Below are 57,063 nucleotides of genomic sequence, written 5' to 3'. Positions count from 1 at the left end.
GGTGGAAGTACAACGCGGCTCCGTGGTCGATCAGCCAGAGGGCCTTGTGCCAGACCAGCAGGTTCGTGTTGCGCCAGGACCGGTCCACGTTGGCGACGTACGCGTCCAGCCAGAGGATCTTGGCCCGGGTCGCGTCGTCCGGCTTGCCGCTGGAGCCGTCGTACCCGAACGCGCCGGGCAGGAAGTCGACGGCCAGGTTGAGCCCGGCGCTGCGGATCAGCAGTTCCTGGATCTCGTAGTCCGGCTCCGACTTGCCGATCGCCGGGTCGAGCTCCATCAGCTTCAGCTCGGGCACCCGCAGGCCGAGCCGGCGGAACAGCTCGCCGACGATGATCTCGGCGACCAGCGCCTTCGGGCCCTGGCCGGCGCCGTGGAACTTGAGCACGTACGTGCCAAGATCGTTGCCTTCGACAACGCCAGGCAGCGATCCACCCTCGCGCAGCGGCAGCACGTACCGGGTGGCGGTGACGATCGGCAGACTCACGCCGCAGAGCCTAGGCCATGGCTGACTGCCATCCGCTCGCGACCGCAGGTCAGACGCGCTGTTTCCGCCCCGAGCGGGCCGGGTACCTCGGAGTGCACCGAACCGAGGAGACACCTTGACCCATCCGTCCATGGGCGTCGAGGAGGAGCTGCTGCTGGTATCCGCCAGTGGTCGCCCCCTGCCGCGCAGTAAAGCCGTCGCCGCCGAGGCCGAGGGCATCGACGTGGAGCTTGAACTGACCCAGGCGCAGGTGGAGATCAACCTCCCCGTCTGTGACACGCCTGCCGAGCTCCGTGATCAGCTGCAGCGCCTCCGCTCGCAGTTGGCGCAGGCCGCCGCCGAGGAGGGCGCCAGGCTGCTGGCGATCGCCGTAGCGCCTGGTGGTGAGGCGATGCAGCGGATCACCAACAAGCCGCGCTACCTGGAGATGGAGACACGCTACGGGCAGCTGGCGCGCGAGCAGAGCGTGTGTGGATGTCACGTACACGTCGACGTGCCGGACAAGGAAGCCGCAATCCGGGTCAGCAATCACCTACGACCCTGGATGCCGACGTTGCTGGCCTTGACGGCGAACTCGGCGATCTACCTGGGCGCTGACACCGGCTTCAGCAGTTGGCGCTCGATCATGTTGTCTCGCTGGCCTTGCTCCGGCCCACCGCCGTACTTCGAGTCCGCCGAGCACTACGACGCTCTGGTGGCGATGCAGCTCGAGTCGGGCAGCATCATGGACGAGCGGATGGTCTATTGGGACATCCGGCCGTCAACCCATCTGCCGACGGTCGAAGTGCGCATCAGCGACGTCCCGCTGACCATCGACGAGACAGTGCTGCTCGCGACGCTGATCCGCGCCCTGGTGACGACTGCGCTCGCCGACGGAGGCCTAGGCCCGAAACTGGAGCCGGAGGTACTGCGGGCCGCGTACTGGCTGTCCGCGCGTGACGGGCTGTCCAACGACGGGCTGGAGGTGCTCCGGGCCCAGACACTCCCGATGCCGAAGCTGCTCGACCTACTGCGGCAGCACGTGACTCCTGCGCTCGAGGAGCTCAACGAGCTCGACCTGGTGGACGAGAGCCTCCAGCGGCTGCTCAGAGAGGGCAACGGTGCAGCCAAGCAGCGCAAGGCCTTCCGTGAGGGCGAAGACATCGTCGCCCTCACGGAAATCAAGCCCTGACCAGGTTCCAACGGCCGGACCCGCGCCATGACACCCACGCCAGCCCCACACTCGGCGGTCAGCGGCGAAGCCTGACTGGTGCTGTGGGGGTTCGCTGCCTCCTCGTGGGGTTCGCCCACTGTTCTGACAGTGGGCGAACCCCCACAGCACGGGCGGAGCACACTCTGCGGCTGCGCGGGCGAGGTTTCGCGCCTCCGGGGTGCACTCGTGCTCTGCGGGTTCGCTGCCTGCTCTGGGGGTTACCCCACTGCTCTGGGGGTTACCCCACTGTTCTGACAGTGGGCAAACCCCCACGGCACGGGCGGAGCACACTGTGCGGCTGCGGCGGGCGAGGTTTCGCGCCCTCCGGGGGTGCGCTGGTGCTGTGGGGGTTCGCTGCCTCCTCGGGGGGTTACTCCACTGCTCTGGGGGTTACCCCACTGTTCTGACAGTGGGGTAACCCCCACGGCACGGGCGGAGCACACTCTGCGGCTGCGCGGGCGAGGTTTCGCGCCCTCCGGGGGTCCGCTAGCGCAGGAAGTCCTCCAGGCCGTGCAGGTCGTCTGTGTTCAGGTGGTCGACACCAGCAGCGACCAGCTCGGACCAGACCGCTTCGCGAGCCGCTCCAGGCGTGTCCGGAGTCTCCCAGAACCGCACCCGGTAGCCGGCGTGGTGCGCCGTCGTCACGATGTCCCGCAGCTTGGCCCGCTCGTCCGCCGGGAACGCCCCGACACCGCGCCAGGTGAAGTTGTTGGACCAGTTGTCGCTCACGAGCGGCATCAGCGACGCCGGGAGCTTGGAGTTCAGGTCGGACAACCTGCCGTCGTATCCGGCGTACCGGACCTTCTGCGCCTTCAGTACGTCGAGCGGGCGGTTGCCGCTGATCACCGAGGTGACCGCGCCGGTGTAAGTGCGGCCGTTGACGTAGACCGTGCTGATGCCGCGGTACTTCCGCAGCGCCTGGTCGATCGCCGCGTAGGTGCTCGGGCCGTCGCTCTTGATGTCGATCAGCAGCTGGAAGTCGGCGCCGTGCCGGTAGACCTGCCCGTGGTTCTGCTTGACCTGCTGCACGAGCGGCTGCAGGTACAGGCTCTCCAGGGTGCGACCCGGTACTGCGTCCTCCTGGTCGTGGGCGACGCGGAGCTCGCCGTCGATCAGCCAGACGTCGGCTTCGACGCTGTTGAAGCCGCGGTCGAGCGCATCCTGCAGCGGCCGCCGGTGCTCGTAGTCGTTGTGCGCGTGAGCCGTCGGCAGCGCCCGGATCGCAGGCTGGTCGTACGCCGTGGGCAGCCGGAAGCCCTCGTCCTGGGCAACCGTCCGCACCCGGTCGGGGTAGTCCGAGATGATGCCGTCGACACCCTTGTCGATCAGCGACCGCATCGTGGCCGGGTCGTCCACGGTCCACGGCACGACCTTCATGCCGGCCTTGTGGGCCGAGCGCACCATGTCCGTGGTCACATACGGCCGGTACGCCGGGTCGGTGACCTTGCCGTCCTGGGGGAACCCGTGCACCGGGGAGATCGCGTCGGCGCTGAACGACTTGGTCGCCTTGACCAGGTCACCGCCGAAGTCGTCGATGTCGATCCCGCCGAGCCAGGGGGACTTGCCCGGCTGGCCGGTCTGCAGGAAGTCGTAGTTCGTCAGCGCCACGATCGGTAGCTCGGGGGCGACCTGACGCATCCGCATCAGCGCGCCCCAGTCGAAGCTCTGAATCGTCACCTGGCGGCTGATCTTCGCCTTGCGGATCTCGCTCGCGACCACCTGGACGAACTGCTCGCGCGGCGCGGTCTCGGTTGGCGCGCCGGCCTCGACCTTGGTCTCGATGTTCAGCTTGACCTTGTCCGCGTGGAACCGGTGGACCAGGTCGAACACGTCCCGCAGTTCCGGCATCCGGGCGCCCGGGTCGGGTGTCTGGCCGGGGAAACCGGCCTGTGGCAGCGATCCGCAGTCGAGCTGCTTGACCTGCTTCAGGCTCAGCGTGTTGATGAACTTGCCGACGTACGGGTACTCCGGGTCGCCGGGCGTGTAGGGGGCGGTGTCCTTGCACTTGGCGCCGGTGACCTTGCGGTCGTGGGTGACGACCGCGTGGCCGTCCTCGGTGATCTGGACATCCAGCTCGAGGGTGCTGACGCCGACCTCCAGACCACGTGAGAACGAGGCGACGGTGGACTCGACGGTGAGGCCGAGGCCGCCGCGGTGGGCCTGGATGTCGAACTCGCGGCCGCGGCCGGCGCCGGCAGGCACCGCGACCACACTCTGGAACAGCAGACCGGCGGCCAGGGCAAGCGGGAGCAGCGCGCGGGGGAGGCGGCGCATGAGGGGTTCCCTTCTTCGGGGCACGGGGCGGACTGGGCCGATGGTCCACCGTTCAGATGGACCGTGGCCCTCGCGAAGGTAGCCGAAAAAGGGCGGAATGGTGAGCCCGGAGTCGCCGGGTGATGACTAACGGTGCCGGAGCACGCCGACAGACCGCTATTCGTACTGCAGGGCCTCCAGCGGATTCAGGCGGGCGGCCCGGCGCGCGGGCCAGATCGCGGCGAACAGACCGACCACCACCGACACGACGGCGAAGATGACCAGTTGCCCGATCGGTACGGCGAAACTGACCTCGTCCAGGCGGGCGGCCAGCAGCAGGGCCAGGCCGAGTCCGAGCAGGATCCCGATCACCGCGCCGATCAGCGCGGTGATCACGCTCTCGTGCCGGATCATCCGTTTCACCTGCCGCCGGGTGAGGCCGATCGCGCGCAGCATGCCGAGTTCCCGGGTCCGCTCGAAGACGGTCAGCACCAGCGTGTTGACGATGCCGAACAGGCTGACCAGCACCGACAGCGCGAGCAGCACGTAGAGCACGTTCAGCAGGCTCCGGATGCCGTTCGCCTGGGCGTCCTTGAACTGTTCGCGGGTCTGCGCTTTGGCGTTCGGGAACGACTTCAGCGCGGAGTTGAGCGCTGCCGTGTTCGCGGCGGTGACGCCGCCCTGCATCCGCACGAAGGTGTAGAGGTTCTGCGGCTGCGGGTTGGTGGCGTCGAAGGTCGTCGTCGAGATCGTCACGTTGCCGAACGGCGAACCGCCCGCCGGCGGCTTGAAGATCCCGCGCACGGTCAAGGGCAGCGTGCTGCCGGCGACGGTCGTCAGCGAGATCGACGAGCCGACCTGCAGGTTGTGCTCGGTCGCGTACGGCTCGTCCAGGATTGCGCCGTCCCGGCCCAGTTCGCCGAGGGTGGCCTGCGATCCAGCCTCCCAATCGAACCTCAGTACTCCGGGAGCCTGTTCGTCCACCGCGGTGACGTTGATCGTCTCGCCGAAGGCCTGTCCCTGGCCGCCCCGCACACTGGAGACCGCCTCCACTCCAGGCACGGCCGCCGCGGCCGCGGCCACTGTCGGAGGCAGCGGGCTGAAGTTGTTCTGGGCGACGATCGCGTAGTCGCCGCTGAAGATCTTGTCGACGGCGTCCTCGAACGGCCGGATGATCCCGGCCCCGAGCGTCGCCACCAAGGTCACGAGCGCCAGCCCGATCATCAGGGCCGCCGCGGTCGACGCAGTCCGCTGCGGATCGCGACGGCTGTTCTGCCCGCCGATCTGTACCGCCGGCCGGTCCGAGAGCACGCCGGGGAAGTCCGCCGGCCACTCCGGTTGCCAGGAAGTCACCGCGCGACGGAGGGCCATCAGGGCCACGAGCACGAGCAGGATCGGGTTGAGTACCGCGCCGAGCACGAATCCACCGGCTCGGCTCGCGCCGGATCCAGGTCCCCAGAATCCACGGCGCAGCAGCCAGTACGGCAAGGAGAACAGCGGCCACGCCAGTGCTGACAGGATGACGACGGACCAGCGTGCGATCGGGTCCGATGCCGCGGCCAACGGCTTCACCAGCCGGGCAGCGAACAGGGCGATGCCGATGAAGATCAGCAGGACGCCGACCGCCAGCAGAGACAGCAGCGCGGTAGTGCTGAGCCCGTCGACGAACAATCCGGCGATCACCAGGGCGACCCCGCCGGCAGCGAGCAGGGCGGCACCCAGGGGCCGGAACCGGTGGTACCGGCCAGGCGGCAGCTTGGCACCTTCCCGTACGGCGGCGATCGGCGGCACCCGGGTGGCTCGCCAGGCGGGCCGCAGGCTGGCGAGCAAGGTGACCAGGATGCCGACGGCCAGCGCGACCAGGACGGTTCGCGTGCGGAACACGAGTCCGTTGTTGGGCAGCGTCAATCCTGCCGCGTCGAAGATCTTGAACAGACCAGTGGCGATGCCCAGGCCGAGGAACAAGCCGACCGCGGCCGACACCACGCCCGTGACGAGTGCCTCGAGCACCACGGAACCGAGGATCTGACGCCGGGAGGCGCCGAGCGTCCGCAGGGTGGCGAACTCGCGGGTCCGCTGGGCGATGGTGATCGACAGCGAGTTCGCGATCACGAAGGACCCGACGAACAGCGCGATGCCGCCGAACACCAGGAGGAAGGTCCGGAAGAAGTCGAGGAAGCCGGCGGTTCCGGCCGAGTCCTCGGCCGCCTGCTCGTCGGCGGTCCGCACCTGGGTGCCTTCCGGCAGGATCTTCTGGACCGCGTCGACGAGTTGCTGCGGGGACGTGCCGGCCTTGCCGGTGAGCAGGATCTGGTCCAGCTTGCCAGGCTTGTCGAACAGCCGTTGCGCGGTCGGCAGCTCGAAACCGGCCAGGGTGGCGCCACCGATGGAGGAAACGGCGCCGAACTCGACCAGTCCCGAGATCCGCATCCGCTGGACCGCGCCGCGAGCCTGGACGCCGATCGTGTCGCCAGCCGCGAAACCCTTCTCCTTGGCGGTCTTGGTGTCGATCACGACCTCGTTCGGAGCGGGCCATTCGCCGCTGACCAGAGCGAGGGAGTTGAACTCCGGCCGGTCCGGGTTGACGCTGAAGCCGAGGTTCGGCGCGCCGCCGAAGACGATCGCCTTGCCGTCGCGGCCGATCAGCTGGGCCTCACCCGAGACCGCGCCGTCGGCGAGATCGACCTCGGGCAGCGCGGCGACCTTCGGCAGCAGGCTCTGGTCGAACGGCGGCGCCACGCCGGCGCTGTCGTCGCTCAGCTCGAACGCCGGCTTCCCGGTGATCGCCGCGTCGGTGTTCTTGTAGTTCTCCGAGAAGATCGAGTCGAAGGCGCTCGAGATCGAGTCGGTCAGCACGTAGGTGCCGGAGACCAGGGCCACTCCGAGGACGACGCCGACCGCGGTGAGCGCAGTACGGAGCTTGCGACCGAGCAGGCCGCGGAGTGCGAACCGGATCATTGCAGGTCCAGCGTGTCGATGATCTGCAGGATCTCGTGCTGGCTGGCCTGACCGGTCTCCTTGACGATCTCGCCGTCGGCGAGGAACAGCACGCGGTCGGCCATCGTGGCGGCGCGGGCGTCATGGGTGACCATGACGGTGGTCTGGCCGTAGTCGTCGACCGAGGCGCGCATCAGGTTCAGGATCTCGCCGCTGGTCCGGGAATCGAGGTTGCCGGTTGGCTCGTCGGCGAAGATCACCGTCGGCCGGGACACCAGCGCCCGCGCGATCGCGACCCGTTGCTGCTGGCCGCCGGACAGCTCGGCCGGCCGGTGGGAGAGCCGGTCCCGGAGCCCGACGCGGTCGATCAGCTCGTCGAAGAAGGCGGGGTCCGGCTTCTCCCCGGCGATCGTCATCGGCAGCAGCACGTTGTCGCGCGCGGTCAGCATCGGCAGCAGGTTGAAGAACTGGAAGATGAAGCCGATGTGCTTGCGCCGCAGCCTGGTCAGATCGTTGTCGCCGAGCGTGGTGATCTCGGTGCCGTCGATCCGCACCGAGCCCGAGGTCGGCTTGTCCAGGCCGGCCAGGATGTGCATCAGCGTCGACTTGCCCGATCCCGACGGCCCCATCACCGCCGTCAGCTGCCCGGGCGCGATGTCGACGCTGACCCCGCGCAACGCCTGGACCGCCGTGTCTCCTTCGCCATAGACCCGCACGATGTCGTCTGCGAGAACGACGGACGTCTGTCCGTTCGATTGCCCCTCCATGCGGATCGCCCCTCCCCGGCTGATCAGCGGCCGCCCCAGCAGGCCTCATTCCTTTTGCCTTTCGGTCGAGTCTGCTCGCGTTCGGTTGATCCCGGAAGGGGGTTTTCCCGGGCTCGACCCTGGTTGCCTGCCCTCAGAGCCAGCCGCGGCGCGCGGCTTGGAAGCCGAGTTGGAGGCGGGTCTCGGCGGCCACCAGGTCCATCAGAGCCCGGACGCGCCGCTGAACTGTGCGCATCGACAGGCCCAACTGGTTCGCCACCGCCTGGTCGGTAAGCCCGGCCAGCAGCAGCCCGAGGATGCGGGCATCCAGCTCGTGCAGGCCGTCGCCGGGCGTGCTCTCGACCATGCCGTCCGTGCCCAGCACCAGGGGGAGACCGTCGCGCCAGACCCGGTCGAACAGCGCGATCAGGGCGTCGAGCATGCCGCTGCGATGCACGATCAGCGCGCCGATACTGCGCTCCGAGCCGGACAGCAGTGGTACCAGCGCGATCCGGCGATCCACGATGAGCAGCCGGATCGGGAGCTCCTGCACCACCCGGACCTCTTCACCCGCCTGCAGCGAGTCGGAGGCGGCAGCGAAGAAGCCAGGCCGGTCGAAGGAGCTGCGCTCGATCATCACCCGGTACCGCACGCCCCGGCTGACCGCGGCGTCCTCCTCGGTGTTCTCCTCGGCCGGGACCACCGCGATCTCCGCCTTGACGAAGCCGAGCACCTCCTCGCGGGCCGACATCTGCAACTGTGCGAAGCGCTGCCCGACTGCCTTGGCCCCGCGGACGACGTCGACCACATCGCCGACCGACCGGTCCGTGTCCGTACCGCGATAGACCTCGGTGAGCGACTCGATCTCCCGCTGCGCCCGGCGGAGTTCCTCCTCGCGCTGGACCGCCAGCGCCGCGAGAGCCACCGAGGGCGGGGACGCGACGTACCGGTCGGTGCCGCCGCTGGAGCGCGCTGCGAGGCCAAGCGACTCCAGCGCGGCCAGCGAGCGGGCTGCCTCGATCGGATGGCAGCCGAGCCGGCCGGCCAGACCCGCGGCGTCGTACGAGGGCACCTCGACGAGGGCGCGGTAGGCGAGTTCTTCGGAGTCCTCTAGTCCGAGCACGTCGAGCACGATGCCTCCCTGGGGGCGGCTGGAGGTGGTTGGCAGCTGGCGGATGTCGGAATTGTCGCAATCTTGCCAGCACAGGCAGGTCTTTTGCTGGCGGTTTGCGGTGGACTACCGCGCGGTCCTCCCCGACGTCTCGAAGGTGGTCCGATGCTTCACCGGTTCCTGGTCGGCGCGGCCGCAACCGGCTACGAGACCCGCACGGTCGGCAACGACCTGTACGTCGTACCGGACAGCGCGGCCAAGCTCGTACTCAGCGGCAAGGTGGACCAGGCGTCGACGCGGAGCACCCGGATCTCGTCGGGGCGGTCAAGGCGCAGCAGAACTTCACCGACAGCCCGGACGCCGCAAATCACGACGGGCACGGCAGCACACGTCCTCGACGGTGCCGGCCGCGGGGTGGCGTCGGCAGGCCGGAACAAGGGCGTCGCACCGGGCGCGCAGTTGCTCTCGGGCAGGGTGCTGAACGACTCCTGTCGATGTCCGAAGTCGTCTGCACAGATTCAGCGCTCCGGAGTGACTGGTTTGCAGGGAGACGCGGCTTTGGGCCAGGACGAGGTATCTGAGCGTGGTGTGCTGACGGCGCCGGACGGGCTGTGGGAGGTCGCGGTACGGCAGGCCGCGGTGATCAGCCGCCTGGCAGCGCTGGACTCTGCGGGCGTGATCGCTGTGGACGAGGCGGCCAACGAGCTCGAGCTGTCACGGCGTCAGGCCGAAACTCCGCAATGCATCATTGGCTTTGTTCGTCGGCCTGTCCTTCGCGATCGCCCGCGAATTCTATGACGGTTACGTTAGTCCGGTTGAGTTTTGAATTGCATGTTGCTGCAATCTCGTGGCCTTCCTGTGCCCTTGTTTCGTCAGTAGCTTCGATAGGTCCGGCGCCGGAGGGTGCAGGACCCGTCCATGGGAGGCATTGATGAAAGTCCGGAAAGTGACAACGCTATTTCTAGCGTCGATCCTCGGATCGGTCGCATGCATGACATCCGCAGCCGCTGCGCCGCCAGATGGCGCCAGGTCCGTGGGGACGTCCTCAGAATCGCCGGCTGACTGTTCAGCAGCAGCCCAAGCTTCAGGAGAGTGCCTCGGCTGGGCCGGCGGAGCAGGAGTCGATCCGGCTGCGGCGACGGTTGCCAGCGCACTGCGCCTCGGCAAGGGCGAGCTTGCCCGGAAGTTCTTCAGTAATCGCCGCACCGAGATGAGTTCGGGCACCCAGAGCCTGATCACTCAGGCCTTCGCTGTTGAAGCCAAGGAAGGTGCCGAGGAAGCCGCGCGTGTGCTTGCCCCGCTGGTGTTCCCCTCACAAAACACTGCCGACGGCGGCCGCGCGAAGATCTACAGCCCTGACGCTTCCCAAATCGACAACGGCGAGACCCGCGCGACGAGCTACTACAAATGGGTGCTCCACGGATCAACTCAGACCAAGATCTACTACGGGTACACCAACTCGTCTGGATACCACACGCTCGGTTCGCTGAACGCGGACCTCGAAGCCCACACGTACTTCCAAGACACCGGCGCTCACTGGTTCATGGACGTCGTGCACGCCTCAGGAGTTCGGCCGTACCTCAGCAGCAATGTGGAAAGGATCTACCAAGACGTCACCCTGGGGTCGGATCCGGTGAAATCGACCCTCAACTGCTACGCCGCTGGGTACTCGCTGAGCTGCAACGTCTACAGCAAGCCTTCGATGACGACGGGGAATTGGTATTACTTCCAGGCGAACTGGACCAACAATGTTTCCGGGTATCCGTCGTCGGCGGTGGAGGTCGAGACCAGGAGGTGGAAGGTGGTAACTTCATCGAACTGGCAGTTCCTGGCCTACGGCAACGGCGGCTGACGCAACCGATGTCCGCGTAATCCAAGGAGGATCAGTTGATCGCCGACGACGAGGTCGCAAAAGCCGAGCGGGCCCGCCTGGAGATGCTTGATGCCGTCTACGCGGGCATTCAGCACCGAAGTGAGGTGCTGGAACTGGTCAGCAATTCCGAGCTGGCTGAAGATGCTCTCCGCGCGGTCCAAGACCTTCTGGGACTGACCGAGCAGCATGCCCAGGCGGTGCTGGACCTTCAGTTCGCGAGACTGACTCGTTCGAGCGTGGCTCGTATCGAGCGTGATCGCGAGCAGTTGCGCGCTGAATGGGGATGACCCGAACCAGCTCGCGTGGAGGTGTGCAGCGGACGCCAGAAGGTTGGCGCGCTGCACGCCTCCATCTGTCTTTCTCCACCACCGCCGGCACCGATCGACTGGACGGATCCGAGATTGTCGATCGAACTTTCTACACTCTGTGCCCATGAATGACCATCAGACTGAGCTGGAACCTGCCGACTGCTCGGAGGCTGCCCAGGCAGCCGGCGAGTGTCTCGGTTGGGCGGGCACAGCCGGCGCGGATCCAATAGCAGCGACAATAGCCAGCGCACTGCTGCTGGGCCGGTCCGCAGCGGCCCGCAAGTTTTTCGATATCCACCACGCCGAAGTCGACGCGGTCACCAGGGACCTGATCACCGAAGCTTTTGCGACCGAGTCCACCCATGGCGCCAGCGCGGCAGCACGGGTGCTGGCACCCCTCGTCTACCCGTCGCCAGGATCGTGTACTACCTAGAAGGTGTTGAGAAGCGGTGATCAGCCTTCTGGCGGCGTTTGAACTGCGCAGGCGTGACAGCTGAGGATGTTCCCGCGGCCTGTCGATGTCCGAAGTCGTCTGCACGGGTCCAGCGCTGCGAAGTGGCCGCTTTGCAGGCGAGTGCGAGTCATGGCGGGTGTACCGAAGTGGACTGCGCTAGCGTCACAACCTCGTGACTGTTGAGGCGACGCGGACCAGGACGCATCCCAGAACGTGTACCTCCTCTCTATGGCCCGACGACAATGGGCAGCCGCTCTACCCCGCCTTCAGGTCGAGGCCGATGCCGGACGGGGCCAGAAGGGTCAGCTGGTTGTAGTCGATGGTGTAGGCGACCGCGGGCCCGAGGGTGGCCAGGATTGCGGCCTGCATCGCGGCGGTTTGGGCTGTGCAGGCGCGGGCGGTGGTGGCGACGTCGCTGAAGGTCAGTTCTGTGTTGTTGCGGGTGACGGTGATCGGATCAGCGCCAGGTCGGGCGTGCTCGTGGTGGTGGCCGCCGGCAACCTTTACGGACCGGCGGAGACGATCACCAGCCCGGGGTGTGCCGCTTCCGCTCTCACCGTGGCCGCGACCGACCTGACCGCCACGACGACGGCGGGGCGTGGGTCGACGTTCCGGTGAGGAACTCCGGGACGAAGGTCGCCGCGAGCGTGGACAACCCCCTGGCGACCGACTTCGTCACGCTGAAGGTCGAGCTGACCGACGCGAACGGGAAGTCGGTCACCCAGACGCTGAAGCGTTTCTACGGAATTCGCTAGACACCTCACAGCCGGGCCGGGCATCCCAGGGGGCGCTGGGATGCCCGGCTCACGGGTGCGCCCGCGCGACGACGGGAAGAGGAATTTGGGGTGCCGGACCGGGAAGCGCCTCACGGCGCGTGGCCGCTCGAAGCGGCTAATTTTGGGACCCGGGGCTACCGCGGCCCGACACCTCCAACAAGTGTAACGGGTGCCCAAACCCCTTGTCCTGTTGAGATGTCACGCATCGGGCGCCGATAACACCTTGTTCGTCAGGTTGCAAGTACCCCAAGCCGTGAACAACCTGACAGAGCGGCGAACTACCAGAGTTGGCCGGCGCGTTCGGTCCGCGCGGCCACCTGCAACTGGTCTGCCAGCTCCACCAGCCGGGACGCGGAACGGACCTGGTCGTGCCCGTCGTCGGCCAGGTGAGCCCGGCCGGTCGCGACGATCCGCGCGAACGCCGCGGCGCGGTCCAGCGTGGTGGCGAAGTCACCCGTCGCCACGCCCCGCAGTACGGCGTCGACCATGTCCTTGACTTCGGTCGGCCCAGGCGGGTCGGCGACGCCGGCCACCACGGCGTGGACCTCCGCGTACTTGCGGCCGGTGTCGTACTCGCGGGAGACGTCCTCGGCCGCCGTGTGCACCCAGGAGCGCAGCAGGTACAGCCGCCAGAGTGTGCCGGGCAGCGAGTCGGCGGGGGCGTCCGACCACAGGTCGGCCAGTTCGTCCAGGCCGTAGTCGTCGGCCAGTTTGACCACCCGCGCGATCACGTCGGCGTCATCGCTCGACCGGGCGCCGCGAACGAGCAGTTCGGCCGTCCGGTGCGCGACCTCGGCGACCGCCGCCGGGTCATTGGCGCCCGGCAGCGACTCGAACAGCTTGGCACCCGGCAGGATCGGCCGGCGCGGCGTAGGTGCGGTCACCCGCTCAATGGTGCCCGACCCGCCCCGAGACCGCATTTCGACCCGGCAGTGCGACCCTCCAGGTCACCACAGGACTCCACGCCGGCCTCGGGGTCAGTACAGTCGGAGCATGGCATCAGCCGGTCGGAGTCGCTTGGTCAAGAACGTCGTGAAATACGGCGTCCGGTACGGGCCGATGGCGTTCGAGGCGGTCAAGCACGGGCGGGAACCGGCCCAGCAGGCTCTCCAGGCCGCCCTGGCCAAGCGGTCGGCGCGGAAGAAGGCGCTCGAGCACGCTCTCACCGTCCGCGATGGTTCGCTGCTCAAGGTGATCAAGGAGGGCCAGGCGATCTTCTTCGTCTTCAGCGGCGACGCGATCGTCACCACCTACCCGCCGGTCCCGCAGCCCAGCTACCCTGAACTGCTCCGGCACGCCGACCTCGACCGCCGGGAGGACGCGGTCGCGCTGACCGCCCAGAAACCCAAGATCGCTCCCCGGATGCCCCACTTGAAGCGCCGCCGCTGACTGTGACCGAGCCCTCCGGGGATCACACCAGGGTTGACCTCGGCGTAACACGCAGGACCCGGCGCGGCAACACCTCCCACGCACCCTGGAACGAACCGTCTTCAACTGGGCGGTTCTCACGAGGGAGGGGCCTCACCGATGCTCTGGAAGATCAGGACCGAACTCGCCGACCGTCCCGGCGCCCTGGCCGAACTCGCCGCACGCTGTGGTGCGGATGACATCAATATTCTGAGTCTGGAAGTCTTCACCGCCGAGTCCGGCGCGATCGACGAACTCGTCATCTCCACCGGGGTCGGCTGGACCGCGGAGGACCTGACCGCGCTGGTCGCCGAGGCCGGCTGCTCCAGGACGACGGTCCGGCCGTGCCAGGCCGACGTCCTCAGCGACGCGCCGACCCGTTACCTGCGGGCTGTACTGCGGCTGATCGACGACCCGGTCTCGGTCGACGAGGAGTTGGAGACGCTGCAGGGCTTCGAGGAGTACACGCCCGCCGAGTGGGCCCGCGCCGACGTACTGGTCGAGATCGCGGGACGCCTGGCCGAGCGCCACCAGGGGACCGTCACGGAGGGCCCGCGCCCCGGCAGCGCAGTACCGGCGTTGCGGAAGGCCACTGTCGAGGATGCGCCTGCTGTGGTGGACATGCACGAGCGGTGCTCGTACGAGAGCCGCACCCGCCGATACCACGTGCCGATACCGAAGCTGACCGCCCGTACTGCGAGGCACCTGTCCGCGCCCGCGGGTGGCGTCTCCATCGTGGCGACCGTCGGCGACGCCGTGATCGGGATGGCGACCGCGGCCCCCTGGGAGGAGCTCACCGGTACGGTGATGGAGGTGGCCGTCCTGGTCGAGGACGGCTGGCAGCGCCAGGGCCTCGGCTCGCAGTTGCTGCGCCGGGTGATCCAGGAGGCGCGGTACCTGGGTGCCGACCGGGTGGTCTGCATGGTGCAGCCGGAGAACGACGGGATGCTCCGCACCGTCGAGGGGCTGCGGATGCGGACCCGGGTGGTGCAGGACAGCGGTCACCTGATGGTGACGGTGGCCCTGTCCGACCAGAGCCTGTCGCATGCGGTGGATCGGCCGTCAGTGCCCTATCGTCAGACGCGTGCCATCCCTGCCCTCCGGTCGCAATCCGCACGGTCTACTGGTCAACCTTCCCGCGAGCACACGCTCGCCGGTGATGGAGCTGTTCCGGCGCTTTCTGATCGCGCTGGGGCTGCTGACCCTGATGGTGCTCATCGTGGTGGTCGACCGTGACGGGTACAAGGACACCTACGACGGCAGCGTAAGCCTGATCGACAGCATCTACTACGCGACCGTCACCCTGACCACGACCGGGTACGGCGACATCACTCCGGTGACGCCGACGGCCCGGCTGGTGAACGCCTTCCTCGTCACGCCGCTGCGGATCGCCTTCCTGGTGGTACTGGTCGGCACGACCCTGGAAGTCCTGGCGAACGAAGGTCGTCGCATCATGCGCGACTCGCGATGGAGGAAGCGCATGAAGGACCATGTCGTGGTGGTCGGGTACGGCACCAAGGGCCGCTCGGCCGTGCAGACGCTGCTGAGCAACGGGGTGAAGCGCGAGACCATCGTGGTGATCGATCCCCGCGCCCAGGCGGTCGGGGACGCAGGCAACGACCAGATGGCGGCCTTCCACGGCGACGCGACGAACCGGACCGTACTGCGGCGCGCCGAGGTGATGACCGCCCGCGAGGTGATCGTGACCACGGATCGCGACGACTCCGCGGTGCTCGTCACCCTGGCGGTCCGCCAGCTCAACCCGAACGCGCACATCGTCGTCGCGGTCCGCGAGGAGGACAACGTCCCGCTGTTGCGGCAGAGCGGCGCGGACGCGGTGGTCACCTCCTCCGAGGCCGTCGGCCGGCTGCTCGGCCTGTCCGCGGTCAGCCCGAACCTCGGTGAGGTGATGGAGGACCTGCTCACCTACGGCGAGGGCCTCGAGGTCGCCGAGCGCCCGGTGCTCGGCCGCGAGGTCGGCAAGGCGCCGTCCTCGGTCCCGGACCGGGTCGTCTCCGTGGTCCGCGACGGCAAGGTCCACCGGTACTACGACTCCTCCGTCTCCGTGCTCGCCGCCGGCGACAAGCTCATCGTCGTCCGCCCGGCGAAGGAAACCCCCTGGGCCGAGCGCCCGGGCGCCGACGAGCAGGACGAGTAGCCCGTCGAATACTTCAACCGCCCATCAGCTGTCCAGCTGGTGGGGGCGGGTTGCCGTGGGTGCGGACCACGCGACCGGGTGGTCCGGTGTTGACGGGTTTGCGCGGGGGTTCTAGAGTCTGGGTTGTAAACGATTACAAGAACGATTACAGGAGGCTGCGTGAGCCGGCCGACGATCGCGGAAGTGGCCCGGGCCGCCGGGGTTTCGGTGGCCTCGGTGTCGCGGGTGCTGAACGGGCTGCCCGCGACCGAGGAGATGGTCGAGCGGGTGCAGCGCGCGGTCCAGGAGCTCGGCTACGTGCCGGACTCGCGGGCGAGATCGCTCAAGGTCGGCCGCACCTTCCAGCTGACCCTCGCTGTCGCCGACGTCGGTAACCCGGTCTACGTGACGATGATGCGCGCGGTCGAGGAGGTCGTCTCCGCCGCCGGTTATCGCCTGGTCGTGACCACCACCGGCTCCGACGTCGTCGACGAGGTCGCCCTGGTCCGTGGCATGGCGCGCGGCTACGCCGACGGCCTGGTGATCAGTCCGTTGCGGGTGGATGACGACCTGATCAAGTCGATCCGCGAGTGCGACGTGCCGGTGGTCGTCGCCGGTAACGTGCCCGCCTCGGCGGGTGTCGACACCGTCCGCGCGAACTCGCCGAAAGGAATGACCTTGGCCGTGGAACACCTGCTGGCCAAGGGCCGCGACCGGATCGCCTTCGTGAACGGCCCGGTGGACACTGTCCCGGGTGCCGCTCGGGCCAAAGGTTTCGCCGACGCCTTGAAGCAGTACAAGCTCGAGGCCGCCGGTGCCATCGAGGCCGACGACTTCACCTTTGCCGCCGGGCGTGCCGCCGGCCGGGAGTTCTTCGAGACGAACCGCCCGAACGCGGTGATCTGCGCGAACGACCTGCTCGCCGTCGGTGTGATGCACGAGCTCGCCGCGTACGGCCTCGCGGTACCGGCGGACGTCGCGGTGATCGGGATGGACGACAGCGAGCTGGCCGAGCAGTCCTTCCCGCCCCTGACCAGCGTCAACCTGGGATCGGCCGAACGAGGCCGCCGGGCCGCCGAGTTGCTGTTGGCAAGGATCGACGACGACACCCGGAAGCCGAAACGGATCGTCGTCCAGCCGACCCTGAGCGTTCGGAGGTCGACGCCATGAGCACTGCCACCCTGACCAGCGCCCCCGAGCAGGCCGGCGAGTCCAAGCGGCCCGGCCGGCCGAAGCAGAACCGGGAAGCGATCTTCCTGTTCCTGCCTGCGCTGCTGCCGGTCCTGCTGCTCAGCGTGTACCCACTGCTGCGCGGGATCGCGCTCGGCTTCACCGACGCGCGGGCCGGGCTGAACGTCGACACCAACTTCATCGGCTTCGACAACTTCGCCAAGCTGCTGCACAACGAGCTGTTCTGGGACTCGTTCCGGATCGGCCTGATCTGGACCCTGTCGGTGACCATCCTGCAGTTCGTCCTGGCGCTCGGCCTGGCCCTGCTGCTGAACACGGACCTGAAGTTCCGCGGCGTGGCCCGGACGCTGGCGCTGATCCCGTGGGCGATGCCGCCGGTGGTGGTCGCGATCATGTGGCGACTCCTGTTGCACCCGACCAACGGCCCGGTCAACGAGATCCTGCAGAGCCTGCACCTGACCGATCACCCGATCAACTTCCTCGGCGACTTCAGTACTGCGCTGCCGGCGGTGATCGTGGTCGGTGTCTGGGTCGGCATGCCGATGACGACCGTGACGCTGCTCGCCGGACTCCAGGGCATCGACCGATCCCTGTACGAGGCGGCCGCGGTCGACGGCGCCGGGGCGTGGCACCAGTTCTGGTACATCACGCTCCCGCAGCTGCGCACCGTCATCATCGCGATCACCAGCCTCGACATGATCTGGAACTTCAACTCGTTCGGGCTGGTCTACGTGCTCACCGCGGGTGGCCCGGGCGGCAAGACGATGCTGCCGATGCTGTTCGCCTACAACGAGGCGTTCCGGTACGGGAACTTCGGCATGGCGGCCGCGATGGGCGACGTGATGGTCGTGATCATCATCGTCTTCCTCGCGTTCTATCTGCGCAGCCGGCTGAGGAGTGAAGCATGAGGACCAGGCCGACCACCCGCGCACTGCAGTACCTCGCCGTGCTCTGCTACCTGGTGTTCCTGGCGTTCCCGCTGCTCTGGCTGATCTCCAGCTCGCTGAAGTCGCCGCAGGAGTTCGCCAGCATCACGCCGTCGTTCCTGCCCAAGCACCCCGACCTGTCGAACTTCAGCGACGCGCTGGAGGAGCAGGGCCTGGTCCGGTCGATGCTGAACTCGCTGCAGATCTCGGTCGCCACCACCGTGCTGGTGCTGATCGTCGCGCTGCCGGTCGCGTACGCGCTGGCGCGGTTCCGCAGCCGGCTACGGCCGGTCACGAACGGCTGGATCCTGGTCAGCCAGGTGTTCCCGGTGATCCTGATCGTGATCCCGCTGTTCCTGATCCTGCGGCCGCTGCACCTGACCAACACGATCCCCGGTGTGGTGATCGTCTACATGGTCTGGTCGCTGCCGTTCGCGCTGTGGATGCTGCAGGGCTACGTCGCCGCCGTACCGCGGGAGCTGGAGGAGGCGGCGTCGGTAGACGGCGCGAGCCGCGTCCGCACGATCGTGTCGATCGTGATGCCGCTGCTGCGGCCGGGCCTGATCGCGACCGCGATGTTCACCTTCATCTCGGCGTGGAACGAGTTCTTCTTCGCCCTGGTCCTGCTGCAGGACCCGCAACTGAAAACGCTGCCGCTGGTACTCGCCCGCTTCGTCGGGGCCGAGGGCCAGGTCCAGTTCGGACCACTCGCGGCCGCATCCGTCCTGGCCACCGTGCCGAGCCTGGTGTTCTTCGCCTTCCTTCAGCGCCGGCTGACCTCCGGTCTGCTGAGTGGCGCTGTCAAGGGCTAGGTGCCGTCCCCCTGAGGAGAAAACATGAAGAAAGTAGTGACCGCCCTGATGGCGGCGGGTGCCCTGGTGGCGCTCGCGGCCTGTGGTGGAGGCAGTGACAACAGCTCCGGTGACAGCGGGTCGACGGAGAAGGTGACGCTGAAGTTCCAGAGCCTCGCCTTCCAGAAGACCACCGTCGCGGCGACCAAGAAGATCGTCGCGGACTGGAACGCGGCGAACCCGAACATCCAGGTCGAGTACGTGCAGGGCAGCTGGGACTCGGTGCACGACCAGCTCGTCACCCAGTTCCAGGGTGGTACGGCGCCCGACGTGATCCAGGACGAGTCCGCCGACATCACCGGTTTCGCGAACCAGGGGTACCTCGCGGACCTCTCGCAGTACCTGAGCCAGGAGACGAAGGACGCCGTACCGCAGGGTGTCTGGGACACCGTGTCCAGCGAGGGCAAGGTGTTCGCCGCGCCGACCCTGCTGCAGTCGTACGTCGTGTTCGGCAACTCCGCGCTGCTCAAGCAGGCGGGTGTCTCGACCACGGGTGACTCGCTCAGCTGGGACCAGCTGCAGGCTGACGCCAAGAAGCTCACCGCAGGTGGCAAGTACGGGCTCGGCTGGGGTCTGAAGAGCCCGACCGCGACCGTGCTGAACCTCGGGATGAACTTCGACGCGGCCTTCTTCGAGGGCACCGGCCGGGACGCCAAGGTGAAGATCGGTGACCCCGAGCTCGAGGTGCCGAAGCGGATCAACGCGATGGCCTACACGGACAAGTCGATCGACCCGACCTCGCTGACCCAGAGCGGCTCGGACGTGCTGCCGGGCTTCTTCGGCGGCAAGTACGCGATGATCGTCGGCGGCAACTACGCCGCCCAGCAGATCGTCGAGCAGGCGCCGAAGGGCTTCCAGTGGGAGGTGCTGCCGCCGCTGAAGGGCACCTCGGAGAAGCAGGCCGCGAACCCGCAGACGCTGTCGGTGCCGGCCGAGGGCAAGCACATCAAGGAGTCCGCTCAGTTCATCGACTTCTTCATGAAGGCCGAGAACCTGGCCGCCGTCGGCCAGGGTGACTGGCTGATCCCGACCACGCAGGCCGCCCGGGACGCGATCCAGCAGGCGACCGGTGGCAAGAACGGCTGGACCCAGACGCTGGCCAGCGGCGCCGAACTGACCAAGGCTCCGTTCCAGAGTGTGGAGAACTACCCGAAGTGGAAGGATCAGATCGCCACTCCGGCGCTGCAGGAGTTCCTGGCGAACAAGATCGACCTGGCCACGCTCGGCAAGAAGCTGAACGACGGTTGGGGCCAGGTCAACAGCTGATGCCCGAGGAGACCAGCACAGTGCTCGAAGACAAGTCGGTAGGGGTTCTCGTCGGCTCGGCGGTCGGCGACGCGATCGGTGGCGCCGTCGAGGGCTGGACCCCCGAGGCGATCCGCGAGCGGCACGGCGGCTGGGTGACCGGCATCGTCGGCCCCTGGTACGACGACTGGCGCAACGCCCGGCCGATCGCGCCGTACCACAAGGGCGACGGGCACATCACCGACGACACGTTGATGACGCACGCGCTGGTCGAGGTGTACGACGAACGCCGCGCGCACCTGGACGCGTACGCGATCGCGGAGTCGCTGGTCCCGAAGATGCTGTCCGGGCGCCGGTGGGTCCCTGAGCTCGAGGCGGACGCGTTGCTGCTGCAGCGGGTCTTCCTGGCCGAGAAGTGGCTCGTCGCCCGGTTGCACTACGGGCACATCGACCCGCGCGAGGCGGGCGTCGGCAACATCGTGAACTGTGGCGCGGCGATGTACGTGGCGCCGGTCGGGATCGCCAACGCAGGCGATCCCGCCGGTGCCTACGCCGAGGCGATCGATCTGGCCGGCGCGCACCAGTCGAGCTACGGACGGGAGGCCGCCGGGGTGTTCGCCGCGGCGGTCGCGGCCGCGATGGTGCCCGGGGCGACAGCCTCGTCCGCCGTCGAGCAGGCACTGGCACTGGCCAAGGACGGCACCCGCTCCGCGGTGGAGGCGATCGTCGACGCCGCCGACGGGGTGACAGACTGGGAAGAGGCGATTCCCGTACTGCGCAAGGCGATCGAGCCGTTCGACACGGTCGGGCCGGACTACCGGGACCACTCGCTGGACGCCCGGCGGCCGAGCCGGACCAAGGCGATCGAGGAACTGCCGGTCGCGCTCGGCTTCGTCCTCGTGTCGGGTGGCGACGTGCGTCAGGCCATCCTGGGCGGCACGAACTACGGCCGCGACGCCGACTCGATCGCGTCGATGGCCGGCGCCATCACCGGCGCCCTGAGCGGCCGGGCCGGCGTACCGGCGGACTGGGCGACGACCATCGCCGAGGCGAGCAAGACCGACCTGGAGCAACCCGGGCGGGTGATGGCCTCGGTCGCGAAGGATCTGCGCCAGGCCGACGCCGAGCGGTGGGCCCGGCGTACGGCGGCGCTCGACGCCCTGGCCTGATGTCAGGGGCGTTTCACCCGGCGCTACAGGAAATGTGGAAGGAAGTGCTCCGATGAGATTGACCTGGGTGCAGCCGGAGGACCTGCTGCCGCACCAACTGGTCCAAGGTCGTGCAGAGGGTGTCGACATCGCGGATGTCGAGGACCGCTGGCGCCGAGCCGGCGGTACTGCGGACGCTCCGGTGTCGGGTGCCTCCGACAAGCCGGCGACGGCGGAGTTGCGGGAGCTGGCCCGGGAGTTGCTGGCCGAGCTGGACTCGCGGACTCCCGCGTGGACGCCGCCGGCGATCCCGGTGCTGGACAAGCTGACCGGATCGGCCGACCTGTCGGAGCGCGCGCTGAACGCGTGGCTCGGCCGGGCCGCGGGCAACCTGCTCGGCAAGCCGGTGGAGAAGATCCCGCGTGAGGGCATCCGCGAGATCCTGGAGAGCTCCGGGCAGTGGCCGCTGACGCAGTACATCACCGCGGTCGGAGTGCCGGACGAGGTGCAGGCGAAATGGCCGTGGAACCGGCGGTCGAAGCCGACGAGTCTGCGCGAGGTCATCGACGGGATGCCCGAGGACGACGACCTGAACTTCGCGATCCTGGCGCTGCAGTTGGTGGAGCGGCACGGCTCCGCCCTGACCACCGAGGAGGTGGCGCAGGCGTGGCTCAGTGATCTGCCGGCCGGCCGGGTGTTCACCGCCGAGCGGGTTGCCTACCGCAACCTTCTCGAGGGGGTCGATCCGCTGCAGGCGGCGCTGGTGCGGAATCCGTTCCGCGAGTGGATCGGCGCGCAGATCCGGACCGACGCCTATGGATGGACGCGCCCGGGGGACCGGACGGCCGCGGCTCAGCTCGCCCTGGCGGATGCGCGGCTGAGCCACACCGGCGCGGGAGTCGACGGGGCTCTCTGGGTGGCGGCGATGTCGGCGGCGGCCATGGTGCTCGACGATCCACGCGAGGTCGCGCTGGCCGGTCTCGAGGTGGTCGACGCCGAAGGGGAGATCGCCCGGGCCGTCCGGTTCGGGTTGTCCCTCGCCGATGCTCCGCTGGACGACGCGCTCGACGCGCTGCACTCGGCATACGGGCACCTGCACTGGGTGCACTCGGTCAACAACAGCGCCCTCACGGCGTACGCGCTGACCGCGCCGGACTTCGCCACCGGGATCGGCCGGGCGGTGATGGGCGGGTGGGACACCGACTCGGCCGGCGCGACTGTCGGCGCCGTACTTGGCGCGGCGCTCGGAGTTCCGGCAGAGTGGTCCAGACCATTGGACAACCGGATCGCCACCAGCCTGCCCGGGATGAACCAGGTGGCGATCGACGAACTGGCCGCGCGAACCGTGGCGGCGGCGACGAGTGACGAGGGGGAGCGGCGTGGCTGACGTCGTAGTCGTGGGGAGCGCGAACGTGGATCTGGTGCTGCCGGTCCAGCGGATCCCCCGGCCCGGCGAGACCGTGCTGGCCGGCGGGCTGACCCGCGGGCCGGGCGGCAAAGGTGCGAACCAGGCGGTCGCGGCCGCGCGGGCCGGCGCCTCCACCGCGTTCGTCGCGGCGCTCGGCGCGGACGACGGCGGGGCGTTGCTGCGGGACGCGCTCGGCGAGGCGGGGGTCGACCTGTCCCTCGTCTCGACCTCCGAGCAGCCGACCGGTACGGCGATCATCACGGTCGCCGAGGACGGGGAGAACTCGATCGTCGTCGCGCCGTCGGCCAACGCGACGCTCGAGCTGTCCGAGGAAGCGCTCCGAGCTGTCCGCGAGGCGAAAATAATCCTTTCCCAACTGGAGATCCCGTTCGATACGGTGCAGGCGGCTGCTGCGGCGAGCTCTTACTTCGTGCTCAACGCAGCGCCCGCGGCGGAGCTCTCGGACGAGTTGCTCGCGCACGTCGACCTGCTGGTGGTGAACGAGACGGAGGCCGAGGCTGTGGGGGGTCCGAAACTGTCGGCACTGCTGGAACGGGTGCCTGCCGCGGTGGTCACGCTGGGCGCCGAAGGAGCGGTGATCCTGACGCGGGATGCCGCGGAAATTCGAGTCCCGGGGGTGTCGGTAGAGGTGGTCGACACGACCGCGGCCGGCGACACCTTCTGCGGAGTACTGGCGGCGACATTGGCTGCGGCATCAGCTACCGCCTCAACTACTGGGCGCGACCTGACGAATGCGGTCCGACGCGCTAACGTTGCTGCTTCATTGAGCGTTCAAACCGGGGGAGCGATTGCCTCGGTGCCTCACGGGGAAGTCATCGACGCGCGTTATGCGGAGGTATACCTGTGAACCCCCTCGAGCCCAGGCCGATCGACCAGCCCGCCAAGGTCGACCTCGGGCTGCGGGCCGACCTGGCCTTCCTCGACGACGCCAAGATCCTCGGCGCCCCCGACGACCCGGCCGATCTGCCCCGCTGGCGCGGCAAGCTCGCCGAGTGGTTGATGGGCGCGTACGACCGGACCCGTTACGACGGGGGCACGCACTACGAGGTGCCCGGCCGCGAGTGGACCCAGACGGCGTACTCGGTGGCGCTGGTCTGGCTGTGGGACGACCAGTTGTACGACGTGGACGCGGGCCGGTTCACGCCGGAGAAGTTCGTCCGGCACGGGATCGAGGACTTCGGCGGGTACGACGCGGTGGTGCTGTGGCACGCGTACCCGGTGATCGGGATCGACTCGCGCAACCAGTTCGACTTCTACCGTGACGTGCCCGGGCTGAAGGAACTGATCGACGCGCTGCACGACCTCGGGCTGAAGGTCTTCTTCGACTACAACCCGTGGGACGTCGGCACCCGCCGGGCGGCCCGGTCCGACGCCGAGGAGTTCGCCGCGCTGGTGACCGACTTCGGTGCCGACGGCGCCTTTCTCGACACGCTGAAGGAGGGCGACCCGGCCTTCACCCGGGCGCTGCGCAAGGTGAACCCGGCGATCGCCTTCGAGGGCGAGTCGAGGTTGCCGTTGGCAAGGATCGCGGACCACGCGCTGTCCTGGGCGCAGTGGTTCGCCGACACCCGCGCGCCCGGCGTCCTGCGGGCGCACCTGTTCGAGCGCCGGCACATGATGCACCACACCCGCCGCTGGAACCGCGACCACAGCGACGAACTGCAGTCCGCCTGGGTGAACGGCGTCGGCATCCTGGTCTGGGAGTCCGTGTTCTCCGCCTGGGTCGGCTGGAACGCGCGGGACCGGGCCACGCTGCGCCGGATGGTCGCGGCGCAGCGAGCGTTCTCTCCCGTTCTGATCAACGGCGACTGGATCCCGCTGACGCCGGAGATCCCGGACAAGGCGCGGGCGCACGGCGTCTTCGCCTCGCGGTTCGAGCTGGCCGACGTAACCTTCTGGACCGTGATCAACCGCCACGACGAGGACTTCGAGGGCATCGTCCTGCACTCCGAGGACCAGGTCGGCGACTGGTACGACGTGACCTCGGGCGTCCCGATCACCGCGGACGACGACGGGGTGCACCTGGTCGTGCCGGGCCGTGGGGTCGCCGGGATCGTCCGGATCGGGGCGACGGCGGGCCAGACCTGCCGGGCGACCGCCCGCCGGCTCGGGACGTTCTCCCGGCCGCACGTCAAGGACTCGGCGTTCCCGGTCGCTCGGACGGAGCGTGTCGCAGTACCGGAGGTGACGGGTGGAGCCACGCTCGGCGCGACGGTCGTCGTACCGGCCGGGGAGCGCTCTCTGACCGCTCGGCACCGGCGGCGCGAGACCGGGCTGTACGACCAGGCGCCGTACGTCGAGGAGTGGAAGCCGCTGCCTCCTCGTCTGCACGACATCCAGACGATTCAGCGCGAGGTCACGCTCTCCGAGATCCCGGTGGCGACCCGCGAGGTGACGAACGCCGAGTACGCCGAGTTCCTGGCGGCGACGGGGTACCAGCCGAAGGTCGCGAACCGGTTCCTGGCGCACTGGGTCGACGGCGCGCCTGCGGCCGGCACCGAGGACCAGCCGGTGACGTATGTCGACCTGCCGGACGCCCGGGCCTACGCGGCCTGGCGTGGCGGGCGGCTGCCCACCGAGGACGAGTGGCAGGTGGCCGCCGGGCTGGACGGGTTCACCCGCGCCGAGCCGCTGGTGTGGAACCTGACCGAGAGCGAGCACCGCGACGGGCGCAGCCGGTTCTGCATCCTCAAGGGCGGCTCGCACTACGTTGCCGAGGGCTCCGACTGGTACTCCGACGGCGGTCCGCAGGAGCCGGAGGTCAGCTTCAAGCTGGTCCTCACCGGTGGCGGCCTGGACCGTTCGGAGACCATCGGCTTCCGGTGCGCGGGATGACACCTGGAGTCTTCCGGTGCTCGGCATGATCGCTGTTCAGGTAGTTGCTGTTCGGGTAGTTGTGAGAGGCGGGGCGGGATGAGGGCGGCGCCACTCGAAGGTGTGAAGGTGCTGGAGGCGGCGACGCTGTTCGCGGGACCGCTGGCGGCGACGTTCCTGGGGGACTTCGGCGCGGACGTGACGAAGATCGAGCACCCGTCCCGGCCGGACGCGGCGCGCGGTCACGGGACCAGCAAGGACGGCGTCGGGCTGTGGTTCAAGACGCTCGGCCGGAACAAGCGCCTCGCGACGCTCGACCTGTCGCAGGGCCGCGACGTGTTCCTCGACCTGGTCCGGGCGAACGACGTCCTGGTCGAGAACTTCCGGCCCGGCACGCTGGAGCGCTGGGGACTCGGTCCCGACGTAATGCTCGAGGCCAACCCGCGCCTGGTGATCGCCCGGGTGACCGCCTTCGGCCAGACAGGCCCGTGGTCGAGCCGGCCCGGCTTCGGGTCGCTCGCCGAGGCGATGAGCGGGTTCGCGGCCGTCACGGGTGAACCCGACGGCCCGCCGACGCTGCCGCCTTTCGGTCTCGCCGACGGCATCACCGCCCTGGCCACCGCGTACGCCGTACTGGTGGCGCTGCGCGAGCGGGACCGGTCCGGGGCCGGCCAAGTGATCGACCTGGCCATCATCGAGCCGATCCTGATGATGCTCGGCGGCCAGATCACGGCGTACCAGCAGACCGGCTACGTCCAGCCCCGGCTGGGCAACCGCTCGTCTAACAACGCGCCTCGCAACGTCTACCAGACGGCCGACGGCCGGTGGGTCGCGGTGTCGACTAGTTCGCAAAGCATCGCCGAACGCGTCGTCACCCTGGTTGGGCGGCCGGATCTGGTCGCGCAGCCGTGGTTCGGAACCGGCCGGGAGCGGGCCGAGCACGCGGACGAACTGGACGAGGCCGTCGGTTCCTGGATCGGGGACCGCTCTCTGGACGAGGTCATGCTCGCCTTCGAGAAGGCCGAGGCCGCGGTCGGCCCGGTGCACGACATTCGCGGCATCATGACGGACCCGCAGTACGCCGCGCTGAACACGATCGTGTCCGTCGAGGACGACGAGCTCGGGGGTCCGGTGCAGATGCAGAACGTGCTGTTCCGGCTGTCGGAGTCGCCTGGCTCGATCCGCTGGGCGGGTCGCCCGCACGGCGCGGACACGGACGCCGTACTGGCCGAGATCGGTGTCACCGCCGAGCAACTGGCCGCGTTGCGTGAAGCTGGTGTCGTGTAGGTGTTGACCGCTCTGTACGTCCCCGCGAACAGGCCGGACCGGTTCGCCAAGGCTGTTGCCTCCGGCCCCGATCTGGTGGTGTTCGACCTCGAGGACGCCGTACCCGTCGCTGACAAGGTGGAGGCTCGCGGCTGGGCGGTTGCCTGGATCGCGGCGTTCAAGGGGTCCACGGCGATCGAGGTCCGGGTGAACGCGCCCGGGACGCCGTGGATCGAGGACGACCTGGCCGCGCTGGCCGCAGTACCGACGGTCCGGATCCGGCTGCCGAAGGTGGAGAGCGCCGATGACGTCCGGCAGGTGCTCCAGCAGGTGCCGTCGGCAAGGATCACCGCGCTGATCGAGTCTCCGCTGGGCTTGGAGCGTGCCTTCGAGATCGCCTCCGCTGACCGGCGGGTAGTCGCTGTGGCGTTGGGGGAGGCCGACCTGGCGAGCTCGCTCGGTGTCGATGGACCGGAAGGTCTCGCCTGGGCGCGCGGTCGGATCGTGTCGGCTTCGCGCGCAGCCGGCTTGGGTGCGCCGATGCTGTCGGTCTACCCGCACGTGAAGGATGAGGAAGGCCTGCGGCGTACGTGCTTGGAGGGCCGCGCGCTGGGATTCGTGGGCCGGACGGCGATCCATCCGCGGCAGTTGCCGACGATCGTGGAGTGCTTCACGCCGTCGGCCTCGCAGGTCGCCGACGCCGCCGCGCTGCTGGCCGCTGTCGCGAAGGCCGGAGTGGCGGACGGCGGCGTGATCGTACTTCCCGACGGCCGGATGGTCGACCCCGCGATGCTTGGCCGCGCCCACGAACTCACCACCTTGATGCAGGAGATCGAGTCCCGCCAGAGTTAGAGTCAAGAGCATGCTGCCGCGCAGTGTTGATGCCGTGGTGATCGGTTCAGGGCCGAACGGGCTGGTGAGCGCGATCGGGCTGGCCGACGCCGGCTGGGACGTGCTCGTCCTGGAGGCGGCGGAGCTCTTCGGTGGAGCAGTGCGCTCGGAGGACAGTGACGGCTGGATCAGTGATCGGTTCAGCTCCAGCTATCCCTTGGGCGTGGCCTCGCCGGTGCTCCGGGCACTGGAGCTGGAGAAGTACGGGCTGCGCTGGGCGCACGCGCCGGCGCCGCTCGCGCATCTCATGCATCCGGACGACGAGACCGCGGCCACGATCCATCCCGATCCGACCGACACCGCCGAGTCTCTGGCGGTCGATCACCCAGCGGACGGCGACGCCTGGCTGAGGCTCTACGAGTTCTACGTGAAGATCCGCGAGCCCTTCCTGAACTCGTTGCTCACCTCCTGGCCGCCGGTCGGCCCGGGTCTTCGGCTGGCTCGCAAGCTCGGGTCTGTGGGGGAGTTGGCCCGGTTCGCGCGGTTCATGGCGATGCCGATGCACCGGATGGGCCAGGAGCTCTTCGAGGGTCCACGCGGGCGCGCTCTGCTGGCCGGGAACGCGTTCCACGCCGACGCGTCCCTGAGTGGGAGTGTCAGCGGCACCATGGGCTGGCTGCTCGCGATGCTCGCCCAGGACGTCGGCTTCCCTGTCGCCGCCGGCGGATCGAGCTCACTGTCGACGGCCCTGGTCCGCCGCGCCGAGCTGGCCGGCGTCCTCCTCGCCTCCGGTACGCCGGTCACGGGTATCGACGTCTCCGCCGGGAAGGTGACGGGCGTCCGCACTGCCTCGGGCGAGACGATCTCCGTCCGCCGCGCGGTGATCGCCGACGTCTCCGCTCCCACCCTGTACGGTGAACTGTTGCCAGCGGCAAGTGTTCCGTCCGGGCTGCGACGGGATCTCGAGCGATTCGAGTGGGACTATCCGACGGTCAAGGTGAACTACCGGCTCAGGGGGCCGATCCCGTGGCGCGCGGCGGAGGCACACTCGGCCGGGGTGATCCACCTCGGTGGTACCGCGGACGACCTGGTCCACCTGTCCGCGGATCTCGACACCGGGCGGTTGCCGTCAGCACCCTTCCTGCTGATCGGCCAGACCAGCAAGGCGGATCCCACCCGGTCACCGGCCGGTTCTGAGGCCGTCTGGGCCTATTCACACCTGCCGCGGGGGATCGCCGACGACGCGTCCGCGGACAAGCTCGCCGCTCGGATGGACCGCGCGATCGATCGTCACGCGCCCGGATTCCTCGACCTGGTGGTGGACCGCGACCTGCAACGCCCCAGCGATTTCACGGCTGGCAACGCCTCGCTGGGGATGGGTGCTCTGGGTGGCGGCACCTCGCAACTCCACCAGCAGCTGATCTTCCGCCCGACCATCGGCCTGGGCAGCCCCCGCACCGTCGTCTCCGGGCTCTACCTGGGCAGCTCAGCCATTCATCCCGGCCCCGGGGTTCATGGCGCCTGCGGCCACCTGGCCGCCCGAACAGCCCTGCGCGACGCCTCCCTCGTAGGCCCCCTGACCCGAATCCCGACCACAACCGCTCTCCGCCATCTCCAACGCTGAACACCCTGGCCTTAGGCCCGCTGCAGGAGATCGGAGGTGAGTTGGTAGAGGCGGGCCTGGGTTTCGGGGTTCTGGGCGATCGGGTTCGGGGGCGCGGGCAGGCGCTCGTCGTAGTACGTGCCGTTGTCTCCGGTCAGTGAGACGACCTCGAGCAGGTTCGCGGCGGCGTACTCGACACTGTCGCCGCCTATGGAGAACATCGCGTGCAGGAGGTCCGTCGCGATCACCCCAGGGTGCATGCTGACCGCCTCGATGGATGCGCTTGGCAGGTTCTTCGCGAGCCAGCAGGTGTAGGTGACCAACGCGAGCTTCGAGTGCGCGTAGGCGGTGGACGGCGCATACGGGTGCCGCGCGAGCCCGAGATCATCCAAATGGAGCGTCGCAGACAGGTGAGTCGCCGACGCCACGTTGACGATCCGCCCGGCTGGCATCAGCTCGAGGAGCGCGGTGGTGAGCGCGACGGGCGCCAGGTAGTTCGTCTGCAAAGTGAGCTCGATGCCGTCGCGGCTCAGCGTGCGAGTGGGCGCGCCGGGCCGACCAGCGTTGTTGATCAGTACGTCGAGCCGATCCGTAGCGGACCGGATCCCCTCAGCCAACCGCCCGACTGCTGCAAGCTCTCCGTAGTCGGCTTGCAGGTAAACGACGTCGCCACCGGCCCTGAGTTGATCCACCAACCCCGCGACCTCAGCCGGCGCCTGTGGTCCGTGGACGATCAATTGCCGAACCCGCGGCGCCAACGCGACCGCGGTAGCCCGACCGATACCCGTCGTCGCACCGGTCAGGACAACCGTTGCCCCCTCGAGCTCCATCCGATCAGCCTAGGCCGATCCGCCACGGCGCCCACAGAGGCGGGTGTGGTTGGGGTTGCGCCGGGGGAGTGCGAGGGTGGAGGTATGGAGGGGAACGAGGAGTATCGGGTGGAGGACCTGCTGCGGGAGTTGGCGCCTCAGGTGCTGGGGTTCCTGGCTCGGCGGCATGGGCAGTTCGACGCGTGCGAGGATGCAGTACAGGAGGCTCTGCTCGCGGCTGCAACCCAGTGGCCGGTGGACGGGGTGCCCACCAACCCGCGCGGCTGGTTGATCACCGTCGCGACCCGGCGGCTGACGGACCTGTTCCGGAGCGAGAACGCCCGCCGCCGCCGCGAGGACACGGTCGCTGCGATGGCCGGGGCAGAGGAATTCGTTGCCCCTGGCGCTGATCAGGACCAGCCGCCGGAGTCCGACGACACACTCACCCTGCTCTTCCTCTGCTGCCATCCGGCGGTCACCCCGGCCTCCCAGGTCGCCCTGACGCTCCGAGCGGTCGGTGGTCTGACCACGGCTGAGATCGCGAAGGCGTTCATGGTGCCCGACGCCACGATGGCACCACGGATCAGTCGCGCCAAGAAGAGCATCAAGGCCGCCGGCAGCCGGTTCGCGATGCCGCCCGAGGAGGAGCGCGCCGACCGCCTCCGGGTAGTCCTCCAGGTGCTCTACCTGATCTTCAACGAGGGGTACACCGCCAGCTCGGGCGCCGACCTGCAACGCGTCGAGCTGACCGCCGAGGCGATCCGGCTGACGCGCCTGCTCTACCAACTCCTGCCCGACGAGGGCGAGGTCGCCGGTCTGCTCGCGTTGATGCTGCTGACCGACTCCCGCCGCCTCGCGCGCTCGGGCCCGGACGGCAGCCTGATCCCGATCGACGAACAGGACTGCAGCGTCTGGTTGCGGGAACCGATCGCCGAAGGGGCCGCGCTGATCCTGCGGACGCTCGCCCACGGCGAGGTCGGCCCCTACCAACTGCAGGCCGCCATCGCCGCGATCCACGCGGAGGCCCCGAGCGCCGACGACACCGACTGGCCGCAGATCCTCGCGCTGTACCTGCTACTCGAGAAGATCTCGCCGAACCCGATGATCACACTCAACCGTGCGATCGCCCTCGCCGAGGTGGAAGGCGCCCAGGCCGGTCTCGACCTGCTCGCCACCCTGGACGACGACCATCGGATGACCGACAACCACCGGCTGGACTCCGTCCGCGCGCACCTCCTGGAGCGCCTCGGCCGCCTCCCCGAGGCCCGCGAGCACTACCTCGCGGCAGCCCGCCGTACGACGAGTCTGCCGGAGCAGCGCTATCTGACGACCAAGGCCGCCGGTCTCAGCCTGCCGTGACCCGGACTGCCGTGAGCCGGGGTGACTTGAGTTGTAACTTCGGTTTACGTCGCGGCACGAGCTTGCAGGCAAGCTCATCCTCCGCGAGTCGGCCCAGTGCGCCACCATCTCGGCGTTGGTCACGACCGCCAGCCGGGCCGCTGTAGGCCGCCGACGGATGACCAGCGAATCGCTGCTTGTTGTACCAGAGCGCGGAGGCGCCGGACGAGAGTGATTCCGCCAACATCGCTGACGGCGTCCGAGGCGCGTGGCAGGCTGGCTAGCATGTGTGGTCGATACGCGTCGGTGGCCAGCCGTGCCGATCTGCTCGACGCCGGCGAGGACGCTGACCCGGTGCGGCAACTGCGGGCGAGAGGAGAGATCAGGTGCCCAGGATGAGGACGTCGACCGCTTTCGGGGTCGACATCGGCGGCAGCGGGATCAAGGGCGCCATCGTCGACCTGGCGAAGGGCGATCTGGCCACGGAGCGGGTGAAGTACCTGACGCCCAACCCGTCCACGCCGGAGCCCGTCGCCGCGGTCGTGGCCCGGCTGGTCAAGCAGGCCGGGTGGACCGGTGAGCTGGGTGCGACGTTCCCGGCCGTGATCAAGAACGGGGTGGCCAAGACCGCCGCGAACGTCGACAAGAGCTGGATCGGGACCGACATCGAGAAGGTCTTCACCGACGTCACCCACTGCGACGTGACCGTGCTCAACGATGCCGACGCGGCCGGTATCGCCGAGGCCCGGTTCGGCGCGGCCAAGGGCGTCGACGGCGTGGTCATCCTGCTCACCTTCGGCACCGGTATCGGCAGCGCGCTGCTGCTCGACGGCCAGCTCGTGCCCAACACCGAGCTCGGTCACCTCGAGCTGGACGGGTACGACGCGGAGAAGAAGGCCTCCTCGGCGGCGAAGGACAACGAGGGCCTGTCGTACAAACAGTGGGCCAAGCGGGTGCAGCGATACCTTCGGCACGTGGAGAACCTGTTCACCCCCGACCTGTTCGTGGTCGGCGGCGGGGTCAGCAAGAACGCCGACAAGTGGGTGCCGCTGCTCGAGATCTCCACCCCGGTGAAGCCGGCTCAGCTGCTCAACAACGCCGGCATCGTCGGCGCGGCGATGGCCGCGCACGAGAAGTACACCGAGTAGGCCGACTACAACCCTGCGCCGGCATCGGCGGCGGCGCTGAGCTTGTCCTGGAAGATCCGGCTGCATCCAGCTGCGCTCAGGAGGTCGAGCTGGCGGTCCAGGTTCTGATCACGAGTGGAGACTCTGGCGTAGCCGAGGAGCATGCCGCCGCCGATGACACCGAGTGGGTCAGGATCGAGCAGCAACGCGGCGCGGTGGTCGAGATCGGTAGCGATCACACCGCTGACTGTACGAAAAAGGGTGAGCGTGGAGTTGTTGGACAGTCCGACTTTGCAACACGTTTACGACAGTCCGTGCGCGGCGTGTCGAAGTCCTGGTCGGCCAACTGCTGGGGGTGTTGAGAAACGATCGATTCCCAACACCCCATCCAACGTCAGTCCGATCCGAGCGCTCGATGGGAGTGCGGAAGAAGCGGTGGCTTTCGAGCCGCGCACTGCTCCGACTCACCACAAAGAGCGCCCGCGCCTACAACTCCATGACCGTCGACAACTACACGACGTCGCCGGCCGCCCGGGCGATACTTGGAGAATGAGCCAGTCGGATCTGCCCGAGTTCGATCGAGCACAGCTTCATGCGATCGAGGTGCTGCGTGGCGGTGGGGCTGTTGTCGTGACCAACCCCAGTCCGATGACGTACGGCGTGGTGGCCCGCGATCCCCGGGCGGTGAATCTCCTGAAAGGCCGCCCCGCCAACCAGCCGGTCGGAATCTCGGTCCATACGGCTGCCGCTCACGATCAGCTCTTCCGGTTCCTCGACCTCCGGAGCGACGCCCGCGCTGCGGTCGATTTCGCTCTCGCCGAGCGGATTACCGTACTGGCGCCGATCCGGTCCGACCCGACGATGCCCGAGTGGCTGGCGCCGGCCATCCAGGACGGCTGGGTGGTGTTCTTCGACGGATCCTGGGGTCCACTGGCGCTACTGTGGCTGACCTTTCCCTTCCTGTACGGAAGTAGCGCCAGCCGGACCGGCGAAGCCCCGGCTGCCTCCGCCGCCGAAGTCCGCGCGCAGTACCCGGCCGACACAGTCATCATTGACGCCGACCACCGGCGTGCGCCGGCCGCCGTACACGGAGCCAGCACGATGATCCGCGTCGACCCGGACGGCCTGCTGACCCTGCATCGATCAGGTATCCAGGACCAAGCGGCCGGCGGACCCGGCGTACTCCTGGACCGACTGCGCGAGTTCAAGTCCGCGATCGGCGGCCTGGACCCAGCGACCAGTACGCCGATGGGCAACACCTATCTGTCTACCGCAGTGACTGCCAGGCAGTTGGTGCCGAGGACGCGCATCCGGCTGGAGTTCGCACGAATGCCCAACAAGAACGCGGACGGGCCGCGGGTGTACGACGTCCTGAGAGCGCACGCCGGTTGCAACCAGATGGGCACAGCCGCCGCTGCCGGCGAACTGCTGGCCAACGGGAGGCTGTGGATCGACGGCATCGGCGGCACCCAGGTCGGCTGCGAACCGGCCCTCCGGGCTCAGGAGGAATGGTTGAAGACCTTTCTGATGAGCAATCCCAGCTGGCACGTAGACGGCGACGAGCTCACGCTCGCGTCAGACGGTACGACGATCAGGCTGCTCGACAAGAAGATCGCCGAACCCGACTTCCCGGTCGACGGGATCAGGTGGAAGGTCGTCACCACCATCACCAACGCCGACCTGCGCCACCACCGCTATCACGCCGAGCAAGCGTGGATCTCCTTCGACGGCAACCGCCTGACCGGCTGGACCGGTTGCAACGAACTCTCCGGCACCGTCACCCGCTCCAACACAGAACTGACCTTCACCGCCGTCGCCACCTCCGGCCACCCTTGTACAGGCGAAACAGCCGACGTAGAAACCGCGATCCTGTCCACCCTCGGACCTGCGGTCACCTACACCATCGACCACAACCAAATGATCCTCCTTGCTCCATCCGGCATCGGCCTCGACCTCAAGGCGGATTCAGAGCGGTAGTCCGTTGTCATCGGTCGTCACCGGCGGATCAAGTCGATCCGCCGCTACTGACCACCGCCCGGCCCGTGGCCGCTGACTGTTAGTCGATCTGCCTCGGCGAGCAACAGATCACCGAACGGCTGGAACCCGATCTGTCGGCTGTACAGGCCGCTGATGACGCGGTGGATCGTTCCCCACTCCCAGATCGCCGTGGCGTCTACACCAGTGTGGGTGGCCAGCCGCTTCGCCCTGGCGTGCAGGTCGTCGCCGACGTCGGGATTGCATCGGATGATGGTGCCAAGGTCGCATGCTCGCTCAGCGCGCAGGCCACCCGGATCGATGAGCTTGAACGTGCCGTCCGCCGCCTGAAGCACGTTGAGGTCGTGGACGTCGCCGTGTACGAGCACGGCGTGTCGGTCATCGTGGGCGCGGCGGCGACGGTTCAGGCACGCGAGAGCGTCCTCGACTGTCGCTTCCGAGCACGCCTGACCCGTCTCTTCCCACAGTCGCGGCAGCAGGGCGGAATACTCGCGTGCCTTGTCGGCGCCCGTCGGCAGGTCGACATCGTGGCTGACCGGCCGCCAGAGCCGGACAGCGACATCGCACATCATGTCGTGCCGTGTCGCGGGATCAGGCACGACGTCGCAGATGGCAGCCCCGAGTCGCTCGAGCAAGAGTGCGCCGCGGTCGAGGTCGTCGCGCAGCAGGCTCGCGCAGCCGTCGCCGTCGGCGAGGCGCAGCGCGGTCGCCTCGAAGGTGAGATCGCGCTGAGTCCCCGGAACGCCGACCTTGAGGACAGCCGCCGTTCCGTCAGCGAGTGTCGCCTCGACGACGAGCGCCGCGTGGCCGCCGCGCAACGTGGCGCCGATGGTCAATGACCACTCCTGCGCTAGAGATTCGACGATCGAGGGCAGCTCGTCGAGCCACGCGGCGTTTCCGTCGGCGACGACCTTGTTCCACACTTCATCGGGAATGTCGAGCATCACGTGGGCTCCTAATGCGACGAGACTCGATCACCAGTTTGGGCCAACGTCAGGCCGGTGCCTGCCGATCGGCGCGGTCGTCGGTGACGGGCCGGACCTGGCCGGGTTCGTGCCAGCCGACGTGCACGCCGCCGCTGGTGCCGTTGGCGGTGGCGAGAAGCGCCTGCCACTGTCCGGTGTCGGTGCGGCGCTGGTCGACCAGGAGAGCCGGCGCGGGCCGACGCGTAACGCCAACCTTTTGCCCGGTTCCCGGTCAGGAGACCGGCCGACATAGCGCCGGTTATCGGCTTGCCCGAACCGACCCTGCTTCAGACACCGCGGCTGCCTGTCTGCTTCTGTCTCCGGAGCGCATCCAGCCAGGCTCCTAAACCCTCGAGATCCCGGACATGATCCTTTCCGACAGAGATCTGCCGCGTCCGGCGCTGCGTGGCCGGAACGACGGTGACGAGCCCGAACCACTCACGGGAGGCATCTACCGGCCGTCGTGGATCGGGCGGGCGTCGGCGCACCGAGTTGGGGCTTTCCACGGTCTTGACGTTCTCCCAAGTGAGACGTTCCCGGCCAAGCGACACACCGTCCTTGTCCACCACCAGCACCGGCCGGCCAAAAAGCGCCATCCGGACGTACCACCAAATCAGCGGAATCAAGGCTGGCGCCGCCACCAGGCAGAACAGTGGCCACCACCGCCAGTTCTGGCGACCGAGGGCGGCCGATACGACCGCCCCGATCTCATTCGCCAGCAGGAACCCGTAGAGCAGCGTCTTCAGTGCGGTGACACTTCGCCGCGGTGGGACGCGCACCTCGCCTGTCTTCGCGAACTCTGTCGTCCACTGGGCCGCTTCGGTTTCACTCACCACGCCCACTCCGCCCCCAGATGCCGTGAAAGTCCGGATCATCCGGCTTTCTGTGCTGATGTTAGAGGAGCCCGCATAGTTCGAACGGCTAGCTGCTCCGCGACCGCCGGCGCATCCAGCACCAGGCGATCAGCGCCGCACCCGCTGATCGGGTCTCGGCGAGGTGGGCGGCGAGTCGGCCACAAGCTCTCTAGTAGGGAAACACCACCCCTTTGTCGGTCCACGTGACCCCTTTGTTGCGGCACAGACAGAAGGGATGCCCGACCGGGTCGGTGTAGACCCGCCAGCCGTAGCCCTCGGGTCCGATGAAGTCCTTCTGCAGTGTCGCGCCGAGTTCGACGACGCGGCGCTGTTCGGGCTCGATCTCGTCCACTTCGAAGTCGAAGTGGAACTGCTTGGGGTGTTCGTCGTCGGGCCAGCGCGGGGCGCGGTAGCCGTCCACCCGCTGGAAGGCCAGCTCGATCTCGCCGAAGGCGATGCCGGCCCAGTTGTCCGTGTCGTGGCTGTTCTTGATGGGGCGGCCTGTCACCGCGGCGTAGAAGGCCGCCAGCTTCATTGGGTCCGGACAGTCAATGATGAAATCCGTGAGTTGTAGCATCACGCGATCTTGCCACGGGGTAAGGGTAGCCAATATTGCGCAGGGCAGCATCCAGCCGTCCGGTCCAACTGCCGCCCACGGCACCGCCGTCGTACACGCCTGAACCGACCCCGACCCCGACGCCCAGTCCGACGCCGGAGCGCCGTCGGACGCTGCGGGACATCGATCAGGGCATCCAGGTGTACGACGACGTGTACGTGAACCCGGCGAGTGGGTGGCGCGAGGACCGCAGAACGACGAAGTACTCGGTCGACGTCGCTTCCCCGACCAACACGGCGTGGTCATCGTCTTGGTGAACCCAATCGGCTACCCGGCGACCACCGCCGTGAGGTTGGTCACGCGGCGGTTGGTCGAGGCCGACGGCCTGACCGCTGTCCGGATGAACCCTGTCAAGAGCCTCAGCCCGGCGAACTCGAACATCGCAGGCCAGGCGCGGATGGACTTCTCGGGCCGGTTCGCGAAGAACGGCGCAGTCATCTCGATCGTCGGCCGGTGTACGACGATGACTGGGGTCGACTCGATCCACAACGTCACGGTGACGGTGTGCGTCGAGGCGCTGAAGGACGCCTGGGACGTGGTTCTCCGGGACGCCAACCGCATGCTGGCGTCCGTCGCACGCTCGATCTGATGTCACTGCAGCAGAACCCCGCCGGCGGGGGCAGAGTCGCGCTGCTGACGGGCGGTGCGGGCGGTACCAAAATCCCGACATCTTCGCGGCGCGCCGTTCGCCCGGTCCCACGGGAGTGTGACCGGGCGTCCCGAGGAGGGTGGTTGCGGGCCCGCCGCCGGTGATGATGGCGACCTTGGTTTGGTCAGGCGACGCGTAAATCAAGCTGAGTGGTCATGGTGACGAGGTTTCCATGGTGCCGCCCTGCGTGTGCGAGCGGATCGGGCCAGGATTCAGTGGCCGGGAGTGCCGGGGGTGACGAGGCCGGATTCGTAGGCGGCGATTACTGCTTGGGTGCGGTCGCGTAGGCGAAGTTTGGCGAGTAGGCGGCTGACGTGCGTCTTGACGGTTTCGTCGCTGACGGTCAGCCGGATGGCGATCTCCGGGTTGGACAAGCCCTCGGCGATCAGGGCGAGCACCTCGATCTCGCGAGGGGTGAGGTTGCTGAGGGCAACGGTATTGGTCGTGGGCGCGTGCGGTCGCTGCCGGACGAACTCCGCGATCAGGCGGCGGGTCACGCTTGGCGCCAGCAGGCCGCCGCCGGCCGCGATCACCCGGACGGCGTCGAAGAGGCGTTCTGCGGTCACGTCCTTGAGCAGGAACCCGCTCGCGCCCGCGGCCAAGGCGTCGTACACGTGCTCGTCGAGGTCGAAGGTGGTCAGCATCAGGATCCGTGGTCCGTCGTCGGGACCGTCGTCCGCGAGGATCTGTCGGGTCGCCTCGATGCCGTCCAGGACCGGCATCCGGACGTCCATCAGGACTACGTCCGGGCGGCGTTGGCGGCATAGTGCGACCGCGGCGGCGCCGTCGGCCGCCGTACCGTCGACGAGGAAGTCGGGCTGGGTGTGCAGGAGCGCGCCGAAGCCGGCCCGGACCACCTCCTGGTCGTCCACCACGACGATCCTGATCACTGTTCGACCGCCGGGATCGGCAGTACGGCCTCGACCAGGCAGCCGCCACCCGCGGATCGGCCGACAACCACGGTGCCACCGACCATCCCGGCCCGCTCGCGCATGCCCAGCAGGCCATGACCGCTGCCGCTGCCGCCACTGCCGTCGAGTGGGGCGTCAGGCCCCGGTCCGTTGTCGCGAACCCGGACCAGTAACGCCGTTGCCGTGTAGTCGAGTTCGACGTCGACGGCCGCACCGGGTGCGTGCCGACGCGCGTTGGTGAGCGCCTCCTGCACGATCCGGTACGCCGTCAGCTGTACGCCCGGGTCGAGTGGCTTCACCGTGCCCCGCACGATCAGCCGGGTACCGGTACCGCCGGACGCCCGGGCCTCGTCGACGAGCGCGTTGAGCTGCTCCAGCCCGGGCTGTGGCGCGCGGACCGGACCATCGGCCGGCGGACCGACATCCTCGCGCAGTACGCCCAACAGCCGCCGCATCTCGGTCAGCGCCGTCCGGGCGGTGTCGCCGATCGCCAACAGCCGTTTCGCGCCGTCCGGCGGAAGGCCCGGGGTGGTCAGCCTGGCTGTCTCGGCCTGGATCGCGATCATCGAGATGTGGTGCGCGACCACGTCGTGCAACTCGCGGGCGATCCGGGCCCGCTCGCCTCGGGCCGCGTGCTCCAGCAGGGTGTCGGCGGTAGCCCTGCTGGCTGCGGCGTTCGCGACCGCGTCGCCGCGATCCCGGACGGCCGCACCGAGTAGGACGGCGGTGGCCATCAGGACCAGCAACAGCGTGGTGCCCGCGTCTGGTCGGCCGAAGGCGAACAGCACGAACGGAAGCAAGAACGGCAGTGCGATCTTGCGTGGGCGGTTCCGCCCAAGCCAGTAGAGAGCGAGCAGTTGGGCCAGTACGCCCGCGACGAACAGCGGCTCGTCGCCGCCGAGCAGAATCGCGTTGGCCAGGGTAATGGCCAGCGTCACCGCGACCGGCTGCGCCGCCAGCAAGGCCAGCGGCGCGGTCGCCATCAGGCCGAGCAGCAGCAACGTACCGAGGTCCATGCCTGTTTGGTCGCCACGGTTCCCGGCCTCTATGACGGCGAGCAGGGCGAGGACGGCGGCGGCGACCAGCATCGCGTCGCGGGTGCCGCCGATCCTGCGGGTGGCGAGAAGCACCCGTTCGGTCAGCTCGCGGCCCTGACTCACGACAGCATTGTCCACCCGGGACAGCCCCACCCACATCACCCCGCGGCCGTACCTCGCGTGGGGGACGGAACACGGTTCTGCTGGGTGACGACACCTGCCCCAGCCGACCGTAGCGTCCCAGAACATGAACACCGTCGAGGTGCACGAACTGCGCAAGAGGTACGGCGCCACAGTTGCTGTGGACGGTCTGTCGTTCACCGTCCCGCCCGGCCAGGTCACCGGCTTCGTCGGGCCGAACGGTGCCGGCAAGTCGACGACGATGCGGATGATCCTCGGGCTGGACGCACCGGACGGTGGGAGCGCGCTGGTCGGTGGGCGCCGCTACCGGGATCTCGGCGATCCGTTGCGCGAGGTGGGTGCGCTGCTCGATGCGGGCGCCGTACATCCCGCCCGGAAGGCCCGCGACCACCTGCTCTGGATGGCGCAGTACAACGGCTTGCCGGCCCGGCGGGTGGACGAGGTCCTGGACCTGGTGGGACTCGCGGAGGTGGCGCGGCGCCGGGCAGGTGGGTTCTCACTCGGGATGCGGCAACGACTCGGGATTGCCGGCGCGCTGCTCGGGGACCCGCCGGTGCTGTTGTTCGACGAGCCGGTGAACGGGCTCGACCCGGAAGGCATCGTGTGGATCCGCGGACTACTGCGGTCACTAGCGGGTGAGGGGCGGGCGGTGTTGGTGTCCAGTCACCTGATGGGGGAGCTCGAGGGCAGTGCGGACCACCTCATCGTCATCGGCCGTGGCCGGGTGATCGCGGACACGACGGTGCGCGAACTGCTGGCCGCCGCGTCGGCGGACCGGGTCGCGTTGCGTACGACGGAGCGCACTGCGGCGATGACCCTCCTCGCGAACGCCGGCGCCGTGGTGGCGGCGACCGACCACGACCGGGTGACGGTGACCGGGCTGACGTCCGAGCGCGTCATCAAGCTGCTGAACGAGAGCGGACTGGCGTTCTCCGAGATCGCGGCCCACCGGGCCTCGCTGGAGGAGGCGTACATGGACCTGACCAGGGATGCGGTCGAGTTCGCCGCTCACGTGAGGTCGCGGGAGGCGTGATGAGCACTTTCCTGCAGGTCCTGCGCGGCGAGTGGACGAAGTTCAGGTCGGTCCGCAGTACGGCGTTGTGCCTGTTCGCCGCGGTCGCCGTGACGGTGTTGCTCGAGCTGCTCGGGTCGACCGCCGGATCGACGGACGCGAACGAAGGGCCGCGATACTCGGACCAGGCCTACTTCGTGCACACGCCGCTCAACGGTGATGGCGCGGTCGTCGCTCGGGTCATCAGCCAGTTGGACAGCCACGAGTGGGCGAAGGCCGGACTGCTGGTCAAGGCCGGACTCGCGCCGGGATCGCCGTACGCCGCGGTCATGGTGACCCCTGACCATGGGGTTCGGCTGCAGGCGAACTTCGACACCGATCTGGCCGGCGCGGCGGTCGCAGAGCCGCGGTGGCTGAAGCTGACTCGGACCGGCAACACCGTCACGGGATTCGAGTCGGCTGACGGTCAGATCTGGCAGCAGGTCGGCACCGTGACCGTGGCTCTGCCCCGGGACGCCGAGATCGGGCTGTTCGTCGCGTCACCGCCGAAGTACGTGACGACACGGACCGGTGGCGGTTCGGCGATCACCGTCGCGTCGACAGTCGGTACGGCGACCTTCGACAGCGTGACCGTGACGGGTGCCGGCGCTGCACCGGACTGGGTTGGCCAGAGCATCTCCAACGTGCCGACCAAGCTGAACCCGGTGGTCGGCGCCGTCGATGGGCTCACCCGGTCAGGCGGGACGTTCACGGTGACCGGGTCGGGTGACATCGCTGGGTACGGCGTCGATAGCTGGCGCTCGCCGGGTGACGACGACGTGGTCATGCTCAGCCTGTTCGGCGTACGTCTCGGGATGATCGCGATCATCGCGCTCGGCGTCCTGTTCATGACCGCCGAGTACCGGACCGGGCTGATCCGGACCACGCTGGCCGCCTCCCCCCGGCGTGGGCACGTGCTGGCTGCCAAGGCCGTCGTACTCGCCGGGGTGGTGTTCGTCGCCGGGCTGATCGCGAGTGTGGCCGCGTTCTTGCTGGCGCAGCCCGGGCTGCATGACGGCGGCTACAACCCACCGGCGTACCCGCACGTCTCGCTGACGGACGGCATCACGGCGCGCGCGGTGGTGGGCACAGCCATCTACTTGGCGCTCGTCGCGCTGTTCAGCCTCGGCATCGCGGCGGTTCGACGGCGTACCACTGGAGCGATCGTGTTCGTCATCGCGCTGGTCGTACTGCCGCAGATCATCGTGCCGACGATCTCGCCTGAGGCCGACATCTGGGTCAGCAGGCTCTCGCCGGTGGCCGGGCTGGCGGTGCAGCAGACCATCGAGACCGGGCAGGTGATCGGCCCGTGGGCCGGCCTGGGCGTGATGTGCGCGTACGCCGTCGCCGCACTCGGCCTCGCGTACTGGCAGCTCACCCGCAGGGACGCCTGATGCAGCTCGCCGGAAGAGCCCTGCGGGCCGAGTGGACGAAGCTGCGCACCGTACCGAGCACCGGTTGGACGCTGCTCGCGGTCGTTGTCATGACCACGGCGGTCGGCGCGCTGGTCAGCTGGGATCTCACGCCGCCGGACTGCGAGCGCTCCGACCAGTCGTGCGACTTCGACCTGACCAAGCTCAGCCTGTCCGGGTTGTACATCGGCCAGGCTGCCGTGGTCGTTCTGGCGGTGCTCGCGGTCACCGCGGAGTACGAAGCCGGCATGATCCGCACCACTCTGGCCGCCTGCCCGCGCCGTCTGACCGTCCTCGCGGCAAAGGCCGCGGTGCTTGCCCCCGTGGTGCTACTGATCTCGGTCGTCAGCGTCCTCGGCTCGCTGGTGACGGGCCGGGAAATCCTTGCGCGCGGCGGATTTACGGCAGCCGGTGGTTATCGGCCACTGTCCCTCGGCGACGGACCGACGCTGCGCGCATATGGCGGCACCGTGCTCTACTTGGCGCTGGTGGCAATCATTGCTCTCGGCATCGGTTTCGTCGTCCGGCACACGGGTGGCACGGTGACGCTCGTCCTCGGACTTCTCTACCTGGCGCCTGTCATCACGATCGCTGTCTCCGACCCACGCTGGCGCGAATGGATCCAGCAGGTGTCGCCGATGACTGCCGGGTTGTCCGTCCAGGCCACCCTGCGACTCGACGCGCTGCCGATCTCACCGTGGCGCGGTCTAGGCGTGGTCGCCCTCTACGCCGCTGTCTCTACCGTCACCGCTGCCGTCGCCCTACGCTTCCGCGACGCCTGACGGCAGCCCCGCGTCCTCCATCTGCCGTCTAGCTCACGGATAGCGACACCAAGATCCTCGGCATCTTCGAAGGCACCCAGCAGATCCAACAACTGATCGTCGCCCGGAGGCTGCTTCGGCCGCTCGCGGTCGGCCAACTCCGCACAGCCTCCGGCCGCTAGCCGAGAGAGCGCTATGCGGTGGCAGCGGCCGGCGTCTCATCGGCGCGAGATCGATCGAGTATGGCCCGGGCGAGCTGGGTGCGGGTGCTGACACCGATCTTGCGGAAAACCTTCCGCAGGTGATACTCGACGGTGTGCTGGCTGATGAACAACTGTGTCGCGACCTGGCGGTTCGACGAGCCCTCGGCGACCAGCCGGGCGATCTCCGCTTCCTGCGGAGTGAGCCCATCGTCGGCCTGACCATTGCGATGGCGAGCGGCCTCGCTGGTCGCATGGAGCTCCACTGAGGCACGGTGCGCGAAAGCCGCAAGGCCGCTGGCCTCGAACAACTCCTGGGCAGCGCGCAGCTGCTCGCGGGCGTCTCGGCGGCGACGCCGGCGGCGTAGCCATTCGCCGTAGAGGAGGTGGGCGCGGGCCAGGTCCACACGGGCATCGGCTTGCTGCAAGTGCTCTATCGCCACTCGGTAAAGAGCCTCCCCGTCGTCGATCAGCAGCGCCCGCGAGCGGGCGAGCAACCCAAAGGCCAGGTGGGTTCCGCTGGATTGTGTCCGCTCGGAGAGCCGCTCGAGTGCGGATACCGCCGCGTCCCTGTTGCCGCTCCGGACAGCCGCCTCGATCAGATCGGGCAGGTTCTGAGTACCGAGCTCTGGAGGGTCGTCGTGGAAGATCTCCAGCGCGCGGCCGAGTGCCTCCTGATAGCGCCCATACCCAAGGTCGAGCATCGTCAGAGCGCAGTGTCCGGCGGTCAGCCGGCTGGTGAGTCCGGACTCCGGTGAGGCCGATTCGTGGCGTCGGGGGATCGTCGGCAGGTGCAGGGACGGGAGTCCGTCAAGGGAACGAACGCGGGCGGTCGGTTCGCGTACAGCGATGATGAAGGCGACCGGCGTGGTGATGAGCCGCCGCGCCACGAAAGCGAGCACGTCCGCCGTCGCCTCGTCAAGCCACTGCGCGTCATCGACGACCACCAGCACCGGCCGGTCTTCCGCCGCCTCGGTCAGCAGGGTCAAGACGGCCAGACCGACCAGGAACCGTTCCGGAGTCGGCGCGGCGACCAGTCCGAATGCCGCACCAAGGGCATCTCGCTGGGGTCCGGGAAGGCGGTCCAGGTGTGACAGGAACGGCGTAAGCAGGCCATGCAGCGCCGCGAACCTGAGTTCCAGCTCTGGTTGGACACCCGCCGACGGAGCGACGCGCAATTCGGCGGCGCGCTCGACGATGTACGCCAGCAGCGAGGTCTTGCCGCTTTCTTGCTCTCCCCGCAAGACGAGCGCGCCGCCAACTCCGTCGCAAGCGTTTGCCAGCACCTGATCGAGGGCCGCACGCTCGTCGCGGTGGCTCGTTGATCCGACACCAGGGACAATCGCGGGCGAGGTGGGACCGACCGGCAGTGGTGAAATCGATCGCATCCGTGATGCCTGGCGCGTTCCCGTGCTTCGCATGCTCAACCTTGTCGTTCGTGGGCGTCTGCCGATGTCATCCATCGTCCGCAACCCAACGACGCTGAGTCGTCGGTCATCTGACCGTCGCGCGACGCAAATTGCCGATCGGGCCACGCTGAACCCGGATGCGGCGCCCCAATGGCCCGTTCAACCTGTGTTTCCGAACCAGGTTGGTGGGTCGTCTTGATTTTCAGTCGGGGACGCCGTCTTCGCGGTATGACCGTTCTTGGCGGGTGTGATGGTCTCCAAGGCGCGAAGGGCGGCGCGTGATGCGATACCGAGCTTGGGATACAAGCGTAGGTGCGAGCCGACGATGCGGTGGGACAGGAAGAGCCGTGCGCCGATCTGCAGAGCCACGCGTGGCGCGCGTCGGGTCGTGCGGGTGCACAACGTTGAGCGCGGGACTTGGGCGCTGCGACGGTCCACGCGATTGCCTGTGCTCAGCATGGCCTCGGAGGGAATCGACGCCATCGACGCCAGCCCTCGTTAGGCGGGGAGGGCAGCTGGAAACGCACTGCTACCTGCTGGCTGCAATCCCAGTCGCGGTCGGCATCTCTGGCGTCGGCGTGCTCAGACGCTGCCCTCAGCTGAGGCCAGCCGGCGGCGTACCGGGCTGCTTTCCCACATGCAGGCGAGCAGGACGAGGCTGCGGTCTTGCTGCTCCTTGAGGTTGAGGCCGGTCAGCTTCTCGATCCGGTTAAGGCGGTGCAGCAGCGTGTTGCGGTGCACCGGGAGCGCGGCGGCGGTCGCCGTCCCGTCGAACCCGTGGGCGCCCAAGCTGCGCAAGGTGGTCGCGAGGTCTACCGTGTCGGCCCCGATGAGCCGGCCGAACACCCGCTCGGTGATCCGGTCTGCCAGTGCGGGCGAATCCGCCAGCAGAAGCTGGGGTCCGAAGTCCTCCGCCGAGACACGTCCCCGGCGCGGGGAGTCGGTAGCTATCAGCGTCAGGGCCCGGAGGCTGTCGACCGCCGGACTGAGACGGTTCCTGAGCGTTGGCGGGTCCTGCGCCAGTACCAGCCGAGAGTCGGCGAGGAATCCTGCCCAGGCGAACTCAGGCGGGGTCAGCCCGGTGACCCGGATGCCTTCCGTAAAGGCAAGCGCGGCCGTGTCGCGCAACCGCGCGGCGAGGGCGGCGTGATTTGCCACCGAACCGCCCGCAAGCTCCGCCGTGAACGGGCAGAACGGCGACGAGAGATCGAAATGGAGCCGGGCGGCCCGATCCGAGTCCTCAATGGTGATCGGCAACTCGGCGGCGCACAGCCGGTCGAACAGCGCACTGGCGCGGCGGTCGCCGGCTGTGGACGGCATGTCTTCCTGGTCCGCGTAGACCTGGGCGAACATGTCCACGACGATGTCCAGGTACCGGTCCAGGTAACTCCACATGCTGTCGGCATTCGCGACAAGCAGCGCACGGTCGACATCGCGGCAGAGGTCCAGCAGCGCGTCCCACAGCATGCGGGTACCGCGGCGATAGACAAGGATGCCGTCCTCGATCGGCTGGCCGGCCACCGCGCGACCACGAACGAACTCACGCAGCTCGGACAGCACGTACTCATCCGGGGGCGTCCCGTGCATCATCCAGCGAAGCAGGAGATCGACGTTCCACCGCACCCACGACGTATGGTCCTGCAGGAGGTCGAAGCGGGTGTACGCCGGGAGTTGACGGTAGCCCAGCATCATCCGGCGTACGACGACTCCCACGTCGAAGCGCTCCAGTACGCTGCGCAAGCCCTCGTCGGGTGTCGGCTCGCGTGATGAGACTTCTTCACCCACATGCATGATCCTTGCACGTGACTGCGGTCACCGCACAGACGTTCAGACGAGCCCGGAGTCGTGGCGCGCGGTCTCGCCCACTGAACTCAGATGGGGGCACGCCTGCGGGCATTCCGGCTGCCGATTCACCGAGGTTCACACCCGCGTGCCCGAGCCAGATTGTGGTCGTCTTGATCTTCGGTTGGGGATGCCGTCTTCGCGGTATGACCGTTCTTGGCGGGTGTGATGGTCTCCAAGGCGGAGTGGAGGGCGGTGCGTGATGCGATACCGAGCTTGGGGTACAAGCGATGCAGGTGCGAGCCGACGGTGCGGTGGGACAGGAAGAGCCGTGCACCGATCTGCTTGTTGGTCAGGCCGGTGGCGGCCAGTTCGGCGATCTGGCGTTCCTGCGCGGTCAGGGGGATCGTCGGGGCGTTGGGGCGGCTGGTAGTGGCGAGGCCGGTGGCGCGCAACTCGTTGCGGGCCTGCTGTGCCATCGCCTTGGCGCCGATTCGTTCGAAGGTCTCGAGGGCGGTGCGTAGGTGCGGGCGGGCGCGGGTGGTGTCGCGGGTGTGGCGCAGCCACCGTCCGTAGGCGAGGTGGATGCGTGCGAGTTCCCATGGCCACCGGTCGGCTTCGGGCAGATCCAGGGCGGCTTCGAACAGGGGCCCGGCTTCGGTCTCGTCGGCGGCGATCGCGGCGGCGCCGGCGGTGATCAGCGCGATGCGCGGGCCGATGCGGGCGATGCCGGCGTGTTGGGCGGCGGCGACGTGGCGGCGGGCCTGGTCGGTGTGGCCGGTGTGGACCGCGGCCTCGACCAGGTCCAGGATCACCCATCGCCCCGGGACGCCGGGGCTGGGGGCGCCAAGGGCATCGATCTGGGAGATTTGCAGATGAGCCTCCTCGAAGTCGCCTTGGCCGATGGCCGCGAGGCGTCGAGCCGACTGGGCGTAGGCCCGGGCGACCTCGACGCGGCGTGGCGTGGCCCAGGTCGTGGTCTGTTTGCTGCGGGCCAGGGCGAGGTCCACATCGCCGCGACGAGCCGCGGCTGCTGCCTGCAGGGCGCGAATCTGAGCCTCCCAGAAGTGGTAGCCGTAGGCGGTGGCCAGGTCCAGCCCCTCATCCGCCAGCTTCCCGGCCTCGTCCCACTGTCCGTGCACATGGGAGTCGTGGCTGAGCAGCATCAATCCGGGAATGACCATGGCGATCGCACCGCCGTCACGTTCCCGGTCGATCATCTGCCGGACCACGTGGCGGTAGTCCGACATCGCGTCCATCGCTACGGCCGCGAAGGCCAGCGGGATCAGTTGCCAGGGTGCGGGGTCGGGAGGCAGATCCTCGAAGGCGCGGGCGAGGCCCGCTCGGATGTCGTCGGAGGTGTGGGTGGGGTCGACGTACGCGTCGTGACACAACTGAAACGCCGTGACCGTGTCGGGATCGAAGCGGGCCAGTGCCTTGTTCAGGAGCTCCCACGGCTCGGGTCGGAGCGTGTAAAGGCAGACGAGCAGCAGCGAGTACAGGATCGCGTGGTAGTCCCAGTTGGTCGTCTTGGTGGTGTCGGTGACGTCGTCCAGTGCCCGGGCCAGCAGCCGGTAGGCGGTATCGACGTCGCCCTGATCGTTTGTGTGGAGGTGGGCGGTGGCCGCGAAGACCAGCCCGGTCGGGGTGTCTGGCGTATGCCCGGCGTCGGCCAGCAACCGGTCCACTTGGTCGAGTTGACCGGTGATGGTGGCGAGGTATGCGGCATCGACGAGCCGCCGCGAACGGTCAGCCGGTTGCGGGCTGAGTTCGCCTGCCCGTACTAGCGCGGTCACCGCGGCGGACGCACCGACTCGCCCGTGCTCGTTGGCGCCGCTCCCGCCCGACGCTCGAGCCGCGGCGACGGACGAGTGGCCGCGCCGCCAGGCGGACAAAGCCGCCTCGTCCAGCGCCCGTGCCACCGCCTCGTCCGGTCCGGTCGCAGCCTCGGCCAGATGCCACGCCCGGCACATCGGGTCGCCGGCCAGCGCGGCGGCGAGGGCCTGGTGCGCCGCCCGGCGTTCACCTGCCGGTGTCACGTGGACAATCGCTGAGCGGATCAGCGGATGGTCAAACGTGATGCGGTCGGCGGCCGGATCGACATGGACCATGGCCGCCTGCTGCGCCGCAGTCAGATCGTCGATGCCTGCGCGGCCCTGCGCTGCCGCCCCTATTGTGGTCAGGCCTGCCCTGTCGTCGAGCGCGGCCAGCAACAGCATCGTCCGGGTCGGTGCCGGCAGTCTCCCGTACGCTGCCATGGCGGTCGCCTCCAACCGCCCGGAAACGGGCAGGAATCTCGGTAGCGAGTTCTGGCCCGAGCGCTGCCGGTGGGTTAGTGCGGCCGGCAACTCCCGCAGCGCGAGCGGGTTGCCGTCGGCCTCGGCCAGCAGCCGGCGCCGTACGCTCGGCGCCAGCCCGGGCCACAGAAGGTCCAGTAGCTTCGCCGCCGGCTTCGCCGCCAGTGGCCCGAGCACACGTTCAGGAAGCCCGACCCGGTCGCAGAAGCCATCGGCGCTGATCCGTGCGGCGGCCAAGAACACGATCGGGTCGTAGCCGATGCGTCGCGCGGCGAACCCCAGCGCGGTCGCGCTCGCTTGGTCGATCCACGGCAGGTCGTCGGCGAGTACCACCAGCGGGCGTTCCTCAGCGAGCTTGCTCAGCATGGCCAGCACAGCGGTCGAAGCCGCCAGCGGGTGCGGTGACGGTTCCGGCGCGAGATCGAAGATCTGGTGGAGGGTGTCACGGTGGTGACCGGCAAGCTCGTCAACGTGGTCGCGGAGCGGATAGAGCATTTGGTGTATCGCCGAGAGGCTGATGTCGGACTCGAACGCGACGCCGGAGACCTGCAGTACTCGCGCTCCGGCGGACGCGGCTCGTGCGGCTGCGGCGTCCAGCAACGCTGTCTTCCCCATACCCGGGTGGCCGCGGATCAGCAGGCCCGGGCCGAGGCGACCATGTCCGTCGAGCGTGGAGTCGATCAGTTCCAGTTCGGCCGAGCGCCCCACGAGGTCGGCGGCTGCCGGTCGTCTCACCAGCCGTCCGGGCCGACGACGTTCACCGGGAATCCACCGATGGCTTGAGCCGGCCCAGCTCTGCACCGGTCACCAGGCGCGAATCTCCACCTTCTGCGCCGCTCGGCGCCCATACAACCGTGATCACTTTGACCGCTCCTCGATCAGCAGCTATGCCGGCTTCGGCATGGCCGCGTTCCTGGGTTGGGTTTGTCCCGTTGTCGTGGGCAACAAGAACCAGCGTGGCACGCGTCGCGCTGTGCGGGTGCACAACGTTCAGGCCGGGACTTGGGCGCCGTAACCAGGGCCATGGTGCGCCGGCCGAAGCCCGCCGTAGCGCGACAGCAGGGTTACTCCTCCCGGAGCCGCGCCCGGAGCGCCGAGCGAAACAGTTGGTGGTGGTCGACGAGACCGGTGACCTGATCGCCACAGGCCGGCCTCGCCTCGGGGTGGACCCGGTACTTGGCGGAGGCCGGACTGTGCGTCGCAACGGTCTCAGGCCGCGGCGTTGACCACCTGGAGATCAGCGTCGTCGCCTGTCTTCCGGAGGTGGATCGACAAAACCACGGCCGACACTCCATAGAAGATGGCGTACAAACCGAACACCGTGGCCAGGGAAACCGCGCCGATGTCGGGCCGGATGAAGAGCACGACTCCGAGTGCGACCGAAACGAGTCCGCTCAACATCCACAGGGCGCGCTCGCCGGCCGTCTTGCTGCCCTGGAAGGTCATCACCATCTCGACGATGCCGGTGACAACGGCCCAGACCCCCACGTACACGGCCAGCACAAGTGCGGTGATGCCGGGCCACGCAAGTGCGACGATCCCTGCGGCGAGCGAGAGGAGGGAAAGCAGGAGCCACCCGAGCACAGGTCCGGCACGGTCGCTGCTGAACGCCCGGACCGCATCCCATGCGGCTGCGATGAACGCGTACACGGCAAACAGGATGACCAGGGCGCCGACTGTGACATTGGGCCACGCCACCGAGACGACGCCGAGCACGATCGCCAGCAGCCCGCGCCAGAGCAATGAGTTGGAGATGGACATGGAACGCTCCTTTGACAAAGGTATGTGGTGAGCGGACACGGCCATCTGGCCTGACGTGGCGTCAAGCCAGATGGCGGTGCGAAGGCCTGAACACCATCGATTGGTGACGCCCCCCGTGATCGACCGGTGGCGCGACTGCTTCAGGACTCAGGGTGTGCCTAGTAGAAGATGGTCAGCCGGTCGTCGACGTCGGTCACGCCCGGAGCAGCCCAAGCCGCGGCGACCGCCGCGTCATGCTCGGCAAACGAGCGCACGTTTCCGGTCAGAGTCGCCTCGCCGTTCGCGGTCTCGACCTGGATGTTGTCCGCGTCGACCTTGGCATCGCGCTCCATGGCCTTCTTGATCGAGTCCTTGACGTCGCTGGGCCAAGGCGTGGGGCTCTGCAGGAAGATGTCGTTCTCGACACCGATGACGCCGAGAATGTTTCCGGCGACGAACGCGGCCTCCGCGCGCTGGTACTGCCAGTCCACGGAGCCGGTGAGCGTCACGAAACCGTCCTTGACGGTGGCGTCAACGGTGCTCGGTACGAGCGAGTCGAGCAGGAGCGCCTGCAGCACATCGCCGCGGAGGTCAGCGTCATCGCGCCGTTGCTCGTTGAGGATTCGCACCTCCAGTTCGTTGTCCACGGCCACGACGCCGTACACCCGCTCAGCCGCCTTCTTGGCCTCCCTCTTCTGCCGGAAACTGCCGACCGTGCCGCGCAGCGTGATCGTGCCCTCCTTGGCGGACACTGCGATCGCCTCGTTGTCGACCTTGGGATCCCAGAACAGCTCGTCGGCAACGTTCAACTGCAGTTCGTCATTGGTCATTTGTGAACTCCCATGCATCGCGAACCCGCACCGTGCGGATCTCGGTTGCCGACAAACGTATGAGCCGGAGCGGATCGATCGAATCACCAGATCCCGTAGCTTCCGCAGCGCGAGGTTTCCACGCTTCAGCGCGGCCGGAACAGCTGTATGACCAGGGATTTCCGTGATTCGAGAAGGTCGCAGGGCTCCTACTGTGGCTGCCGTGACCGGCAGCCACAGCGCCTGCAGATGCCCGCGGAGGAAGTCATGGACGACCGTACTGAGACCGAGTCACGCGCCGAGGTCAGCACTCGCGTAACGACCCGACCGACCACGAAGACCGCGCGCGGATCGTCCGCCGCGGTGTTCCGCTGGGCGGCAGTGGGCACGCTCGGCGTGCTGACGGTGCTGCTCTGCGCCTACGGTCTCTACACCATACGCAGCATTCTCGTGCTGGTCCTCATCGCGTTGTTCCTCGCGGTAAGCCTCGATCCGGCGGTGCAATGGCTGCTGAGGCTGAGGCTGGGGCTGCGCCGCTCGACCGCCGTCACCATCATCTCCCTGGTCGTTGTTGTGATGGTTGCGGGTTTCATGTGGTCGGTCGTACCGGCGATCGTCAACCAGACCGGCATGCTCCTCGCCGACCTGCCGGGCTACCTCCGCACGCTTTCCGACGAGTCGAAGGTGGTACGCGAGATCACCGACCGGTACGACCTCACCGACCGGTTGAGCGCCCTGGTCGCCGGGATTCCAGCCAAGCTCGCCGGTGGCGCCATCGGCTTCGTCCGCAGCCTCATCGGAACGGCCGCGTCCACCATCACCGTGCTCGTCCTGACGGTGTACTTCATGGCTGACCTCCCACGTGTCCGAGAGGGACTGCCCAGGTTGTTTCCCAGCCGCCGCCGTCGGGTCGCAGAGATCACAGATGTCGTGGTCGAGAAGGTCGGCGGTTACATGATCGGCAACCTCACCATCTCGCTGATCGCCGGCGTGGCGGCATATGTCTGTCTCACGCTGGTGGGGGTTCCGTTCGCCCTGCCGCTCGCGGCTGCGGTCGCGATCGCTGACTTGATCCCCATGGTCGGGGCAACGCTCGGCGCGGTGATATGTCTGGTCGTCTCGCTCTTCGCCGTGGGCATCTGGCCGAGGACCGTCATAGTGCTGATCTTCTTCATCCTCTACCAGCAGGCCGAGAACTACTTGATCGCACCGCGTGTGCTGCGCAACACCGTCAACATGTCTTCTGCCGCGGTTTTGCTGGTCGCCCTGATCGGCGGCAGCCTGTTCGGCGTGGTCGGCGCGATCATGGCAATACCCGTGGCGGCTGCGGTCAAGGTGCTCGTGTACCCCGGAGGTCACAGCCCTAGTACAAGGCATGCCAGACGATGGGGCCGTCTTGGACTCCGCAGCGCGCGAACACCCGCGCGGCGACTCTAGTGTCCCGTAAGCGGTGCGGCCCGTCCCGCGGCGCGATCGTGACGCTGGGGGCTTCTGCGAATGACCGTAGCTACGCCTTGCCCAGCGTGGTCTGCAGATGATGCTCAGCGTCTCGGCTTTTCGTGCGGCGACTCGCAGGCGTGGCCAACGTGCTGGTCCCCCCGCCGACGACCATCGGCGCGGCGTGCACAAAACGCCGAGACGTGAGCATCAGGAGCCGACCACGCCCATCGGACCAGACCTAACGTTCTCGGCACGTACGAACAGTTCGGCACAACCCCACAAAGAGAGAAAGGAGCCCGCCATGAAGCGGTTTTCCGAGCGGCTCAGCACCCTGTCCGAAATCACGAAGCGGGCCGAGGACGTCATCGACGCGGTCCGAGCGAAGAACACGACCCGGCCGGAATCGCGACGCGAGAGCAAGGGAAGGAACCTCGCCGGGTGGATCAAGGCGAACGATGCCGCTTTACTGATCATCGGAACGGCTGCCTACATGCGCTCTCTTCAACGGCGGAACGAGCACCGCCAGGAGATCGCAGGTCGCGACCGTCGCCGTCCGGGATTTCTGCGGTGACCTCGCCGTCATCTTCGTGGTGCTGATGCTGCTGCGCTCAGCCGGCAACCGACGTCCCCGTCGTTCCGGCGCGCCAGGCCCACCGACTCTTGGAGCTGAACGGCACTCCGTCGCTGGACGACCTCCCGGGCCGGGATCTCGTACCGCGCGAGCTGTCCGAGCTCGCCGCGTCGATCGCGGCTCAGCCGCACCTGTGGGACGACAGGGTCGCGTACAGCGACGAGGAGCGCGTCTTCGCCTCGCTGCACCGCGACGCGAACGTCGACAGCTGGTTGATCTGCTGGACCCCGGTGAACGACACCGGCTGGCACGACCACGACGTCTCCTCGGGCGCCGTCACGGTCGCCCGCGGCAAGCTGGTCGAGCACAACCTGGCCATCGGCACCGCCTCGATCGAGACCGAGGTCACCGCCGGCGACGTCTACAACTTCGGCCCCGACCACATCCACCGCCTCACCGGCCTCGACAATGGCTCCGTCACCATCCACGCCTACAGCCCCCCGCTCTGGCGCATGGGCCAGTACTCCGTCAAGTCCGGCGTCCTCCGCCGGACCTCCGTCTCCTACGCCGACGAACTCCGGCTCCTCGACTGAGTACTACGGCACCAAGCGCCCCGGACCGAGCTTTGGCCGGGGCGCTCCTCCCGTTGCGATCAGCAAATAATCTGACGGCGACATGATGCAGGTTCATCAGCACCTCGCCGGCGTCGTACTCACCGACAGTCCGCTGCTGCGCGAGTTCATTCCGTGGACCCTCGAGGCGGGAACGGGCAGCGGGTGTATCGCCTCGAGGGCTCACGCGCGGCCGGATGACACCAGCCGCAGCTCACGGGCGCGCTGGACTGCTGACGAACGTACCGCTGCACCACCACGTGTCCTACCTGGCCATCGCTGACCTCGCCGCCGCCGCGGTGCGGGCCGAGCGTCGGCTCGAAACGCGAACACTGATCGAGCACGCGCTGGTGTCGGTCGAGGGGACAAGCGGTGCGCGGGTGCACCAGCTCGCCGCCCGTGCTCGCGGGCTCCTCGCCGAACCCGTGCACGCCGAGGCCCACTTCGCCAAGGCTCTGGCCGACCCCGCCGGAGAGCGGTGGCCGTTCGAGCGGGCCCAGTTGCGGCTCGACTATGGGGAATGGCCGCGCCGGCAACGGCGGATCAACGACGCCAAACCCGTCCTCGCAGCAGCTCTGGAGACGTTCCGCCGACTGGGCGCTGAGCTACGAAAAGCTGCCGATCCCCGACACCGACCGCATGACGCTCTTCGTCTACCACGCCGACCCCGGCACCCAGTCGGCCGAGAAACTCGCCCTCCTCAGCAGCCTGATAGCCGCAGACCAGACCCCGACCACCAAACACGCAAGACCCTGAAGGATGTTCGTGGGCTGTCCGTTGTCACAGAACGCGGTGGCGTCCGGTCTTACATACCATGGCGATACTGACGAAGGCCGAGGCGCTTGCGGTCATTCGCCGCGCCTACGGACCCGATGTTGCCGATTCGATTGCAGGCCAGCTGCCAGATCGGATCGACCCTGACAACGACGCGGACTCGGAGCTGCTGTTCCGCCTCGGCCTGACCCCAGACCGGCTCGCCGACGCGCTCGGCGGCGAACTCTGAAGCGACTGGTGCCCCGGGGCGACCCCTCGAGTGTCACACGGCGGGGTGGTGTCCGGACTTAGAACTGGGTCGATCAAGACGTGGTCGACTCCAACTCAGCCTCCGGCGAGGAGTGTTGCCAGCACGAATGTCCGCCGGCGGTCGGAGCCGTCCTTCGCACGGAATAGGACAGATTGGTGACCAGTCCCCAGGGTCACGTAGCCCCCAGACACGGGAGACGACTCCCGACATCGCCGTCGCCCTCACCAGCCTGACCCGTCGCTGAGCTCCGTCGCTCAGGGAGGCCGCCCGGCGAAGCCCATTGTCGGGGCGTAGTCGAGCAGCCAGTACCTGCGGAGACGCCGGCGGGACAGGTTTCCGGTGGCAGGCTGGGCCCTGTGACGTCATCTGTTCGAGGTTGTGACGAGTTGATTCGAGAGGGATGAGATGTTCTCTGGTCGTGCGTGGCGTGTGGTGAGATTCGGCGATCCGAAGGCAGCGGTCGAACTTCAGGAGATGACCTGGCGCGAGCCGTCGCCGGGGCAGGTGCTGATCCGGACGCGAACCGCGGGCGCGGGGCTGCCCGATGTGCTGATGACGGCGGGCCATTTCCCGCTGCTTGGTGAACCTCCCTTCGGCCTAGGCGAGGAAGTCGCAGGGGAAGTGGTCGCCGTACCGCCGGGTTCACGGTTTGCGGTCGGCGATCAGGTGGCGGGCATTACGGCGTTCTTGGAGGGGTGGGGCGGATACGCCGAGTACGCCTACGTGCGCGAGATGTCGGCCATGCGTATCCCGGTGGGCATGACGGACGAACAGGCCGGCGGCTTTCCGATCGGCTTCCGCACGGCGTATGCGGGCCTCGTCGAGCGCGCCCCGGTCGAGGCTGGGCAGACCCTGCTCGTTCTGGGCGCCGCGGGCAGCAGCGGCGCCACGGCGGTGCAACTCGGCAAGGCGCTGGGAGCGACGGTGATCGCGATCGCCGGAAGTCAGGAGAAGCTGAACTTCTGTACACGTAACGGCGCGGACCACGGCGTGAACTACCGCACCGACGACATGACGGCCCGGATCGCTGAGATCACGGAGGGGCGTGGAGTAGACCTGATCTACGATCCGGTTGGGGGCGACACCGCTGCCACGGCCCTCAGGAGCATCGCCCGCAACGGGCGTATCGCCATGATCGGCCTCGCGAGCGGGGCGCCTGTTTCGCTCGACTCGATGGACATGCTGCTGCGGAACTACACGGCGGTCGGCGTGCTCGCGACCGGCGACGACGACGCCGAAAAGGAGGCCGCCGTGTGGGACCACCTGCGGGGTCTCGCGGAGCGCGGAGCGATCACGACACCCGTGGGCAAGGTCTACGGCTTCGACGACGTGCCGCGCATGATCGCCGAACAGATAGCTCCGGGGGCGGGCAAGACGGTTGTCAGGGTGGCGTAGCCACCCCGGCTGGCGCGATCTACCACGACCTCCTGCAGCGCGCGGCGCCTGCAGTTGCCAAGCACGAGACGCTCTTCGAAGGCACCCAACAAATCCAACAACTGATCGTCGCCCGCAGGTTGCTCGGCAAGACCTCAGCCGAGCTGAAATAGCAGGGCGGTTTCCTCCTTCCGTGCGCAGCACAGCGACATGCAGTTCCGGCACAAGCAAGCGCCCATCGACGAACTGCTCGACGACCTCACTGCGTGCGAACTCGACATGGCACTCGTCGCACCGCGACCCGACGCGGACTTCGGATGGCTGCACATGGGACGGCAAGCTCTCGTTCTCGTTGTGCCGGCACACCATCGACTGGCCGAACGACGGGAAGTGCATCTCTCCGAAGTGGTCGATGAGGAGTTCGTCTCCCTCGACCAGCGCTTCCACCGCAACACTGACGCCCTGTTCGCCGACGCGGACTTCGCGCCCAAGATCGTGATGATGGCCGACAACGCCCGCACCGTGCGCGACTACGTCGGTAGCGGCTTCGGACTCGCGGTCCTGCCCTCGGACACCAGCGTCAACCCTCGGGTCCGCACGATCGCCATCAAATCCCCGCACGCCATCCGGGAAGTGGGCCTGACGTGGAACAAGCGCCGACACCTGTCCCCGCCCGCCGTCGCCTTCCGCCAGCACATCGAATTGCTCTGCGAGCAGTACCCGGGGTGGGCTGACCTACTCGACGGCTAACCAGCCGGCTACTTATACCTGATGCGTGAGTGCATGAGGTCAAGTCCAGCGGAGTGGTGTACCGGTTGTGTCGCGTGATCCTCTGGTTGGTTAGGCGCTGAGCGCCGGGATGTCGGTGTTTGTGGTGGTCTCCTCTGTGGTCTCGATGAGGGCGAGTCGGGACTTGGCGAGGACGTCGAGGCCGAGGTAGCGGCGGCCCTCGATCCAGTCGTCGTGTTGCTCGGCGAGCACGGCGCCGACGAGGCGGATCAGTGCGTCTCGGGCTGGGAAGATGCCGACCACGTCGGTGCGGCGGCGGATCTCGCGGTTCAGCCGTTCTTGGGGGTTGTTGGACCAGATCTGTCGCCAGATCTCCTTCGGGAACGCGGTGAACGCGAGTACGTCGGCGCGGGCTTGCTCGAGGTGGTC

At 68.2% G+C, this 57,063-nt stretch carries 54 protein-coding genes and 1 pseudogene (1 of these 55 only partly in view); 34 read left to right on the top strand and 21 right to left on the bottom strand.

Going from position 1 to position 57,063, the window contains the following annotated elements:
* A protein-coding gene (locus ACFPJ1_RS01830; RefSeq protein ID WP_380100998.1) for a HipA family kinase crosses the window boundary here: on the bottom strand, positions 1-484 show its 5' portion. Its footprint begins 254 nt before the window's first position; the window shows 484 of its 738 coding nt (coding positions 1-484); it begins with the start codon at positions 482-484; its stop codon lies beyond the left edge, outside the window.
* Between the two features lie 115 nt (positions 485-599).
* On the opposite strand from ACFPJ1_RS01830, the gene ACFPJ1_RS01825 reads away from it, so the two are divergent.
* Entirely contained in the window at positions 600-1,655 is a 1,056-nt protein-coding gene (locus tag ACFPJ1_RS01825; RefSeq protein ID WP_380100997.1) for a carboxylate-amine ligase, read from the top strand.
* A 507-nt stretch (positions 1,656-2,162) separates the two neighbouring features.
* On the opposite strand, the gene ACFPJ1_RS01820 is transcribed toward ACFPJ1_RS01825, so the two are convergent.
* The 5 genes from ACFPJ1_RS01820 to ACFPJ1_RS01800 all read right to left on the bottom strand — a co-directional run bounded on the left by ACFPJ1_RS01820 (position 2,163) and on the right by ACFPJ1_RS01800 (position 9,103).
* Positions 2,163-3,950, bottom strand: coding sequence for a glycerophosphodiester phosphodiesterase family protein (locus ACFPJ1_RS01820; protein ID WP_380100996.1), 1,788 nt, complete (start codon positions 3,948-3,950; stop codon positions 2,163-2,165).
* Positions 3,951-4,106: 156 nt separating this feature from the next.
* On the bottom strand, positions 4,107-6,887 hold the full coding sequence (locus ACFPJ1_RS01815; protein WP_380100995.1) for an ABC transporter permease: 2,781 nt from the start codon (positions 6,885-6,887) through the stop codon (positions 4,107-4,109).
* The gene (locus tag ACFPJ1_RS01810; RefSeq protein ID WP_380100994.1) at positions 6,884-7,633 is read right to left on the bottom strand and encodes an ABC transporter ATP-binding protein; all 750 of its coding nucleotides are present in this window, start codon (positions 7,631-7,633) and stop codon (positions 6,884-6,886) included. The genes ACFPJ1_RS01815 and ACFPJ1_RS01810 overlap by 4 nt, the downstream gene beginning before the upstream one ends.
* Before the next feature lie 133 nt (positions 7,634-7,766).
* Complete coding sequence (locus tag ACFPJ1_RS01805; RefSeq protein ID WP_380100993.1) at positions 7,767-8,744, bottom strand: TrmB family transcriptional regulator; 978 nt, start codon at positions 8,742-8,744, stop codon at positions 7,767-7,769.
* 182 nt (positions 8,745-8,926) lie between these two features.
* The gene (locus tag ACFPJ1_RS01800) at positions 8,927-9,103 is read right to left on the bottom strand and encodes a hypothetical protein (RefSeq protein ID WP_380100992.1); all 177 of its coding nucleotides are present in this window, start codon (positions 9,101-9,103) and stop codon (positions 8,927-8,929) included.
* 178 nt (positions 9,104-9,281) lie between these two features.
* Between ACFPJ1_RS01800 and ACFPJ1_RS01795 the strand changes: the two genes are divergently transcribed.
* The 3 genes from ACFPJ1_RS01795 (at position 9,282) to ACFPJ1_RS01785 (ending at position 10,883) form a co-directional block, all read left to right on the top strand.
* The gene (locus tag ACFPJ1_RS01795) at positions 9,282-9,521 is read left to right on the top strand and encodes a hypothetical protein (RefSeq protein ID WP_380100991.1); all 240 of its coding nucleotides are present in this window, start codon (positions 9,282-9,284) and stop codon (positions 9,519-9,521) included.
* A 193-nt stretch (positions 9,522-9,714) separates the two neighbouring features.
* Positions 9,715-10,575: a hypothetical protein gene (locus ACFPJ1_RS01790; protein ID WP_380100990.1), complete on the top strand. Its 861-nt coding sequence runs from the start codon at positions 9,715-9,717 to the stop codon at positions 10,573-10,575.
* 35 nt (positions 10,576-10,610) lie between these two features.
* Positions 10,611-10,883: a hypothetical protein gene (locus tag ACFPJ1_RS01785; RefSeq protein WP_380100989.1), complete on the top strand. Its 273-nt coding sequence runs from the start codon at positions 10,611-10,613 to the stop codon at positions 10,881-10,883.
* A 730-nt stretch (positions 10,884-11,613) separates the two neighbouring features.
* On the opposite strand, the gene ACFPJ1_RS01780 is transcribed toward ACFPJ1_RS01785, so the two are convergent.
* On the bottom strand, positions 11,614-11,811 hold the full coding sequence (locus tag ACFPJ1_RS01780) for an META domain-containing protein (protein WP_380101150.1): 198 nt from the start codon (positions 11,809-11,811) through the stop codon (positions 11,614-11,616).
* A gap of 21 nt (positions 11,812-11,832) precedes the next feature.
* Here ACFPJ1_RS01780 and ACFPJ1_RS01775 point away from each other — a divergent pair, with 21 nt between their 5' ends.
* Positions 11,833-11,976, top strand: a complete 144-nt coding sequence (locus tag ACFPJ1_RS01775; RefSeq protein WP_380100988.1) for a hypothetical protein — start codon at positions 11,833-11,835, stop codon at positions 11,974-11,976.
* A gap of 436 nt (positions 11,977-12,412) precedes the next feature.
* On the opposite strand, the gene ACFPJ1_RS01770 is transcribed toward ACFPJ1_RS01775, so the two are convergent.
* Complete coding sequence (locus ACFPJ1_RS01770; protein WP_380100987.1) at positions 12,413-13,018, bottom strand: hypothetical protein; 606 nt, start codon at positions 13,016-13,018, stop codon at positions 12,413-12,415.
* 109 nt (positions 13,019-13,127) lie between these two features.
* On the opposite strand from ACFPJ1_RS01770, the gene ACFPJ1_RS01765 reads away from it, so the two are divergent.
* From ACFPJ1_RS01765 to ACFPJ1_RS01700, 14 genes are all read left to right on the top strand, one after another.
* The gene (locus tag ACFPJ1_RS01765; protein ID WP_380100986.1) at positions 13,128-13,523 is read left to right on the top strand and encodes a hypothetical protein; all 396 of its coding nucleotides are present in this window, start codon (positions 13,128-13,130) and stop codon (positions 13,521-13,523) included.
* A gap of 138 nt (positions 13,524-13,661) precedes the next feature.
* On the top strand, positions 13,662-14,777 hold the full coding sequence (locus ACFPJ1_RS01760) for a GNAT family N-acetyltransferase (RefSeq protein WP_380100985.1): 1,116 nt from the start codon (positions 13,662-13,664) through the stop codon (positions 14,775-14,777).
* A complete protein-coding gene (locus ACFPJ1_RS01755) occupies positions 14,701-15,699 on the top strand; it encodes a potassium channel family protein (protein WP_380100984.1) in 999 nt (332 codons plus the stop codon). Before ACFPJ1_RS01760 ends, ACFPJ1_RS01755 begins: the two co-directional genes overlap by 77 nt.
* 159 nt (positions 15,700-15,858) lie before the next feature.
* A complete protein-coding gene (locus ACFPJ1_RS01750; protein WP_380100983.1) occupies positions 15,859-16,848 on the top strand; it encodes a LacI family DNA-binding transcriptional regulator in 990 nt (329 codons plus the stop codon).
* On the top strand, positions 16,845-17,777 hold the full coding sequence (locus ACFPJ1_RS01745) for a carbohydrate ABC transporter permease (protein WP_380100982.1): 933 nt from the start codon (positions 16,845-16,847) through the stop codon (positions 17,775-17,777). Before ACFPJ1_RS01750 ends, ACFPJ1_RS01745 begins: the two co-directional genes overlap by 4 nt.
* Entirely contained in the window at positions 17,774-18,607 is an 834-nt protein-coding gene (locus tag ACFPJ1_RS01740) for a carbohydrate ABC transporter permease (RefSeq protein WP_380100981.1), read from the top strand. Before ACFPJ1_RS01745 ends, ACFPJ1_RS01740 begins: the two co-directional genes overlap by 4 nt.
* A 24-nt stretch (positions 18,608-18,631) precedes the next feature.
* Entirely contained in the window at positions 18,632-19,912 is a 1,281-nt protein-coding gene (locus ACFPJ1_RS01735; RefSeq protein WP_380100980.1) for an ABC transporter substrate-binding protein, read from the top strand.
* On the top strand, positions 19,912-21,060 hold the full coding sequence (locus tag ACFPJ1_RS01730; protein ID WP_380100979.1) for an ADP-ribosylglycohydrolase family protein: 1,149 nt from the start codon (positions 19,912-19,914) through the stop codon (positions 21,058-21,060). Before ACFPJ1_RS01735 ends, ACFPJ1_RS01730 begins: the two co-directional genes overlap by 1 nt.
* A 52-nt stretch (positions 21,061-21,112) precedes the next feature.
* On the top strand, positions 21,113-22,426 hold the full coding sequence (locus tag ACFPJ1_RS01725) for an ADP-ribosylglycohydrolase family protein (RefSeq protein ID WP_380100978.1): 1,314 nt from the start codon (positions 21,113-21,115) through the stop codon (positions 22,424-22,426).
* A complete protein-coding gene (locus ACFPJ1_RS01720; protein WP_380100977.1) occupies positions 22,419-23,315 on the top strand; it encodes a ribokinase in 897 nt (298 codons plus the stop codon). The genes ACFPJ1_RS01725 and ACFPJ1_RS01720 overlap by 8 nt, the downstream gene beginning before the upstream one ends.
* On the top strand, positions 23,312-25,303 hold the full coding sequence (locus ACFPJ1_RS01715) for an SUMF1/EgtB/PvdO family nonheme iron enzyme (protein WP_380100976.1): 1,992 nt from the start codon (positions 23,312-23,314) through the stop codon (positions 25,301-25,303). The genes ACFPJ1_RS01720 and ACFPJ1_RS01715 overlap by 4 nt, the downstream gene beginning before the upstream one ends.
* A gap of 78 nt (positions 25,304-25,381) precedes the next feature.
* Positions 25,382-26,569 carry a CaiB/BaiF CoA transferase family protein gene (locus ACFPJ1_RS01710; protein ID WP_380100975.1) on the top strand — a complete coding sequence of 396 codons (1,188 nt, stop codon included), beginning with the start codon at positions 25,382-25,384 and terminating at the stop codon, positions 26,567-26,569.
* Positions 26,570-27,400, top strand: coding sequence for an HpcH/HpaI aldolase/citrate lyase family protein (locus tag ACFPJ1_RS01705; protein ID WP_380100974.1), 831 nt, complete (start codon positions 26,570-26,572; stop codon positions 27,398-27,400).
* 10 nt (positions 27,401-27,410) lie between these two features.
* On the top strand, positions 27,411-29,003 hold the full coding sequence (locus tag ACFPJ1_RS01700; protein WP_380100973.1) for a phytoene desaturase family protein: 1,593 nt from the start codon (positions 27,411-27,413) through the stop codon (positions 29,001-29,003).
* A gap of 11 nt (positions 29,004-29,014) precedes the next feature.
* Here the strand turns inward: ACFPJ1_RS01700 and ACFPJ1_RS01695 are convergent, their stop codons facing one another.
* Positions 29,015-29,812: an SDR family NAD(P)-dependent oxidoreductase gene (locus ACFPJ1_RS01695; RefSeq protein ID WP_380100972.1), complete on the bottom strand. Its 798-nt coding sequence runs from the start codon at positions 29,810-29,812 to the stop codon at positions 29,015-29,017.
* A gap of 84 nt (positions 29,813-29,896) precedes the next feature.
* On the opposite strand from ACFPJ1_RS01695, the gene ACFPJ1_RS01690 reads away from it, so the two are divergent.
* Positions 29,897-31,150 carry an RNA polymerase sigma factor gene (locus tag ACFPJ1_RS01690; protein WP_380100971.1) on the top strand — a complete coding sequence of 418 codons (1,254 nt, stop codon included), beginning with the start codon at positions 29,897-29,899 and terminating at the stop codon, positions 31,148-31,150.
* A gap of 374 nt (positions 31,151-31,524) precedes the next feature.
* Positions 31,525-32,277 carry a polyphosphate--glucose phosphotransferase gene (gene ppgK / locus ACFPJ1_RS01685; protein ID WP_380100970.1) on the top strand — a complete coding sequence of 251 codons (753 nt, stop codon included), beginning with the start codon at positions 31,525-31,527 and terminating at the stop codon, positions 32,275-32,277.
* A gap of 5 nt (positions 32,278-32,282) precedes the next feature.
* Here the strand turns inward: ppgK and ACFPJ1_RS01680 are convergent, their stop codons facing one another.
* Complete coding sequence (locus ACFPJ1_RS01680; RefSeq protein WP_380100969.1) at positions 32,283-32,495, bottom strand: recombinase family protein; 213 nt, start codon at positions 32,493-32,495, stop codon at positions 32,283-32,285.
* Between the two features lie 310 nt (positions 32,496-32,805).
* On the opposite strand from ACFPJ1_RS01680, the gene ACFPJ1_RS01675 reads away from it, so the two are divergent.
* Entirely contained in the window at positions 32,806-34,233 is a 1,428-nt protein-coding gene (locus ACFPJ1_RS01675; RefSeq protein WP_380100968.1) for an META domain-containing protein, read from the top strand.
* 44 nt (positions 34,234-34,277) lie between these two features.
* Here ACFPJ1_RS01675 and ACFPJ1_RS01670 read toward each other — a convergent pair whose 3' ends face one another.
* The 3 genes from ACFPJ1_RS01670 to ACFPJ1_RS01660 form a co-directional block, all read right to left on the bottom strand.
* Complete coding sequence (locus tag ACFPJ1_RS01670; RefSeq protein WP_380100967.1) at positions 34,278-35,195, bottom strand: aminoglycoside phosphotransferase family protein; 918 nt, start codon at positions 35,193-35,195, stop codon at positions 34,278-34,280.
* A gap of 308 nt (positions 35,196-35,503) precedes the next feature.
* Positions 35,504-36,049 (bottom strand): hypothetical protein, encoded by a 546-nt coding sequence (locus ACFPJ1_RS01665; RefSeq protein WP_380100966.1) that lies wholly within the window; start codon positions 36,047-36,049, stop codon positions 35,504-35,506.
* A gap of 190 nt (positions 36,050-36,239) precedes the next feature.
* Complete coding sequence (locus tag ACFPJ1_RS01660; RefSeq protein ID WP_380100965.1) at positions 36,240-36,647, bottom strand: VOC family protein; 408 nt, start codon at positions 36,645-36,647, stop codon at positions 36,240-36,242.
* 35 nt (positions 36,648-36,682) lie between these two features.
* Here ACFPJ1_RS01660 and ACFPJ1_RS01655 point away from each other — a divergent pair, with 35 nt between their 5' ends.
* Positions 36,683-36,943 carry a hypothetical protein gene (locus ACFPJ1_RS01655; protein ID WP_380100964.1) on the top strand — a complete coding sequence of 87 codons (261 nt, stop codon included), beginning with the start codon at positions 36,683-36,685 and terminating at the stop codon, positions 36,941-36,943.
* Positions 36,925-37,275, top strand: a complete 351-nt coding sequence (locus tag ACFPJ1_RS01650; protein WP_380100963.1) for a hypothetical protein — start codon at positions 36,925-36,927, stop codon at positions 37,273-37,275. Before ACFPJ1_RS01655 ends, ACFPJ1_RS01650 begins: the two co-directional genes overlap by 19 nt.
* Positions 37,276-37,547: 272 nt before the next feature.
* Here the strand turns inward: ACFPJ1_RS01650 and ACFPJ1_RS01645 are convergent, their stop codons facing one another.
* Both ACFPJ1_RS01645 and ACFPJ1_RS01640 read right to left on the bottom strand, forming a co-directional pair.
* A complete protein-coding gene (locus ACFPJ1_RS01645; RefSeq protein WP_380100962.1) occupies positions 37,548-38,207 on the bottom strand; it encodes a response regulator in 660 nt (219 codons plus the stop codon).
* Positions 38,208-38,221: 14 nt separating this feature from the next.
* Entirely contained in the window at positions 38,222-39,406 is a 1,185-nt protein-coding gene (locus ACFPJ1_RS01640) for a sensor histidine kinase (protein WP_380100961.1), read from the bottom strand.
* A 124-nt stretch (positions 39,407-39,530) separates the two neighbouring features.
* Between ACFPJ1_RS01640 and ACFPJ1_RS01635 the strand changes: the two genes are divergently transcribed.
* Genes ACFPJ1_RS01635 through ACFPJ1_RS01625 form a run of 3 tightly spaced genes read left to right on the top strand, consistent with a single transcriptional unit; the run spans position 39,531 to position 42,669 of the window.
* Complete coding sequence (locus ACFPJ1_RS01635; protein WP_380100960.1) at positions 39,531-40,457, top strand: ABC transporter ATP-binding protein; 927 nt, start codon at positions 39,531-39,533, stop codon at positions 40,455-40,457.
* A complete protein-coding gene (locus ACFPJ1_RS01630) occupies positions 40,457-41,869 on the top strand; it encodes an ABC transporter permease subunit (RefSeq protein ID WP_380100959.1) in 1,413 nt (470 codons plus the stop codon). The genes ACFPJ1_RS01635 and ACFPJ1_RS01630 overlap by 1 nt, the downstream gene beginning before the upstream one ends.
* Positions 41,869-42,669 (top strand): ABC transporter permease, encoded by an 801-nt coding sequence (locus ACFPJ1_RS01625; protein WP_380100958.1) that lies wholly within the window; start codon positions 41,869-41,871, stop codon positions 42,667-42,669. Before ACFPJ1_RS01630 ends, ACFPJ1_RS01625 begins: the two co-directional genes overlap by 1 nt.
* A 172-nt stretch (positions 42,670-42,841) precedes the next feature.
* Here the strand turns inward: ACFPJ1_RS01625 and ACFPJ1_RS01620 are convergent, their stop codons facing one another.
* From ACFPJ1_RS01620 to ACFPJ1_RS01600, 5 genes are all read right to left on the bottom strand, one after another.
* A complete protein-coding gene (locus ACFPJ1_RS01620; RefSeq protein WP_380100957.1) occupies positions 42,842-44,236 on the bottom strand; it encodes a helix-turn-helix transcriptional regulator in 1,395 nt (464 codons plus the stop codon).
* A 603-nt stretch (positions 44,237-44,839) separates the two neighbouring features.
* The gene (locus tag ACFPJ1_RS01615; RefSeq protein ID WP_380100956.1) at positions 44,840-46,042 is read right to left on the bottom strand and encodes a PucR family transcriptional regulator; all 1,203 of its coding nucleotides are present in this window, start codon (positions 46,040-46,042) and stop codon (positions 44,840-44,842) included.
* Positions 46,043-46,167: 125 nt separating this feature from the next.
* Positions 46,168-49,071 carry an AAA family ATPase gene (locus ACFPJ1_RS01610; protein ID WP_380100955.1) on the bottom strand — a complete coding sequence of 968 codons (2,904 nt, stop codon included), beginning with the start codon at positions 49,069-49,071 and terminating at the stop codon, positions 46,168-46,170.
* A 474-nt stretch (positions 49,072-49,545) separates the two neighbouring features.
* Complete coding sequence (locus ACFPJ1_RS01605; protein ID WP_380100954.1) at positions 49,546-50,097, bottom strand: HdeD family acid-resistance protein; 552 nt, start codon at positions 50,095-50,097, stop codon at positions 49,546-49,548.
* Positions 50,098-50,255: 158 nt separating this feature from the next.
* Positions 50,256-50,906, bottom strand: coding sequence for a BON domain-containing protein (locus ACFPJ1_RS01600; protein WP_380100953.1), 651 nt, complete (start codon positions 50,904-50,906; stop codon positions 50,256-50,258).
* Positions 50,907-51,152: 246 nt separating this feature from the next.
* On the opposite strand from ACFPJ1_RS01600, the gene ACFPJ1_RS01595 reads away from it, so the two are divergent.
* The 7 genes and pseudogenes from ACFPJ1_RS01595 to ACFPJ1_RS01565 form a co-directional block, all read left to right on the top strand.
* On the top strand, positions 51,153-52,322 hold the full coding sequence (locus tag ACFPJ1_RS01595; RefSeq protein WP_380100952.1) for an AI-2E family transporter: 1,170 nt from the start codon (positions 51,153-51,155) through the stop codon (positions 52,320-52,322).
* A gap of 304 nt (positions 52,323-52,626) precedes the next feature.
* Positions 52,627-52,896, top strand: a complete 270-nt coding sequence (locus ACFPJ1_RS01590; RefSeq protein ID WP_380100951.1) for a hypothetical protein — start codon at positions 52,627-52,629, stop codon at positions 52,894-52,896.
* An 89-nt stretch (positions 52,897-52,985) separates the two neighbouring features.
* Positions 52,986-53,489, top strand: coding sequence for a cysteine dioxygenase (locus tag ACFPJ1_RS01585; protein ID WP_380100950.1), 504 nt, complete (start codon positions 52,986-52,988; stop codon positions 53,487-53,489).
* A gap of 531 nt (positions 53,490-54,020) precedes the next feature.
* Positions 54,021-54,263, top strand: a complete 243-nt coding sequence (locus ACFPJ1_RS01580; RefSeq protein ID WP_380100949.1) for a hypothetical protein — start codon at positions 54,021-54,023, stop codon at positions 54,261-54,263.
* Between the two features lie 58 nt (positions 54,264-54,321).
* Positions 54,322-54,510 (top strand): hypothetical protein, encoded by a 189-nt coding sequence (locus ACFPJ1_RS01575; protein ID WP_380100948.1) that lies wholly within the window; start codon positions 54,322-54,324, stop codon positions 54,508-54,510.
* 426 nt (positions 54,511-54,936) lie between these two features.
* Entirely contained in the window at positions 54,937-55,926 is a 990-nt protein-coding gene (locus tag ACFPJ1_RS01570) for an NADPH:quinone oxidoreductase family protein (RefSeq protein WP_380100947.1), read from the top strand.
* A gap of 165 nt (positions 55,927-56,091) precedes the next feature.
* Positions 56,092-56,655: pseudogene (locus ACFPJ1_RS01565) on the top strand (LysR substrate-binding domain-containing protein); the annotation flags it as partial.
* A 90-nt stretch (positions 56,656-56,745) separates the two neighbouring features.
* Here ACFPJ1_RS01565 and ACFPJ1_RS01560 read toward each other — a convergent pair.
* Positions 56,746-57,063 (bottom strand): transposase (locus ACFPJ1_RS01560; protein WP_380100946.1); only part of this gene is annotated, 318 nt, incomplete at its 5' end.

This window comes from Kribbella qitaiheensis (assembly GCF_042657745.1).
Classification (GTDB): Bacteria; Actinomycetota; Actinomycetes; order Propionibacteriales; family Kribbellaceae; genus Kribbella; species Kribbella qitaiheensis.
This window is presented reverse-complemented; position numbering and strand designations above follow the sequence as displayed.

Coding starts and splice junctions, on each gene's coding strand:
- ACFPJ1_RS01820 (WP_380100996.1), bottom strand. CDS start 3,950: ATGCGCCGCCTCCCCCGCGCGCTGCTCCCGCTTGCCCTGGCCGCCGGT.
- ACFPJ1_RS01815 (WP_380100995.1), bottom strand. CDS start 6,887: ATGATCCGGTTCGCACTCCGCGGCCTGCTCGGTCGCAAGCTCCGTACT.
- ACFPJ1_RS01810 (WP_380100994.1), bottom strand. CDS start 7,633: ATGGAGGGGCAATCGAACGGACAGACGTCCGTCGTTCTCGCAGACGAC.
- ACFPJ1_RS01790 (WP_380100990.1), top strand. CDS start 9,715: ATGACATCCGCAGCCGCTGCGCCGCCAGATGGCGCCAGGTCCGTGGGG.
- ACFPJ1_RS01765 (WP_380100986.1), top strand. CDS start 13,128: ATGGCATCAGCCGGTCGGAGTCGCTTGGTCAAGAACGTCGTGAAATAC.
- ACFPJ1_RS01760 (WP_380100985.1), top strand. CDS start 13,662: ATGCTCTGGAAGATCAGGACCGAACTCGCCGACCGTCCCGGCGCCCTG.
- ACFPJ1_RS01755 (WP_380100984.1), top strand. CDS start 14,701: ATGGAGCTGTTCCGGCGCTTTCTGATCGCGCTGGGGCTGCTGACCCTG.
- ACFPJ1_RS01745 (WP_380100982.1), top strand. CDS start 16,845: ATGAGCACTGCCACCCTGACCAGCGCCCCCGAGCAGGCCGGCGAGTCC.
- ACFPJ1_RS01740 (WP_380100981.1), top strand. CDS start 17,774: ATGAGGACCAGGCCGACCACCCGCGCACTGCAGTACCTCGCCGTGCTC.
- ACFPJ1_RS01735 (WP_380100980.1), top strand. CDS start 18,632: ATGAAGAAAGTAGTGACCGCCCTGATGGCGGCGGGTGCCCTGGTGGCG.
- ACFPJ1_RS01730 (WP_380100979.1), top strand. CDS start 19,912: ATGCCCGAGGAGACCAGCACAGTGCTCGAAGACAAGTCGGTAGGGGTT.
- ACFPJ1_RS01725 (WP_380100978.1), top strand. CDS start 21,113: ATGAGATTGACCTGGGTGCAGCCGGAGGACCTGCTGCCGCACCAACTG.
- ACFPJ1_RS01710 (WP_380100975.1), top strand. CDS start 25,382: ATGAGGGCGGCGCCACTCGAAGGTGTGAAGGTGCTGGAGGCGGCGACG.
- ACFPJ1_RS01700 (WP_380100973.1), top strand. CDS start 27,411: ATGCTGCCGCGCAGTGTTGATGCCGTGGTGATCGGTTCAGGGCCGAAC.
- ACFPJ1_RS01695 (WP_380100972.1), bottom strand. CDS start 29,812: ATGGAGCTCGAGGGGGCAACGGTTGTCCTGACCGGTGCGACGACGGGT.
- ACFPJ1_RS01690 (WP_380100971.1), top strand. CDS start 29,897: ATGGAGGGGAACGAGGAGTATCGGGTGGAGGACCTGCTGCGGGAGTTG.
- ppgK (WP_380100970.1), top strand. CDS start 31,525: ATGAGGACGTCGACCGCTTTCGGGGTCGACATCGGCGGCAGCGGGATC.
- ACFPJ1_RS01675 (WP_380100968.1), top strand. CDS start 32,806: ATGAGCCAGTCGGATCTGCCCGAGTTCGATCGAGCACAGCTTCATGCG.
- ACFPJ1_RS01670 (WP_380100967.1), bottom strand. CDS start 35,195: ATGCTCGACATTCCCGATGAAGTGTGGAACAAGGTCGTCGCCGACGGA.
- ACFPJ1_RS01660 (WP_380100965.1), bottom strand. CDS start 36,647: ATGCTACAACTCACGGATTTCATCATTGACTGTCCGGACCCAATGAAG.
- ACFPJ1_RS01635 (WP_380100960.1), top strand. CDS start 39,531: ATGAACACCGTCGAGGTGCACGAACTGCGCAAGAGGTACGGCGCCACA.
- ACFPJ1_RS01630 (WP_380100959.1), top strand. CDS start 40,457: ATGAGCACTTTCCTGCAGGTCCTGCGCGGCGAGTGGACGAAGTTCAGG.
- ACFPJ1_RS01625 (WP_380100958.1), top strand. CDS start 41,869: ATGCAGCTCGCCGGAAGAGCCCTGCGGGCCGAGTGGACGAAGCTGCGC.
- ACFPJ1_RS01620 (WP_380100957.1), bottom strand. CDS start 44,236: ATGCGATCGATTTCACCACTGCCGGTCGGTCCCACCTCGCCCGCGATT.
- ACFPJ1_RS01605 (WP_380100954.1), bottom strand. CDS start 50,097: ATGTCCATCTCCAACTCATTGCTCTGGCGCGGGCTGCTGGCGATCGTG.
- ACFPJ1_RS01600 (WP_380100953.1), bottom strand. CDS start 50,906: ATGACCAATGACGAACTGCAGTTGAACGTTGCCGACGAGCTGTTCTGG.
- ACFPJ1_RS01595 (WP_380100952.1), top strand. CDS start 51,153: ATGGACGACCGTACTGAGACCGAGTCACGCGCCGAGGTCAGCACTCGC.
- ACFPJ1_RS01590 (WP_380100951.1), top strand. CDS start 52,627: ATGAAGCGGTTTTCCGAGCGGCTCAGCACCCTGTCCGAAATCACGAAG.
- ACFPJ1_RS01580 (WP_380100949.1), top strand. CDS start 54,021: ATGGGGAATGGCCGCGCCGGCAACGGCGGATCAACGACGCCAAACCCG.
- ACFPJ1_RS01575 (WP_380100948.1), top strand. CDS start 54,322: ATGGCGATACTGACGAAGGCCGAGGCGCTTGCGGTCATTCGCCGCGCC.
- ACFPJ1_RS01570 (WP_380100947.1), top strand. CDS start 54,937: ATGTTCTCTGGTCGTGCGTGGCGTGTGGTGAGATTCGGCGATCCGAAG.